The organism is Thermobaculum sp. T2p, from assembly GCF_059335935.1.
Genome location: NZ_JANZYQ010000011.1, coordinates 1 through 57671, shown reverse-complemented (window position 1 = coordinate 57671; position 57671 = coordinate 1). Strand labels below are relative to the sequence as shown.

Here is a 57671-nt window from a genome sequence, read left to right as displayed (position 1 = left end):
CGCTCTAGTAGTAGTTGAAACAGCCATAGTTATCACTCCATTTTCTTGTCTATAGCAGCCAGAAGTCTGTCCCTTACTCCCTCAAGGGGGATTCTATTCACTATTGGCTCGAAGAAGCCATCAACTATCATCCTCTCAGCAGCTTTCTTACTAAGTCCTCGAGCCATCAGGTAGAAAAGCTGTTCTCTATCTATAGGGCCAACACTTGCACCATGGCTACAGCGTACGTCGTTGGCCTCTATTTCAAGATTAGGGATAGAGTCAGCGCGTGCACTGTCGGATAGCAACAAGTTACGATTTGTCTGGTAAGCATCTGTCTTCTGGGCTCCAGGTCTGACCTTGATAAGCCCACTAAAGACAGCTCTTGCTGTATCTTTCAACACCCCTTTGTATAGAAGGTCACTTGTACAGTTAGGTTGAGCATGATCCTGAAGAGTGTGGTAGTCAAAGAACTGAGAATCATCACCAAAGTATATACCAAGCAGCTCAGAAACGCCGCCCTTTTCAGCCATGACTGTTTCTACGTTAGACTTAGAAAGCTTACCACCAAGACCTATGTTTAGGCTGTTTTCCTGAGCATCTTTTAGTACTTTGTGCCTCTGTACGAGGAAGTGCCAGAAGTTTCTCCCCAGTTCTTGCACACTTACGTAACGCAGTTGTGATCCTTCACCGGCTATCACCTCGGCTCCAGCAACGCTCAAGGATTCTGGCTCATCCTTCCAATCTTCAGTGTAATACCGCTCTATGATGGCCAAACTAGAGCCTCTCTCAGCTATCACCAAGGATCTGGGGAACACAGCTAGTCCTGGACTGCTGAGCGTGAAACTAATCTGTACAGGCAAATCTACCTGGACATCAGGAGGAACGTACACAAACACTCCATTACCAAGAGCATTAGCCAAAGCAGCAAATTTACTGTAGGTATCAGGCACCATCAAGAAGATATACTGCCGAAGCAAGTCAGGATGCTCCCTGGCAGCGGTTGAGAGATCGGTCATTATTACCCCTCTAGCTACCAGAGAATCATCTAGCCAAGATTGAACTAGCCTGCCATCCACGAACTGAGCGAAACCACTTCTATGGTCCTCAGAACTCTCAGGTAGATAGCTAGCAGATGCTTCTAGTGGAACCTGGAAATTATCAAAGTTGAGAGCCCGAATATCTGTTCTTCGCCACTCTTCATCCTGTAGCGTTGGCATCGGAGTATTTTCAAACGTCTCCCAAGCCTTAAGCCTGAGATCTCTAAGCCACTCGGGCTCATTCAAGGATTCCGACAGATTAATCACAGTCTCGCGTGAAATGCGACCTGTATTGATAGCTGTTCTTGTAACTTCCATCCCTCTCCCTTCAACCAACTGAATTGATAATATCTAGGACCTGGGAAGAGGGTGTCCCTCTTCCCAGGTTTCCCAGCAAGACTTCGACTATCCTACGGAGCCTTCCATCTCCAACTGGATAAGCCTGTTGAGCTCAACAGCATACTCCATCGGGAGCTCCTTTGCGATGGGCTCGATGAAGCCCGTCACTATCATGCTGTAAGCTTCAGCTTCAGATATCCCTCTGCTCATCAGGTAGAAGAGCTGTTCCTCGCCAACCTTACTAACAGTTGCCTCGTGACCTATCTCTACCTGATCGTTCTCGATCTCAATATATGGGTAGGTATCCGTTCGACTTTCTTCATGGAGTAGTAATGCATCACAGCGCACGTTACTCTTGCAGTGATGCGCATCTGGATACACCTTTAGAAGGCCGCGATAGCTAGCCCTACCATCATTCTTGCTTATAGACTTCGAAGTAATGGTAGAGGTGGTATAAGGAGCCACATGTATAACTTTTCCACCTGCGTCCTGGTGCTGTCCGTGTCCTGCGAAGGCTACAGACAAGATCTCACCCTTAGCACCTGGCTCCATTAGATAGATCGATGGATACTTCATAGTCAGCTTAGAGCCAAGGTTGCCATCAACCCACTCCATAGTGGCATCCTTGTATGCCACCGCTCTCTTGGTAACTAGGTTGTATACGTTCTTCGACCAGTTCTGTATAGTCGTGTAACGAACCCTGGCACCCTCTTTGACTATGATTTCGACCACAGCAGAGTGCAGGGAGTCGGTGCTGTAGACAGGCGCAGTACATCCTTCCACGTAGTGTACGTAGCTACCTTTGTCAGCTATGATCAAGGTGCGCTCGAACTGACCCATGTTCTCAGCGTTTATACGGAAGTACGCCTGCAAGGGCAGCTCTACCTTGACGCCCTCAGGAACGTATATAAATGAGCCGCCACTCCACACAGCGCTATTCAGAGCTGCGAATTTATTGTCGTTAGGCGGCACAACAGTCCCAAAGTACTCTTTGAACAGCTCAGGATATTCCTTCAATCCTGTATCCGTATCGAGGAATATGACTCCCTGAGACTCAAGTTCCTTCCTAAGGTTGTGATATACAACCTCGGATTCATACTGAGCACCAACACCAGCCAGAAACTTCCGCTCGGCTTCAGGGATACCCAGACGATCAAACGTCTGCTTGATATAATCGGGCACTTCATCCCAGGACCTGCCCTGACGTTCAACGGGCTTGACGTAGTAGTAAATATCGTCGAAGTTGATCTCGCTTAGATCACCACCCCAGGTAGGCATTGGCCTCTTGAGGAAGTGATCCAGTGCCCTCAGCCGGAACTTAGTCATCCACTCCGGCTCACCCTTCATCCAGGAAATCTCTTTGACTATCTCAGGAGACAGCCCCTTACGGCTCTTGAATACGTAGTTTTCAGGGTCCTTAAAGCCGTACTCGTATCGATCTTCAGAATGCCTCAGCTCTTCTTCTGTTATAGCCATTTTGCAAACTCCTTCCAAATTCTAAACAGTCTAACAAGGTGGCTAGACTGTAGCCGCAAATTCCTGACGGACCCAATCGTAGCCCTTCTCTTCTAGCTCCAGAGCTAGCTCGGGACCGCCTGAGGTAACGATCCTGCCATCGACCAGTACGTGGACCACATCAGGCTTGATGTAATTGAGGATTCTTTGATAGTGCGTGATAAGCAGGACCGTCATATCTTTGGTCTTGAGGGTATTGACGCCATCAGCGACTATCCTAAGAGCGTCGATATCCAATCCAGAGTCGGTTTCATCCATAATGGCCAATTTAGGTTCGAGCATGGCCATCTGCAAGATCTCAGCCCTCTTCTTCTCTCCTCCAGAGAAGCCATCGTTTATGTATCTACTGGCAAAGCTCCTATCCATCTTGAGCATGGCCATCTTCTCATTCAACTTCTTGCGGAATTCAGGCACTGGCATGGGTTCCTCACCTCGGGCCTGACGTACAGCATTGACCGCACTACGCAGGAAGTTAGCCATGGTCACTCCTGGTATAGCCATCGGGTACTGGAATGCCAGAAAGATGCCTCTTTGGGCCCTCTCATCCGGCTCAAGCTCGAGAATACTTTCACCCTCGAACAGTATGTCGCCTTCTGTAACTTCGTAGTTGGGATGACCTGCAAGCGTATAGCTTAAGGTACTCTTTCCAGAACCATTGGGGCCCATGATAGCATGTACTTTACCCTTCTCAAGTTCAAGATCCAGTCCCCTAATAATTTCCTTATCCTCTTCCGCTAACTTGACATGTAGATCTTTGATCACTAGCACCTTGTCCATATACCAACTCCACTCCGTAGTTATGATTTTTACTGACTAAGCCTATGATTATGATAAGGTTCAGGTTTGTGCCCCAGATGTAGTTGCAGCTTATGGGGCGCAATCTGGTTGCTGGAACAGCACCGTTCTTTTCCCACAGCTTCGCCGATATTGGCGATTTCAGAGAGTTTTGTAGAATCTAAAACCTGCCTGACCGCATCCCTAACTCTAGACCATAAAACCTGGGCCGAGCAATAATCGCCTTTATAACAGGTAATCTCTGACTCGTCTTCAGTAGCGCATACCATGGGCACTATTGGCCCCTCAAGAGATCTTATTATCTCTCCCATGGTTATATCTTCCGGGGGCCTTGCTAGCTCATACCCTCCCCTGGCTCCACGATGGCTCACAACCAGCCCATCTCTGCGCAGATTGGCTATAAGCTGCTCCAAGTAGGGCAAGGGCAAAAGCTCTTCCTCAGCCACACGTGTCAGTGATAGTGGCCCCTTACCATATTCCCGAGCCAGCATCATCATCAGTCTCACGCCATACTCGGCCCTAATAGAAAAGAGCGCTCGTTCTCTAGCAACCAATTCCGACCTCCTAAGTCGGAATTAGTATAGCAGATTTTCATCAGCTTTGCTAAGTGTATCCACCACTTAAAGGGCTTTATAATTGGTAGAATAACCGCCGAAGAAACAAAATTCTTTAGGGGAGAAGATGCCCAGGACTATAAGGCCCGCGACCAAGATTGTAGCTACTATAGGTCCAGCGACTAGCAGCGAGACTATGATTCGTGCGCTGATAGAGGCAGGTGTTGATGTCTTCAGACTCAACTTCTCGCATTCTGATCCAGAGATGCACGCCTCTGTCGCCAAGTCTATCAGAAATATCTCCTCTCTTTTAGATATTCCTGTAGCCATACTGCAAGATCTCCAGGGGCCCAAGATAAGAGTAGGAGAGTTCGAGGGTGGCGGACCCATAACACTGAGTGCAGGCGATAGGATCACTCTAACTAGCAAACCAGTTGTAGGGAATGCCAAGCTGGTGCCCACGACCTACGAGCACATAGCAGAGGATACCAAACCCGGAGACATAATTCTCCTCGATGACGGTAACCTCGAGCTAAGAGTTCTAGACTCGAAGGATACTGATGTACTGTGTGAAGTAGTACGAGGAGGATTCCTTTACGAGCACAAGGGAATAAACCTTCCAGGAGTACCTCTCAGCACTCCCGCACTGACCGAAAAGGATATTCAGGACCTAAAGATAGGAAGGGAACTAGAAGTAGACTACGTAGCGCTCAGCTTCGTTAGGAAACCATCTGATGTAGAGCTAGCCAAGAAAATACTAAGAGACTTAGATTCAGATGCTCCAGTGATATCAAAGCTTGAAAAGCCGGAAGCCATAGCCAATCTAGACGACATCCTCTGTGTAAGTGATGGAGTAATGGTAGCTCGCGGTGACCTTGGAGTCGAGATGCCACCTGAAAGGGTACCCATAATTCAGAAGCAGGTAATAAGGAAATGCCAGGAAAGAGGACTACCAGCTATAACAGCCACCCAGATGCTGGAAAGCATGATATCAAGCCCTAGACCCACTAGAGCAGAGGCAAGCGATGTTGCCAATGCGATTCTAGATGGGACGGATGCCGTAATGCTTTCTGGAGAGACAGCCGTAGGCAAATACCCAGTTGAAGCTGTGCAGATGATGAGAAGAATAGCCATGGAGACGGAGAAGAGTATACCAACGCGAAAGACAGAGTCCTTCACCAATATGAATCCAGTCCGCGCTCTCAGTGACGCAGCATGTTCCATGGCTGAGGATTTACCCGAAGTGTGTGCCGTAGTTCCCATGACTAGGAGCGGTTACACCGCACAGATTATGAGTAGTACCAGAGTTAGCGTACCGATTCTTGCTTACACATATTCAGAGAAGGTAAGGCGAAGACTTGCGCTCTGGTGGGGTGTAAGAGCACTGCTAATGCCCAAGCAGGACAGGATCGAAGACTCTGTAGCCTGGGTAGAACAAGACTTGCTGGACCGTGGCTACGTAGAACCTGGGTCTATGATATTGATAACTGGTGGCATGCCTATCCCAGGTCCAACAAAAACTAACTTCATCAAGTTGCACGTAGTCGCGGGGTCGGACACTTAGCTGTTATGGAAAAAGAATAAACCCTAGGGAGGAAGAGGTTGCCATACAGGCCAACAGTGCTAATCATAATGGATGGATGGGGTATAGCCCCAGAAGGCGAGGGTAATGCTGTCCATCTTGCACATACCCCGAACTATGATCAGCTATCTAATAGCTGTCCATTTACCACTTTGCAAGCTTCTGGTGAAGCTGTAGGGTTGCCTAAGGGACAGATGGGTAACTCCGAGGTGGGGCACCTCAATATCGGTGCCGGTTACGTCGTACTGCAGGACATGCCAAGAATAGATAAGTCCATAGAGGACGGTAGTTTCTATCGGAACCCCGCACTGCTTAGTGCCATTGATAATGCCAAAGAGAGCAAAGGCACATTACACTTGATGGGACTCTTCAGCCCAGGGGGTGTCCATAGTCACTACAACCACCTGAAGGCCCTCATCGATATGGCCAGGCAAAACGGGCTCGATAGAGTTGCTGTCCACGCTTTCCTAGACGGCAGGGATACACCACCTAAGAGCGCCCTAGATTACTTACGTCAGTGGATGCCCATATTCGAACAATCGGGAGTAAAACTAGCCAGCATAGTTGGCCGTTACTATGCCATGGACAGAGATAAAAGATGGGACAGAACCAGGTTAGCCTATGACCTTTTGACCAAAGGTATAGGCGAGCAAACAAGTAATCCTATCACCGCCCTCGAAAAATCTTACCAGGAAGGCATCACAGATGAATTCGTAAAGCCTATAGCTATAGTGAATGATGGCTCTCCCGTAACTGTTAGACCGGGGGATAGCATAATCTTCTACAACTTCAGAGCCGACAGAGCACGGCAGCTGACTCAAGCATTTGTAGATCCTAACTTCAAAGAGTTCGAGCGCGACGTATATATCACACCTCTACACTACGTCACCATGACCGAATATGATCCCCAGATACCAGTAAGTGGTGTAGCTTTCAGAGCCTTCGATGTGGCTCACCCTCTAGCCGAAGTTGTTTCTGAGGCCGGGCTCTCACAATTCCACGCTGCTGAAACTGAGAAATATGCCCATGTTACCTACTTTATCAATGGCGGGAGAGAGAAACCCTTCGAGGGAGAGGAAAGGTTATTGGTGCCCTCCCCTAAGGTGCCTACTTACGACCTACAACCTGAGATGAGCGCACCAGAGCTTGCGCAGAAAGTGGCAGAACGTATAAGACAGAAGAAGGACGGACTAATTATAGTCAACTTCGCGAATCCTGACATGGTAGGTCACACGGGCGTTATACCTGCAGCAGTAAAAGCCTGCGAAACCGTGGATCAGGGAGTTGGTGAGTTAGTGAAAGCAACTATGGAGGTCGGCGGAGCAGCACTCATCATAGCCGATCATGGTAACGCCGAGACCATGCTTATGGCAGATGGTACTCCGTGTACAACACATACTACTAATCCAGTCCCCTGCATACTCGTAGGAGTCAGTAAAGTTAGGAGACTAAGAGCAGGTGGCAAGCTGGCAGATGTGGCGCCAACCCTACTAGACTTAGTAGGAATACCTCCTCATCCAGATATGACTGGCTCTAGCTTAATTATCTGGGAGTAGTCTTACTAACATCCTGCTTTTACGATGCTTTTAGCGCTCTGGCTGATCCTTTAATGCCCTCTTTTACTCTTGATGCTTATGATGGGCTCGTACTTAGAAAGGAATCGGAGATACAAGGAGAGGGCAATTGGCAACAAAGAATGGGCACACCTATTCTTCTAGGGTAATAGAAAGCTTGGGAAGAGAATGTAATAACGATCTGGAATCCTTTCTAGAGGATTTTCAAAACAGGAGAAAGGCTTATATGAATGCCAAAGAGCGCAGAGCACAACTTCTAACAGAACTTGAAGATGACGAGCGTGAGCCCATGGAATGGCATGAGCTCTTGTCATTACTAGAGGAAAGGGAATTGGCTATACAGGATCTAAGGGATGAGATAGCAGTGATAGAGAAAGAGCTCATGTTGCTCAAGCGAGAGATGCGGAGGACCAGAAGGAAGTTACTTGAGAGCGGTGGTATACCAACTCATGAATATGAAAAACTTGTTGCATCCAAAACAGAGCCTACTAGAAGTCGAATAGAATCTCAAGATAGCGACGAGATGCCAAGTCCGTGGACCCTTATAAAGCCTTGGTTGAGGAGCTTCCTACCAAACTCAGCTTAGCTAATAAGGCTATCAGTATTAGTTTGACGCCCAATATACTCAAGGGTAGAATTGGGCGTTATGTTTATGTACCCCAAAGGTGAAATCGCTCAGCCGATAAAGGTAGCTATACTAGGTAGTACAGGCTCGATAGGCACTCAGACTCTGGATGTTATAAGCTCACATCCAGATAAGTTCAAGGTTGTAGCCTTAGCTGCAGGTAGCAACCGTAAACTACTTGAAGAGCAGATAGAACGCTTCAAGCCGCAAATGTACTGCCTAGTTAGCGATAAACTCCCAGGTGGACTCAGCGGACCTGAGGGGATGTTAGAGATAGCGGCATCCCCTCAGGTCGAATTGTTAGTAGTGGCTACAACTGGTTCTGCTGGATGGGAGCCTACTATCCAAGGCATTAGAAGTGGCAAGATAATTGCCCTGGCCAATAAAGAAGCTCTGGTCATGGCAGGCAGAATCATAGTATCTGAGGCCCATAAACATGATGCTACGGTTCGACCTATAGACAGTGAGCATTCTGCAATATGGCAATGTTTGCAGGGTGAAGGCTTAGGGGATTCCAAATTACGAAGACCGGAAGGCGTAAAGAGAATTATACTAACCGCATCGGGCGGACCTTTTAGGGATACACCTTTAGAGGAGATGAAACAAGTTACTCCATCCCAAGCGCTAGCCCACCCAAATTGGCGTATGGGGAACAAAGTGACCATAGATAGTGCCACTCTAATGAACAAGGGACTGGAAGTAATCGAGGCTCATTGGCTGTTTGATATACCTTTTGAACAACTAGATGTAGTGATCCACCCCCAAAGTATAGTGCACTCAATGGTTGAGTTCAATGATGGCTCAATAAAAGCTCAGCTTGGCATCCCGGATATGCGAGTGCCTATTCAGTACGCCCTATGCTATCCAGAGCACCCATACAATCCTAATTTGGGGTATCTGGATTTTACTAAGTCCCTTGAGCTGCAATTCTACCCTCCAGACATGGCTAGGTTTCCATGCCTGAGTCTAGCTATAGAAGCTGGCAAGAAGGGCAGCACTTATCCCGCAGTATTGTCTGCTGCAGATGATGAGGCTGTAGCAGCATTCTTGGAAGGTCGCATAGGATTCCTAGATATATCCTGTATAGTAGAGGAAGCTTTAGCTAAGCATGAACCAATATGTAAAGATGAGGATATAGATCTAGAATCTATTAGACAGGCAGATAGGTGGGCCAGGTTATTTGTAAAATCCTTCATCAAGTCCATGAAGGGTCGTAGCTGTATAGAAATATAGGGGGTAGAAATTGGATCTAGGTTGGTTAGTCTATTTATGGATAATACCAGTGCTCGGGCTGCTAGTGTTCGTGCACGAGCTAGGGCACTTTGTAACTGCACGACTAAATGGTATCAGAGTAGAAGAGTTCGGGTTCGGATTTCCACCGCGACTAATAGGTATAAAGCGTGGCGAGGTTATCTATAGCATTAACCTTATACCCGTTGGGGGCTTCGTGCGCATCTATGGTGAGAACGGAGAAGACCCCAATGACCCAAGCTCGTTTAGCTACAAGAAGCCTTGGCAAAGGGCGATAGTTCTAGCTGCTGGTTCTCTAATGAACCTTTTCTTAGCCATAATCATATTCACCCTACTGGCAATGACTGGGTTACCGGTTTCCAAGGGGGCTGTCATTAGGCAGGTAGCTGAAAGCTCACCTGCGGCATCAGCAGGGCTACAGCCAGGGGATAAGATTAGATCTATAGATGGGATAAGTATAGATTCCCCTGATGATATAGCCAGAGTAATATCGGGCAAACGTGGCCAGACCGTGACCATTGTCGTGGAGAGAGATGGAAGAACAATATCGAAGCAGGTAACACCACGGGTGAATCCCCCCAGAGGACAGGGGGCAATCGGCATAGTTATATATCCAGAAACCGTAGTAACTCGTAAGTACAACCCTATCGCAGCTATCGGCGTGGGAATTAGTCATAGCTTTGAAGTAATAGCAACCATAGTGCAGGGCATAGGCGACCTGATCACTGGAAAGGTCGGCATAGGAGGCGTAATGGGCCCCATAGGTATCGCCGACGCCACTGGGCAGATAGCACGACAGAGCGCACTAAGAGGTATAGCTGAGTGGACAGCTCTGCTCTCAATCAACTTGTTCTTGATAAATCTTTTACCTCTACCAGCACTGGATGGAGGTAGGCTGATTTTCGTGATAATCGAGGCTATACGTGGCAAGAAAATATCGCCCAACAAAGAGGCCCTGGTGCATGCCGTTGGGATGATGCTGTTACTAGCCCTGCTTGCAATAATCAGCATCTTCGATGTGTTAAGGATAGCTGGAGGTACAGCTATACCATAAAGATGACCTCTTCCACGATACTAATATTTATTCTGGAGGAAAGAATTATATGTTGCCCTGGCGACGAGAGGAACACCCAGCAGGGATAGACAAATTCAGGGGAATACTTGTCGCGATTGGAAACAACCCGATGGATGAAGTCGTGGTAAAGTTCGCCTGCTGGTTAACTAAAGGAACTAAGACTCCTATATATGCCGTGCACGTTATAGAGATGCCCTGGACAGAGCCTGTAGATGCCTCTCCAGACGAAGACGTCAGTATAAGGGCAGATAAAGTCTTGGAAAGAGCCCAAGCTATTGCAGACTCTATAGGAGCTCGAATAGACTTGGACCTGTTACAAGCCAGGACGGCAGGCACAGCCATAGTGGATGAGGCCACAGCTAGAGACTGCGACCTTATAGTTGTAGGATTACCATACAAGCGCAAGCACGGAGAGTACTACATGGGGACAACTATTCCTTATATACTTGAGCATGCCCCAATGAAAGTTATAGTGCTTAGAGGCACTCAAAGCTGACGAGGATCCTATCAAACCCTCCTGTCAAAATGAATAAAAAGCCTACACCTATATTTGCGATAGCTAACCAGAAGGGTGGAGTCGGCAAGACCACCACAGCCGTCAATGTTAGCTCGTACCTGGCCGGGCGCGGCGTGCGCACACTCCTAGTGGATCTCGATCCCCAAGGAAACGCCACAAGTAGTCTTGGCGTAGAGCCCCAAGGTGCGACCCTCTATGATCTGTTGTCAGGGGAAGAGCCTGCTAAAGAAGCTATTCATCTAACCTCACAAACAGGGCTCGACCTATTGCCAGCAAGTAGGGACCTAGCAGCAGCCGAAGTAGAGTTTGCGTCGCTGCCTGATAGAGATAAGAGGCTAGAGATTGCACTTGAGCCAATACTTAACAACTACGACATAGTCATAATAGATTGCCCCCCTTCGCTTGGGCTGCTGACCATAAATGCAATGAGCAGCTCTAGAGGACTTATAGTACCTATACAATGTGAGTACCTGGCATTGGAGGGATTAGGACACCTTGTCAGTACAGTCCAACTAGTGAAGAGTAGGATAAACCCGACATTGGAGCTCTTCGGTATAGTTATGACTATGTTTGACAGCAGAACTAGGTTGTCGAAGCAGGTTGTTGAGGAAGTACAGAAACACTACCCAAACAAACTCTTTAGAACCCTTATACCTAGAAGCGTCTACCTTAGCGAGGCACCCAGTTACGGCCAAAGCATATTTGAGTATTATCCGAGCTCCAAGGCAGCGCTTGCATACAGCTCCCTAGGAGAAGAGTTTTTAGACAGAATAAAGCAAGTATACGGTCTTGCCTTTGACAGTAAGCCTGAACGTTAGTATAGAATGCACTATAAGAAACTAAGGAGCATCGACATGTCCCTTGAAGACAAGCTGGAAACTCTCAAATCCTTACTAAAGGATATGGACAGCGTGCTGGTCGCCTATTCCGGCGGCGTTGATAGTACTCTGCTTGCAGCAGTAGCTTATGAAGTCTTGGGGGACAAGGCAGCAGCAGCCACAGCCTTAAGTGAAAGCCTCCTAGAAGAAGAATTCAAAGAAGCCGAGGAAAATGCTAGAAAGATAGGCATAAGGTTCATACCTATCCACACTGAGGAGCTATCTGACCCTAGATACGTAGCCAATAACCCGGACAGATGTTACTACTGTAAGAGCGAGCTGTTTACGAAGCTCTCAGCGCTCGCGAAAAAGGAAGGCTATGCAGTTGTAGTTGATGGCTTTAACCTAGATGATAGCCATGATTACCGTCCTGGCCACCAAGCGGCTAAGGAGCTGGGTATACGCAGCCCATTAGCAGAAGCTGGACTAACCAAGGCAGAAATACGTCAAATATCAAGGCTAAAAGGTCTACCCACCTGGGATAAGCCGAGTATGCCTTGCCTTTCTTCCCGTATTCCCTATGGCAGCAGTGTAACTATCAAGAAGCTCCGCCAAATCGGGCAGAGCGAGCTAGCCCTGAGATCATTAGGGTTTAGAGAGCTAAGGGTCAGGCATCATGGCGACGTCGCCCGCATCGAGGTGCCAATCGAGGAGTTCCCAAAGGTACTTGAGAAGCGTGATGAGATAGTATCTGCCATCAAAGCTGCCGGGTTCCTCTATGTCTCCTTGGACCTTTCTGGGTTGCGTAGCGGTAGCTTGAACGACGTGCTAAAGCTTACTCCAAATTACACTCATACTCATACAGCTAATTAAGAGCATCTTGGGAGCTAGCTCCCAAGATGCTTGTCAAGAAACCTTACAACCTGCTCTGTGTAATAGATCCTATTAGGTAGTTTCACGACACCGTGTCCCTCATCCTCAAATCGTATGTACTCTACCTCCATCCCTCTGGCGCGCAGGCTATCTACTATTTGCTCTGCCTCTCCCACAGGTACTCTTGGATCGTTGGCGCCGTGTACTACCAGCAGCGGACAGCTTATCTTGTCCACGTGGTTGATAGGTGATATAGACTCCAGAAATTCTCGATCGTTCTCAAGGCTTCCGTATTCAGCTTCCCGAAGCTTCCTCCTCCATGGTCCAGTATTCTCGAGGAAGGTCACGAAATTAGCTATACCGACTATATCTACCGCTGCTGCCCAAACATCTGGATAGGTGGTTATGGCCGATAGCACCATGAATCCCCCATACGAGCCTCCCATTATCGCAATCTTATCCTCTTGAGCTATGCCCGATTCTATTAACCAGTCCGCGGCAGCTTTCAAATCCGCTACTGAGTTCATTCGGAGATAAACATCATCCAAATGCGTATAAGATTTACCGTAGCCTGTGCTTCCACGAACATTCGGGGCCAGCACGGCAAAACCGTGGTGAACTAGGTACTGTATGGACGCGTTGAAAATTGGCCTTGCCTGCGATTCAGGCCCACCGTGCACGTGGACAACGACGGGCAGAGGGGGTTCCTTATCCGGAGGGAGATATAGAAACGCAGGGATCTCTAAACCATCAAAGCTTCGATACCTGATCAGCCTGGGCTCGGCAAACACGTTGTCAGGTATACCAGCCCTGCCAGCGTAGGTAACTTGCCAGCACCTGTCGGTGGATACATCTACCGCCCAAACGTTCAGATTAAGGGAGGGGGAATACATAGAGAATATTAGAGTCGAACCATCATCAGATAGCTCTAGCTCTTGCGCAAGCACGCCAGAAGGAATAGACTCTAAGGCTCTAATGCGGCCATCCTGCCAGACATACAGCTTGCTGTAGCCATCCTCGTTAAGTGCATAGACGATCTTTGAGCCATCTTTGCTGACCGTAAGAGAATCCACGTCCCAGTCGGTCTCGATCAAGTATCTGAAATCTCCATTGTTCAGATCTATCTCGGCAACTCCTACAAATTCTCTATTCTTATTAGAGGCAACTATCAGTTTGTTGGGTCCAATGAAGTGAGGGGATACGAACAGCGCTTCTTCTTCATGCTGAGATAAAAGCTTACGGTCGCCAGATTCCAAATCCAGCAGATAGATATTATTGTCCAAGTTAGTCTCAGATCTGGAGACGATCAGGTGACGGGCATCTGGACTCCAGGCAGGAACAGAGTTTGTCCCATCATCCTGCAAGACCATAATGGGATCCTCGCCATCTAAGGATTTGATATAGACATCAAAGAATCTAGGATCTCTTTTGTTTGAGGTATAAGCTATATGCCTACCGTCAGGGCTCCAATCACCCCACAGGTGAATGACATTCGGCTCTGCTTGGATAGGCTCGTGTATATAACCATCCAACAGTACACCATGGATACCATGTCGTTCATTGCCACCAGCATCCATGATGAACACCAATCGGCTACCATCCGGAGAAAACTTGACCCCTGATACCCTTTCCTCAAAGTAGGTAACCTGGTCTGGCCACTGCCCATCTATGGACGTGATCCAAACCTGCGGGACACCAGTTACATCATACAGAAACGCTACTTGTTTACCATTGGGACTGATCGAACCCGCATAAGCGTTGCGAACATGCAAGAACCTACGAAAGTCATACTTATGCAACCTTTTCACCTCTCACTCGATAATTAGGAGTAGCCTAACTAATACGATAGCAGAAGTCGGAAATATATCTGAATTGGAGTAATATGAGTATTGCGTCTAGGCCGATAATATGAGTTTGAGGGTGAAGAGCAAACAGGAAAACTAAGGAAGAAGGTACATGCAAGAGAGACAGGTTCTAGTCACAGGAGCATCGGGATTTGTAGGCCCCTACTTGGTAAGAGAGCTAAAGACACAAGGCTACCATGTATGGGCACTTTCAAGATCTGGCACATCAGTCGAGGGCGCAACTCCAGTCAGGGCAGATCTCCTAGATCGCGGAGCTATAAAGCATATTATCCAGAACATTAGGCCAGAAGTAATCTTTCACCTAGCGGCTCAAAGCTCGGTGTTCAGCTCCTTTGAGCACCCCATATATACCATCGAGAATAATACTTTAGGGGCAGCGAATTTGCTGTATAGCGCACTAGATATAGATCCGAAACCCAGAATCATAGCGATAGGCTCTGCAGAGGAGTATGGCAAGGTAAAGCCAAATGAACTGCCGATAGATGAGAGGCAACCACTAGCCCCCATAAGCCCATATGCCGTTAGCAAGGCTGCACAGACCCTGCTGGCTCTCAGCCTGCACGAGAGCCAAGAACTACCTGTTACGGTACTAAGGCCATTTAACCACACTGGGCCAGGGCAAAAACCCAGGCTAGTTATACCATCCATTGCGGAGCAGATAGCGCGTATAGAAGCAGGTCTATCGGAGCCGGTGATCAGGGTTGGCAATACGGAGAGCAAGCGTGATTTTACCGATGTTAGAGATATAGTAAAGGCTTACGTATTAGCCGTAGATAGATCGAAGCCTGGAGAGATCTACAACATAGGAACAGGTAGATCAGTGTCCATACAATGGATATTGGAATTTCTGGTAGGACAATCCAAAATAGATATAAAAGTAGAGACAGATCCTAACAGGTTGAGGCCTTCAGACATACCTGAGCTAAGATGTAATCCCGAGAAGTTTCGCAGGGATACAGGGTGGGAGGCACATATACCACTGGAGCAGACCCTCATAGATATTCTTGACTATTGGAGGGATAGGGTCAAAAGCGATCAATACTTAGTGCGTCATGGGAGAGACACCATATGAAAACGGCGCTAATTACTGGCATAACTGGACAAGATGGTTCCTACCTGGCAGAGTTCCTGCTTGAAAAGGGCTATAGAGTTGTTGGCATGGTAAGGCGTACTAGCCTAGAAAACTTTGGAAGAATAAAGCACATTCAAGATGATATAGAGATAGTAACTGGGGATCTGTTGGATCAGCTTTCTCTGATAGATATCATCAAGGAATACAAACCAAATGAGGTTTACAACCTAGCAGCGCAGAGCTTTGTCCCCACTAGCTGGACACAACCAGTCCTGACTGGAGAGTTCACTGCGTTGGGAGTCACTCGCATGCTAGAGGCCATAAGACTTGTAGACCCTAGCATAAGGTTCTATCAGGCTTCCAGCTCAGAGATGTTTGGTAAGGTAAGAGAGACCCCACAGAGAGAAACCACACCATTTTACCCACGCAGTCCCTACGGTGTAGCAAAAGTATACGGACATTACATCACGGTGAACTATCGAGAATCATATGGAATATTCGCGTGCTCAGGAATATGCTTCAATCACGAATCGCCCAGGAGAGGACTAGAATTCGTTACCCGCAAGGTTAGCTATGGCGTAGCAAGGATCAAGCATGGGCTGCAAAAGGAACTTAGACTAGGTAACCTTGACGCCAAGAGGGATTGGGGATATACCGGCGATTACGTGAGGGCAATGTGGCTCATGTTGCAGCAGGAAACACCTGATGATTATGTTATAGCTACCGGAGAGACGCACTCCGTAAGGGAGTTAGTCGAACTAGCCTTCTCACATGTTGGACTTGACTATAGAGACTATGTGGTGGTCGATCCCAAGTACTTCCGAGCTGCTGAGGTCGACCTACTAGTAGGAGACTCCACCAAGGCAAGGCAGAAGCTGGGCTGGCAGCCAACGGTGAAGTTCGAAGATTTGGTCAGGATGATGGTAGAAGCGGACATGGAATTAGTAGCCAGCCAGAAGGATGCTCCGCTCACACCAATGATCCGTTGATTCGTTAAAGAGCTAGCGAGGTGTAACCTAATATGGGAAACCCGATCTACGTTATTGGTCACCGCAATCCAGACACCGATGCCATAGTGTCCGCCATAGGCTATGCTGACCTGAAGCAACGCTCAGAGGGGCTTGATGCCAAGCCAGTACGTCTGGGCGATCTATCAGCAGAAACAGCATTCGTTCTAGACAGGTTCGAAGTTGAGATCCCGGAGATCATAAGTGATGTCTACACTAAGGTATCAGATGTAATGAACAGATCTCCCCAATACCTGAAAGCTTCTCACACGATAAGGGAAGCTGGCAGAGTAATACAGGACAAAAGGCTCGTACCCGTAGTCGATGATCAACATAGATTGATCGGTGTATTGACCCTGGATGACGTAGCTGCTAGATACTTGCAGGAACTTGACCTCTCAGGAGGGGCACAGCTAAAGCTGTCATACGATAGGATCGTGCGCACGCTTGAAGCCGAGGTCCTTACTGGCATACCTGAGGGAGACTGGCAGGGAAGGGTGTCCGTGGCTGCGATGGCCACTAGCACTATTCAGCAGAGATTACAACCGGGCGACATGGTTGTTGTGGGCAACCGCAAAGATGTCCAGGAACTTGCTATCTCTCGTGGAGCAGCCTGTGTTATAGTCGTAGGTAGCCTTCGGCCTGATAAGTCCGTCATCGACTTCGCGAGATCTAGAGACACTTTGCTTCTGCTTACTCCACATGATTCTTATAGAGTTACGCGCCTGCTCAATCTAAGTGTGGCAGTGGAAGAGGTAATGCGCAAGGAAGCTCCAACTGCCGACCCAGATGATCTGGCTTCAGAGGCTGCATCTCTGTTATCAACCACCGCTACCACAGCTCTACCAGTTGTCGACTCCGACAGGAAGCTCGTAGGCATAGTCACGAGATCAGATTTGCTTAGATTCAAAGGGAAACAGGTCATACTGGTAGATCACAATCATAGATCGCAAGCTGTAGAAGGACTTGAACAAGCGCAGATCCTAGAAATTATAGATCACCACAATCTGGGAGATCTTCATACTCCAGAGCCTATATTCGTGAAGCTTGAGCCTGTAGGCAGTACAAGCACTATAGTCGCGGAGATGTATCGAGATAGAGGTATTACGCCCTCACCACAGATAGCAGGGATACTACTCTCCGGGATCATCTCGGACACATTACTCTTTAGATCGCCAACATCAACCCCCAGGGACGAAACGGCCGGACGGTGGTTGGCCGATGTGGCATCTGTGGACCCTCAGGAACTTGCCTATGCCATGTTCAAGGCCAACTCTAACTATGACCAGAGGACTCCAATACAGATCTTGGAATCTAACTTAAAGATCTACGACTGGAATGGTAACAAGGTGGGAATAGGTCAAGCTGAGACCGTAGATATAGATTTCTTCAAGCAACACAAGCAGGATTTCCTGTCGCAGATGCAAAAGCTCAAGCATGAGAGAGGCTTGAACTACCTCCTGTTCCTGGCTACAGACATACTGGACCAATCAAGCATACTGTTTGTTCCCGAGGAGGATGAGGAACATATAGCAACTAAGGCTTTTGGCGTACATCCCCAGGAAGGGACAGCCTATTTGAAAGGGGTGGTCAGCAGAAAGAAGCAGGTAGTACCTCCACTTGCTAGAGTACTTGAGAAATAAGCAGTTCTGGAGGCATTGATTGATGGAAGCCACACTTATTGTTGACACTAAAGGGCTACAACAAGCTGCAGAGATAGCTGAAGAAGCTGTCAGGTCAGGCAGTCACCCTACAGCTGTGATAGCTGTAGCAAGCTCAGAGGAAACATTGTGGTCTCATGTAGTTCCCGGGCAAGATAACGCTAAGATCGAGAGCATATTCCTATTAGCATCCATTACGAAGCCCATCACCGCTACAGCTGTAATGCAGATGGTGGAGAGGGGGAGATTACTGCTAAGTGATCCAGTCATAAAGTATATACCTGAGTTTGGAAAACATGGGAAGGAACACGCTACCATCTTTCACTTGCTGACCCACACAAGCGGTTTGGCTGAGGAGTGGGTATGGCAGCAGATGCAAACCGTATCTGAGCCAAGTCATCACGAATTAGTAAAAGCCGCTTGTGAGAGCTACCTACAGTTCGAGCCTGGTACCAACTATCAATACTGCTCTCTTAGCTTTTCCATACTCGCAGAAATAGTCTCTCGACTTACGGGGCTGGGGTTTGCAGAATACCTCTCGAAGTACGTCTTTGAACCTCTTGGCATGCAACACACCTCTTTTACTCCTGTAGATAGAACTCTTGCCATGCCCGTCCATGATTTTGGGAGTGAAGAACAGTTAGAGGGCTTCATTAGGATGGAAGTAGCAGGTGGAGGATTATGGAGCACGGCTAGCGATATGGTCAAGTTTGGGCAAGCATTTCTCAGGGGTGGTCAGCTCAATGGATACAGGCTCCTGAGCCCACCAGCAGTGAACACGATGACCAGGCTGTATACCCACGGTATGAAGGAAGCCACGCCTGAAGGCCAACGTGATGCGGCCTACGCTCTGGGTTGGGGGAAGAGGCGTAACGATGCTGATCTGTTGGGATCGGAAGAGATGTTCATGCATGGAGGAGCTACGGGAACACTGTTAGCAATAGACCCCAAGTGGCAGTTGGTGTTTGTTTATCTGACTAACAGGTGGGGCGTGGAGCACGATACCGCTCGTAAGATCCTGAACGCAGTCTATGGCTCTATAATCTAGCTGAAAATATCGCTGCAAAAATCGGTATGATTTTATAAGAATTCATTACCAATGAGCATGTAAAGGGGTTCAGATATTGGGTAGCAGCGATATCCGGCAAATATCAGTAGACGAACAGATAAAGATAATCAAACGTGGTGCCGAGAAGATTCTCCCTGACGAGGAAGCTTTGCGCTACAAGCTGACCGCAGCTCAAAAGGAGGGTAGACCACTCCGTGTCAAGCTGGGTATAGATCCAACAGTAACCGATATACATCTAGGACATACCGTGCCTCTGCGTAATCTGAGACGGTTTCAGGATCTTGGTCACACCGCCATACTCGTGCTTGGGGACTTCACGGCTACTGTGGGGGATCCTTCAGGGCGCAGCAAGGCCAGACCTCCCCTGAGCCATGAGCAGGTGCTAGAGAATGCAGCCACCTATAAGGAGCAAGTATCTAAGATCTTGGATCTTGACCGTGCTGAGGTTGTCTACAATAGTACCTGGCTGGCGAAACTGACCCTCAAGGACCTCATCTTTATAGGTTCCCACATCAGTGTCAAAAGGATGCTAGAGGGAGAATACTTCGGGCGAAGATTTGAGGATCCCGATCAGACTGTGTTCCTACATGAGATGTTCTATCCCATTATGCAGGGCATGGACTCTGTGGCGATCAAGGCTGATATAGAGCTCGGCGGCACAGACCAGGAATTCAACTGCCTCACGGGAAGAGACTTACAAAGACTCTATGGGCAGGAACCGCAAGTGGTGGTCACATTTCCTCTGCTACCTGGCCTGACGGGTACGGAGAAGATGAGCAAGAGCCTGGGCAACTATGTAGGCGTCTCCTGGGGAGCACAGGAGCAGTTTAATAAGCTAATGACGATGAGCGACGATCATATAAGCATTTACTATAGGCTGCTCACGGATGTGCCCATTGAGGAGATACAGGAGAAAATTCAGTCTATACAGAATGGGCAGGCTGATCCTAGAGAGATCAAGAAGCAGCTCGTAACAGAGATCGTATCACAGTTTCACGGGGCTGAAGCAGCCAGGAGAGCGGCAGAAGATTACGAGAGATATGCTGAGATCAGGCGTACCGGTGGCAAGACTGATCAGCTACCAAGCAACATCCCTGTTGCCAAGATCAAGCTTGATCCGGAGGGAACTAGACTAACTCATATATTGGTGACAACTGGTATGGCTTCCTCCAATAGTGAGGCAAAACGCCTTATCCGCCAGGGGGGAGTTAGGCTTCGGGGTGAGGTTGTCAGAGACGACACTCACGTAATAACTCCAGGACAGCTACATGAAGCTCTGCTACAAGTTGGATCAAGGACTCCGCTTATTCTCCAGGAGGAATAACCATGCGTGAGATAAAAGTAGGCAAAGGCACCCTGAGACTCATCCAAGGAGACATTACCAAGGTCGAAGCGGATTCCATAGTAAATGCAGCCAATGCGAGCCTCAGTGGAGGAGGGGGAGTAGACGGAGCGATTCACAGAGCTGGGGGACCCAGCATCATGGAGGAATGCCGACGAATAGGTGGTTGCCCCACAGGCAGTGCGGTGATAACTGGAGCCGGCCGACTGTCAGCTAAGTACGTCATCCACGCCGTAGCTCCTATCTGGAGAGGAGGAAAAGCTGGCGAGGAACGGTTGCTGGAAAGCGCCTACAGAAAAAGTCTGGAGCTAGCTAATCAACATTCTGTGCATAGCATAGCCTTTCCTTCTCTCGGTACCGGCGCATATGGATATCCCCTACATCTAGCTGCCCCTGTTGCACTAAGAGTAGCTCTAGAACATCTACAATCGGGGAAGGAGCCCCAAGATATAACTTTTGTCCTCTGGGGAAACGACGCGATGGCAGCATTCGAATCGGCGCTCGATGCACTCGCCAAGGAGAGGAATCTCGTTGCATGATCCCATCCTGATCATGGGGCAAACCTATCTATAATGCAATCAGAAAGCTTTGCAAGCCTTGCAAGCAGGAGATGCCTGACTGGGAAATGGCGAGATTCAGTGTTCTATCTAGCCACAGCAAGACCTACATAAAACCTCTTAACGCCTGAAACACAAGTGTATCTTCAGCAAAAGAAGTGAGCGCCTGCTATGCCCTTGGCAGGCGCTCAATATATGACAGGGGCAGAGTCTATAGGACCCTCCTAACCCTTAGGCTCTTCGCCTGTCGGTGCCGGGGGTGATGGAGAAGGTTGAGAAGGCTCCGCAGATGGTTGTTGACTGTTAGGTGGTATGATCTTTATTCGTGATTGGATCTTTGCCTTATTGTATAGCTCTTCAAGGAACTTAGGTATCATGCTGTTAATCTTGTCTTGTTTGGCCAGCTCCATAGCCCTATCCTTGACCTGATCAAAGGGCATCTGTACGCCACCCTTACGATCTATCATCTTGACGACTGCATAGGAACCATCAGGCAGTCGTATAGGATCGCTCACGTCCCCTACAGCCATCTGCATCACGGTCATTCCTAGCTGTGGGTCTAACTCGTTCAACGACTTGTAACCCAGGTCGCCGTTCTTCTTGGCCCTTCCTGGGTTCTTGCTGCCATATTTGGCTATCACCTCTCTTAAGTCTTTACCATCTCGCAGGGCCTGGGCAGCATCAGCAGCCTGCTGCTCATTATCCGTCACCACTTGACCAAGCCTCAGCTGTTCCTGGGACTGGAATACTTGTGGATTTTGATTATAGAAGTTCCTGGCATCCTGCTCGGTTACTTTTATCTGAGGAGCCAGCATTTTATCGAGCAGCGCCATCACTCTGACTTGCTCACGCAGCTGGTCACCTGTCATATTCTGACCCTGAGCTATCTCTTCTATACTCTGGCCGGGGAAGGCTGTTTGCAGTTGTTGGAGAGCCTTTTGCATATCTTCATTGGACACCGATACTCCCCGCTTACGGGCCTCCTGCTCTATTAGCTTGGTGATCACCATATCACTGATCAAATCCTGGCCATACCTCTTCTCAAGCTCCTGATAGAACTCCTTGTTGGTGATCTTCTCCCCGTTAACTACTGCCACGATACCATTGGGGTCAAAGTCCGCTGTAGACGCAGTGGGGGCAGGAGTAACCCGGACAGTTGGAGCACCTGAAGTCTCAGGAGTACTACCAGGAGTAGGTGATGGCATCAGGGATATAGGCTCTGCTACTGTTGCTGCAGGTGTGGGAATCTGCTGAGGGGTCTGCTCTTGAGAGCTAGTGGAACCGCATCCAGTTATCAGGACTGAGAGAACGAGTGCGGTGGGGACGATACGTCCCATTACCTTACATACCTGCCTTCTTATACTCAATATGCCTACCTCCAGATGCTTAGCTCAACCTCACTACGTTACTTTTTATGGACTTGCAATGATAACCAGTAAACCTGGAAGATGTCAAAAACCTTGATGCTGGAGAAAAACATCATCCAAACATACATCATCCAAACATATATGTAGAACACTCATTGAGATCGAGGCAAAATAGTACGGAGTATATCTATAGCTTCCTGTAATACATCACTATTCACGTCCATAAAAGGCCGTAATCGTATGCCCTTCTCACCGCACTTAAGCAGTATTACTCCTGCCTTTAGTGCTTCATGGTGGACCAGGTCCCTCAGCTCATGGTTAGGCAGATCGAAAGCCACAAGTAGGCCTCTCCCTCGGATGTTGGAGATGGCAAAGCCCTCTTCACTAAGACCTTCGAGCTGCTGTAGGAGGAACTTTCCTTGGCGAGAAGCGTTCTCCAGGAGATTATCCTCAAGGATAACCTGTATGTAGCGTTGTCCTCTGACCATATCGACCAGATTACCACCCCAGGTAGAGCTTATCCTACTAGGCTCTACAAACACGTTATCCTCGACCTCATCCACCCTGCGGCTCACTGCTATACCACACACCTGCAGCTTCTTCCCAAAGACTATGATATCTGGCATGACACCTAGTTGTTCAGCCATCCACCATGTTCCTGTCATGCCCATACCTGTCTGGATCTCATCGTAGATAAGCATCACTTCGCGCTCATCAGCAATCCTGCGTAGCTTCGCAAAGAATTCTGGTCTGAAGTGGTTATCGCCACCTTCACACTGCACAGGCTCTATAATGATCGCTGCAACATCATCCTGATACCTATCAAGAGCTGCCTCTATCTGGGCAACGCTCCTCTCCTCGGCTTCCTCAACCTCTGCGATGACCTCAGTGGTAACTGGGAAGCGTAGCTTGGGATTCTCGACTCTGGGCCAATCAAACTTTGGAAAGTACTTGTACTTACGAGGATCATAGGTGTTCGTCAGAGATAGAGTATATCCCAGCCTGCCGTGAAAGGCCTCCCTAAAGTGTATGACTTTAGTTCCCTTTTCTCCCTTGCCTCTTGCAAGGTTCTTCCGCACCTTCCAATCGAACGCTACCTTGAGAGCATTTTCCACAGCGGGAGCTCCACCAGCTACAAAGAACAGGTGCGGGAATTCCGGAGGAATAACGTATTTTGCCAAGGTCTCAACAAACTCAGCCATCTCAACAGTGTACACATCGGAGTTTGAAGGGTTGATCAATGCTATCTCTGCTATCTTGGCTACAAACTCAGGATCGCGCATCTTAGGGTGATTGTGCCCTAAGGGGGTAGATGAATAAAAACTGAACAGGTCTATGTAGCGCCTGCCAGTCGTTTCGTCCACGAGATATGAGCCTTGGCTTCTTCTGTGGTCATATACCAGCGGCAAACCATCCACAAGCATGTGGCGAGCCAAGCATGTGTGTACATCCGCAGGTGCTATCCTCACGGGATCAAAGCCCGTCCTCACAACTGTATCCATACCCTTTACCCCTATATTGAGATACTTATTAGATACTAAGCACCCCTAGTGATCCCCTCAGTGTATTATATGCTTGCTCTATTGGGTTTTATATAACCCGTGTGGGTAATAAATATAGGTCATAAGAGTTCCCTCACTCAGTAGGAGTCAGGCTTTTGCACATCAAGGGTTGAATTTCTACGGTATCCAGGTATACTTCTTGCCAACCCTTGGGAAAAGAGTATGAGGAGGGTCCAAGATGTTCACTCGGGTGCCTGTCAAACCTGTTCGCCTGGATTCTTATGAGGGAGTTGCCCCTGAGGAGCAATTATCTGAGATTCATAGGCTCAGTAACAAGTTCAAGGACGCCAGAGTGCTTCACGTAAATGCCACAGCTTTTGGGGGAGGAGTAGCTGAGATACTCAGCACGATGGTTCCCATGATGCAGGACCTTGGCATGCATGCAGAGTGGCAAGTCATTCGAGGTGCTACTGAGTTTTTCGAGGTAACCAAGGCATTCCATAACGCCCTACAAGGCATGCCTATCCCGGTTACACAGCATATGCTGGATATTTACCTACGCTACAGCAACATGAACGCTGATCTGTTCGATGAAGACTACGACTTTGTAGTGATGCACGATCCGCAGGTGGTGGCTATTAGGCGACTCTTAACGGAAAGAGGTGCGGGCACGAAGGGGTTCTGGATATGGCGATGCCATATAGATCTTACGGACGCTCAGCCCACGGTATGGGAATTTATAAAGCCCTACGTAGAATGCCACGATGCCGTTATCTTCACAATGGAGAAATATGTTAAATCTGGGCTGTCTGTTCGGCAAATAGCAATCATCCCTCCGGCTATTGATCCACTAAGCCCAAAGAATATTGAATTACCCGAGTCGACAATCCATGATGTCCTATCAAGGTACGGTATAGATCAGACTCGCCCACTTATATCTCAGATATCACGTTATGATCCGTGGAAGGACCCTCTTGGTGTGATAGATGTCTATAGACTGGCTAAGAAGGAGGTACCAGGGTTACAACTTGCCATGGTTGCTACACTAGCAAGCGATGATCCCGAAGGCATAGATTGGTTCGGGAAGACCGCCAGGCATGCTGGTGAAGACCCTGACATCTACCTGCTGGCGAGCACTAAGGATAACAGTGTCGATGTCAATGTCTTTCAAAGATCTTCCCAGGTTGTCCTTCAACGCAGTAAGCGTGAGGGGTTCGGTCTGGTAGTCACAGAGGCGCTCTGGAAGGGTACTCCAGTTGTAGGCACAAGCGCGGGCGGCATTCCAATGCAGGTTTTAGATGGAGTCAACGGATTCATAGCTGATAACAACGAACTGGCTGCTGAGAAGGTAATTTGGTTACTGAGAAATCCTGACGACAGGATAAGAATGGGCGCCGCCGGCAGGGAACATGTCCGTCAGCACTTCCTTATCACCAGATATCTACTTGACTATCTACGACTGTTCGACAAGCTGCATAGTGAGCGGTCGACAGAGATGGCTGCACCACAGGATGATCATCAACAGAAGGTGAAAGAATAATGATCTGTCGTATTGCTGCAACACCTTGCGGTTTTGTTGTATCATGTAAAGATCAAAGTGCATACCGGGCAAGAACCAACTAACTATAGGAATGGCCTAGAGCGTAAGCTACGAGCGTTAGCAAGCTCTCTCTACGCTATAGCCGTAATTCTTGTTCTGTTTGTGATCAATTACCCGCAATTACACTTAGCATCTAGTCGCGTTGGTGCAAATCTAATAATCCTGGGGGCTATTGTCTCTATAGTTCTCATTCACTTAGTGCCTTGGGATAACCTACCACGGAACCTGTTTCTCCTGATGCCTTTGAGCTCTATATCGTTGCTAGCAGGATTAGTCTACCTTACTGGTGGGGAGCAGAGTCCCTTTCAACCCCTGTATATGCTACCGGTGGTATTTGCTGCCCTCTACTATGAACTTACATCAGCCATACTTATTGGCTTGATGGTAGTAATTGCCGCTTTTACTCCTATGATCTACTCAGATGTATCCAGTCGCGGTCTGGTCGAGCAGGCAGTCCTATCGGTAGCATCGCTCGGAGCAACAGCCATAGGAGCCCTAATGAAGGGAGAGATCATTCGCCTGCGTCACAGAGAGCAGATTTTACGCAGCAATCTAGAGGATGTATGGACTCGTAGCCGTCAGCTACAGCAGGAGACTGAGCTAGAGCGTAGCCGCAGGATGCAGTTAGAAGCTGTCCATGCCGTAGGGCAGGATGTGCTAGCTGTGCTATCTCCGGAGAATGTACCAGATGTAGTAGTAAGTGCGATCCATAGAAATCTTGGATATGACGCTGTTATATTGGCACTTACTACTGAGGATTCCTCCGAGCTTAACATCGTGGCCAGCCATAGAACGGACGGCAAAAAGACTGTCGATGGCAATATCAATGATCACCCGCTTATAAGTAGGTCATTACGAGAACGCAAGAGTGTCTACTCGAATAACCTTTTACAGGAGAAAGGAGTAGGAGGAGTTGCATGTCCCAGAGCCAGGTCGATGGCAGTTGTCCCTATCATAATAGACGACCATCCCGGAGGGTTTCTAATTATAGAGAGCCGTAGGGAGAGCGCATTTGATACTTCTGCTATAACTGCTTTGGAGTCGATCGCTGATTACGCATCCTTAGCCCTACGCAATGCTGAGTGGTATCGCCAACTTTCAGAGAAAGCCTCCAGGGACCCTCTAAGTGGCTTTCTCAACCATCGCGCATTTGTAGAAAGGGTTGCGGAGGAGATCGAGCGCTCACGTCGGCTTTACACAGGTCTTTCCATACTATTCTTCGATCTCGACCACTTCAAGCAAGTCAACGACACCTTTGGACATGAAGTGGGTAATAAGGTTCTCAAGGAGATGTCGAGAGTAGCTCGTCAGACGCTAAGATCCATCGACGTACTAGGGAGGTTCGGTGGCGAGGAGTTTGAAGCTATTCTCCCTGGAGCATCAATAGATGACAGCAAAGCTGCAGCAGAACGTCTGCGATCAGCTATATCTGGGCACCAAGTGGTTCTTGAGGATGGTAGAAAGATAACACTTCAGGTATCCGTAGGAGCATCCACTTATCCTTTTGATGGGATCACCCCAGAAGAGCTCATCCGCAATGCTGATGCGGCTCTCTATGAAGCCAAACGTAGGGGTCGCAACAAGGTCGTGCACTATGCAGACATGAGACAAGATCCACAGCTTGAACCCATGGGTGCATACTAGAAAATACATGCATCAAACGTCCCCTTATCTGCTAGCATATCTTTGAGCTCTTAAAACCGAGACGTTGGAGGGAACATGTCTCAGCAGGATAATCCGAAGTATCTGTGGTGGAATCATAGGCTTATTCCTTGGGAAGAGGCTACGGTTCATCTAACCGATTACTGGTGGGCATCAGTCACGGCTGTATTCGAGGGTATAAGGGGCTATTGGAACAATGCCGAAGGCGAGATGTACATCTTTAGGCTCGAAGATCACGCTCGCAGGCTCGAACAGTCCATGCAGCTGATACGTATGCCAAAAGAGTTCACCGTGGACGAAATATGTCAAGCCACAATAGACCTGGTTAGGGCCAACGCTTATAGGGGAGACATCTATATCATGCCCTTGGCATACGCGGTAGGCAATAAAGCTTTTAGCGTAGTTGGTGATAGAACCACGGAGATGTTCATCTACTCTAGACCTGCGGTATCAAGATTAGAGGAAGATTTTTCCTTACATGCTTGCTATAGCTCTTGGACACGAATTAACGAAAGAGTCCTGCCTCCGCGCATCAAGGCGTTGGCCAACTATCGTAACAGCCAGCTGGCATCCAGCGAGGCTACTATGAACGGTTACGATACAGCCTTATTCCTCAATCCCGAAGGTAAGGTTGCCGAGGGTACGGGATCATGTATATTCTTCGTTCGTAAGGGCAAGCTCATCACACCGGACATCACCAGCGGAATACTTGAAAGTATTACACGAGATACCGTTATACGTCTGGCAAGTGAGGTCCTGGGCCTCGAAGTAGAGGAAAGGGTAGTGGACCGTACAGAGACCTACCTAGCAGACGAAGTTTTCCTTTGTGGTACGCACGCCGAGATCACACCCATAGCTTCGATTGATCGACATGAAATGAAGCACGGAGCCCCTGGACCCATAACTCGTCAATTACGCGACGTGTACCGAGAGGTGGTTTATGGCAGAGACTTCCGATACAGACAATGGCTCACACCTGTTGATATGAACGTCAGGGTAGAGCAATAGTATATAGGTAATACAAGCAATGAACTTTCGTAAACAGGCTGTTCTTGCCGGCATAGCTTTTGGGGTGATTACTTCGGTTACAGACATAGCTGTAATGCTGTTGACCATGCCCTCACCTTCATCCAATCAAGTGGCGGCAGGGGATATAGGTACGCAGTGTGTTAATCTCATAGTTACTATGATCTTCTACACCGTTTGTGGTTACATGGCAGCTGGGCTTACCAGAGACGTGTATCAGGGACTAAGAGCTGGAGGAATTGCTGGTGTAGTCACATCCATCATCGATAGCATCGCAATTACTGCATTAGGAATCATGCCCTTTACTTTAGAGATTATACTAACGCAGCTGCTATTTATTGCGGTGCTTAACGTACCAATAGGTCTGGCTTTAGGTTACGTGGGGGGCACCTACAGTGCCCCCAGAAACACCACATAATGGTCTGTGGGAATGCGCTTGCTTGTAGAGGGTCTTGTCAATGCCCTACACCTCATAATTACCTTTGACACTCTCACTTATGAGATAGCAATTTTATCCTTAATAGTTTCGGGAGTAGCCACCTTCGCAGCAGCTGCCATAGGTATACCGCTTGGTATAGCCTTGGCGTTTAGAACACTTCCTCTCAAGAGGCTTATAGAGGCGGCGATTAATACCAGTATGGGACTTCCCCCTATACTTGTAGGTCTCCTGATTGCGTTGTTCTTGTGGCGGTCTGGCCCGTTAGGCGATTTAGGGCTAATCTACACTCCAGTAGCCATGGTAATAGCACAGTTCTTGGTGATCTTGCCTATAACCACCAACCTCACACGCAGCGCCATACTCAGCTCCAATTACGAACTCATAGAAGCTATGCGTACCGATGGAGCTTCGGAGCTTCGCATCAGCTACGAACTAGTCAGGCTGCTTAGACAGCAGATAGTAGTAGCAGTAGCTGCAGGATTTGGGAGGGCAATAGCTGAGGTAGGGGCTTCACTTATAGTGGGCGGCAATATCCTGCATTACACTCGAGTGCTAACCACTGCTATAGCGCTTGAGGTCAGCAGGGGCAACTTCGATCGTGCCATAGCACTTGGCATCATACTTCTACTGATAAGTCTAATAGTGAATTTGTTTCTCCTGGCTTTGGGGAGCAGATCTATTCCTTTTCCATCTCGGCTCAGCGCCAGTTAGAAATCCAAACAACAAGAGGGGTTGGATCTTGGTATCCCATCTACCAGAATCGTTAGAACAATATCCATTGCACATTAGCACACGCACAACACGCGGGTGATCGAACATGGTACATATCAGAATCGATAATCTCGAAAGAATCTATCCCTATTGTTGTTGAGCTATTGCTCTTATCCTGTTGACACGATCCTTGATCGATGGGTGAGAGTGCAGCAGTACTTTGGTTATCAGCGGTGGATCTGGGTCCACCAAGTTGGATTTTTGCAGTCGCTGCAATGCCGACACTAGTGCTTCAGGCTTGCGGGTTACGCGTACAGCGTACTCATCCGCGGCGTACTCTACTCTTCTAGAATAGGCATTAACCAGAGGCATCTCTACCAAAGTAATCAGCTGCAGAAGTAGACCTAGCAACGGCATGTTTGCAGGAGATGATAGTTCTTTGTCTCGATATTTAGAGGGCAAAAGACGAGTAGACACAGGAAATATACGAGACAATAAGAACATCGATATGGTTGTGGCGAGGCCACTTATGCCAACCATCTTCCATGTGTCACGTCTAACTTGATGACCTAGTTCATGAGCTACAACAGCTTCTATTTCGTCCTTTGAAAACTGGTCCAGCAGGGTATCAGCCAGTACTATGCGACGATTCCTGCCTAGACCAGTGAAGAAAGCGTTGGACTTCTTGGTACGTCGACTCATATCCATGCGCATAACGCGAGAGATCTCCACCCCTTCTCTGGAAGCTAGCTGTCGTAGCTCACTCTCCAAATCGGGGTCTTTTATGGGCTCGTATTTATTGAACAAAGGGGCTATGAGCACGGGAAAAAGTTCTGAAAGCAGTGCTGTGAAAGGCAGCATAGCTGCTGAAACTATCAGCCACCAGCGGTGCGGCCATCTCCTCACGACCTGATAGAAGGAAGTTATCAGGGGTACGCCGAAAGCTACAGAGAGACCATGAACCTTTAGCTGATCCAGCAGCCAATGTCGTAAGCGTTGTGTACTGAGGTTATACCGCCATTCCAGGATATAGCCTGAGTAGAAGGCTATTGGTAAAGATATCAACCAATCTAGTGTTGACAAGATGGTTACAAAAGCCGGCAAGCGCAACCTAGAGGGAACCTTCCCATCAAGGGCCCTCCATAGCAGTACCGGCAGGCCAAGCAGTATAGCCAGGATATTTATAAAGATCCCAGCTAGAGTGGAGAATACCCATAAGAGCTCTTTCTGACGGCTGTACTTTATTGCCTGCTGGAGCTTGTCTGATTCTCCCATACGCCCTCCACGATCTTTGCTACATCCTTCTGTGATGTTATATAGCGAGCACTAGGATATAGCAAACAGACACCTCCAAGAGGCATGGTTCCTGCGAAGTATGCCCCGGAGGTGATAAGGATGCCACAAAACTATGAGCAGGATTATAGGGTCATAAGCTCTCAACTCTCTCAGATACCTAATGAGGTGCTGCAGGAGCTAGGGGGAGAAGAGGCCGAGATTGCATCCATGGCAGCTGCTGGCATTAGCCTCGAAGATGTGTGTAAACAGAAAGGGATGCAACCCGATCAGGTATGGGCAACACTTCATAGGGCTTTGGACCGTCTACAAGGTACCAGGTGGGCAGTTGGTCCGAGCGGAGATATTCGTCCTCTTGATGCCGACGAGCTAGGGCATCCCAAGGAAGGCATCTAGGTCGCAGCAGTCTTTGGTATACTCCTTGCTCATGAAAATACTTGTCAGTGAGGAGTACAAGCAAATGGGTTTTTATCGTGACTTTGGAGATCTGATAAGTCTGCGTGAAGCACTCAATAGGCTTATAGAAGAGCATAGAACTCCCAGTAACCAAAGGGGAGATAGGCCGCAGCTCGTACCTTTGAATATATACGAGACCGATAACTCTGTAGTCATCGAAGCACCAATGCCAGGTGTAAAGCCGGAAGATATAGAGCTAAGCTTTGCCAGTGGGGTGCTAACAATCAAGGCCAGTCCAAAGAGCGTAAATACCGGTCGCAACTATTTGGTTCAAGAGTGGCAGAGCAGTCCTTATTTTCGTAGCCTGCAGCTACCAGAAACTATAGATGTAGACTCAGCGAGCGCTTCTATAGAGGACGGCATACTAAGGATAAACTTCGATAAGAGGAGAAGATCGGAACCTAGGAAGATTCAGGTCAAGATAGGAGGATAAATGGCGCTTAAAGATAGAGAAGAAGCAACTGATCAACATGATCGCCCACGACCCAAGGATAGGTTGGATGGTGAGGGATCTCCTCATGAAGACATGATAAGCTCAAGGCGCATGGCCAGGGAGAGCGAACCACCAGATGCGCCCGTGGGCGATATCACTAATATGGATGTGTTCAGTAAAGAAAGTTACACTGAACATCCTGAAACAGACCCTTTCTTGGATGAGGATAAAGAGGAGAATCGCGATGACGCAAAATCCTAAACCCGAAGACAGCTTCACACATGATCTTAACCCTCAGCCTGAGGCAGGATTCAATTATGGGGACCTAGGGGCAGACACTACCCAGGGAAGACCTGCAGCAGATTATAAGGATCTGGTTGAGCGTCTTAACTGGCTCAGGAAGGATGAGTTGGAGCAGTTACCGATTGTACCTGAGGGAACTCGCTTAGAGCAGGGCAAGACCTACATCGATCTCATGGACTTGGAGAAGGGCGAATTTACAGCTATGGCAAATCAAACTGCGCCACATGCCTCAAGGTTAGTGGCTAAAGACGCTGCACCTTATGAGCTATGGGACAAATTGCTTGAAGCTGGAAGAAAAAAGTGAGTTTCCAGGAGACTAAGGAGGTTAAAAATGGCAGGAGAGAGTAAAACAACTACCGATCACGAAACCATTCGACGCTGGGTGGAAGAGCGCGGAGGCAGACCAGCTACCGTTAAGGGTACCGAGGAAGGGGATGAAGCTGGTGTGCTTAGAATAGACTTTCCAGGCTACGGCGATGACGAGAAGCTACAACCTATATCTTGGGAAGAGTTCTTCCAGAAGTTTGAAGAGAAGCAATTGGCCTTCCTTTATCAGGAGGAAACGAGCGAAGGCAAGGAGAGCCGATTCTTCAAGTTCATCCGACGGTAGCTAGCTCTTCTTCCCAATGCATACTTACTCAGCTATCATGATCCTGGGAAGCTATCTTCCCAGGATCAGTTTAACTCAAAATTCACACAGTCAGGAGGATGCATGGCCGAGGCATTTACCTTTCAAGCAAATGCATTTCAGCAAGACCCCGGCAAAAGTCCCACAAGGAGGAAGGTGCTTGTAACCGGAGCTGCAGGCACCATCGGGCGTTATTTTGCAGAGCACTCCAGCAACATTTACGATCTAAGGTTGATGGTAAGGAAGGAGGAGGATATCGAGCAGCTCCGGGCCTTTGGAGAGGTTGTAGTAGCTCAACTAACCGACCTAGAGCGCCTCAAGGAGATATGCCAGGGGATAGATACAGTCGTGCACCTAGCGGCTAACCCGGATTCCGAGGCTACATGGAGCCAGCTCCTGGAACCTAACATTATCGGGACTTACAACATCTATGTAGCGGCAAAGAGCGCTGGGTGCAGGAGAGTTATCTTTGCTTCTTCGATCCATGCGGTCTCAGGTTATCCAAAGGGAGTACAAGTCAAGATCAACGACCCTGTCAACCCTGGCGACCTGTATGGCGTCACCAAATGCTTTGGAGAGGCTCTCGGGAGGTACATGGCAGAGCAGGAGGGGCTATCCGTTGTAGCTATCCGCATCGGTGCGTTCCAGCCAGTCGAGAGGATGCGTGCTGAGTGGAGCACGAGAGTAATGGATGCCTTTGTATCACAACGAGATCTCCTGCAGCTCATCCATAAAGCTATAGAGGCTGAGCATCTCAAGTTCGCTATCCTCCACGGCTTGAGCGCCAGCCTCTACAATAAGATGGACATCTCGGAAACATGTGAGCTAGTGGGATATGAGCCCCAAGATGATATAACCACTATAAATCCCAAGCTAGCCCCATTAGACCTTGTCAAATCGCTTAGTACTCACAGCAGAGCATCTGGTATAGCCTCAGGTCTTAGAGAGGACTTGTAGTCCTTAGGACACCACCCCTTTAATCTCAGGGAGTTACTTACCACGCTTACCGAGCTCAACCCCATAGCTGCTGCAGCTATCATGGGGTTGAGCAACCCATTCCATCCACCAGAGCCCGCAAAGAATGGATAGAGCACTCCGGCTGCCAGAGGAATGAGCACGATATTATAGATAAACGCCCAGAAGAGGTTCTGCTTTATAATCCTCACAGTTGCCCGAGAAAGCTCCAACGCATCTACTATCAGCTTAAGGTTAGGAGACATCAGAGTTATGTCGGCTGATTCCATTGCTATGTCCGTACCACTGCTCATAGATATTCCCACATCAGCTAATGTCAAAGCTGGGGCATCGTTGATGCCATCCCCAACCATCGCAACCTTCTTACCTTTGTCTCTTAGAGACTTTATCACTTCGGCTTTCTGATCAGGTTTCACCTCGGAAATAACCTGATCCACACCCAGCCTACGCGCTATTGCCTCGGCTACTAGCCTGTTATCACCAGTAAGGATCAAAACTTCCTTTCCGATATTCCTCAGGCTCTTAACAAGGGAGAAACTCTCAGGCCGTAGTTCATCCTCCACAGCTATAACTCCCACCAATTGGTCATCAACAGCGACCATTATGGGAGTAGCACCCCTTGCAGCCACATTCTCCACTACTGTACTGTAGGAGTCTACAGCTCTATCTCCAAGCATCTCGGCCATCATGCGAGGGTTACCTGCGAGCACCTGCTTGCCCTCAATCTCCGCTCTCACTCCGCCACCAACTATGGCCTCGAATTTGCTTGGCTTAGTTATGCCGATATTATTACGCTGAGCATGCTCTACAATCGCCCGAGCCAGCGGGTGTTCGCTCAGCACCTCTGCAGAGGCAACTATTCGCAGTAGCGAGACTGCATCAAAGCCATTCACTGGTATTACATCGGCCACCACAGGCTTGCCCTTCGTCAGCGTGCCGGTCTTATCTAGCACGAAGGTATCGACCCTTGAGAGTGCCTCCAGAGCAATGGCATCCCTAACGAGAATACCCATCTGAGCGGCCCTACCGGTTGCAACTATAATCGCAGTAGGAGTAGCTAGTCCCAGAGCACATGGACAGGCTATTATGAGGACAGCTATGAAGTTGAGCAAAGCCATAGTAAGCCTGGGTTCAGGACCAAACACCAGCCAGATAATGAATGTTACCAGGGCTATACCTATCACTGCAGGCACAAAGTATCCCGCTATAACATCTGCCAGCCTCTGTATAGGAGGCTTTGATCCTTGTGCTTGCTCGACCAGTCTCACTATCTGGGCAAGCAGCGTCTCACTCCCCACACGAGTGGCTCTGAAAGCAAATGAACCGCTTTGGTTTATGGTTCCGGCAAACACCTGAGAGCCAACTGCTTTGTCGACTGGTATTGACTCCCCGGTTATCACCGACTCGTCAACCACGGATCTGCCACCAGTGACAACCCCATCTACCGGGATCCTTTCACCAGGTCGTACTATTACTATGTCTCCCGGCACCAGCTCGCTCACAGGCACCTCAACCTCCTGGCCTTCCCTCATGACCCTGGCAACCGGAGGCTGAAGATCCAGTAGCTTCCTGATCGCATCCGAAGCTTTACCCCTGGCTCTCGACTCCAGAGCCCTGCCAAGAAGCACCAAACCTATGATTATCAAGCCCGTATCGTAGTACACATGGGGAGTTTCGCCCATCATGGCGAAGACCCCTGGAAATAGCGTGACTAGTGCGCTATAGATAAACGCCGCGGCGGTACCTACCGCGATAAGGGTGTTCATATTCGCATTTCTGTGAAGTGCCGATCGCCACGCAACTTTGTAGAAGGTCCAACCTGTCCAAGCTTGTACTGGTAGCGTTATTAGCAGACCAAGCCAGTTGATCGCTTTAGGATCTATAGCTTGAAGCACAGAGAGGTAGTCCCTCATTGAGAGGAACATCAGAAACAGTCCAGACACAAGGCTAACAACAGCCTTCGTGATTGTATTTTTGTACTCCTGCTGATGATCAGTCTGAAAGACTTGCGTTTGGGCAGCGTCTACGGGCCTGGCCTTATAACCTGCATCCTCTACGGCCTTGATCATCTCCTGTGGGGCCACCACCCCAGGCACATACCTTACCAAGGACCTGGATGTAGCAAAGTTCACATCTGCAGACAGCACTCCTGGGAGATTAGCAAGAGCCTTTTCTACAGCCATGACACAGGAGGCACAAGTCATACCCTCAATCTGCAGTTCAACGGTAGCTTCCGGTACATCATAACCTGCGTTTCTAACGGCTTCGGCTATCTGCAAGGCAGACACTGGTGCTCCCAGCCTCATAGAGGCTTTACCGGTTGCCAGGTTGACATCTACAGCCTCTACGCCAGGCAACTTACTTATTGCCTGTTCCACATGGCGCACACAGGAGGCACAGGTCATGCCTTCAACTGGTATAGTTAGATTCTTTTCCTCAGAAGTGGTGGCCATGAATTCATTTCCTCCTTCCACAGGTACATACATCGCCACAGGTGCACACAGCACCATGCTTGCTTCGCCATCTGCCAACCTTGGCCCTGTTGCCACAGATCTCCATAGAGCACCACACTCTCTTGCCGTTGCGTGAGGCATCGTAGAATACGCAGTCGCATCCAAGGCACTTGCGTACCCTTTGCCAGCCCCCCGAAGTTATCATGTCAGCCACCAGCAGATAGAGCTGTATAATGGGACTTCCGTTGCTGCTTATAGCCAAGCGTCCATCAATGATCTCCAGAGTGGCTGGATGAGTCTGTAGATAGCTGTTGATCCGACGGGCCAGATCATCGGTTGTAAGCTCGCCCTTTAGGTTTGCTCTTAACATCCTCCCGATATCGCCAGCTTCGATAAGATCCTGCTGGGTGCCGATAAAGCCAGTGGTCCTCTCAAGCTCATCAGGAGAAGGGTTCTGTCCATGCCGTATAGAAGGAGTGTTCAGGAGATCCACCAGGCACTGAGGATTTGTAGAGCTGATCGCTATTGCATAGGCTGAATTTACATGCTCCATAGTTTTCATGTAACTATCATAATAGTATTTAGTGGTTACATCAAGGGTGGCAATTATGCTTATTGGGGATCAAACTGTTATACTCGAGCAAGCAAGTATTACTAATTGGTACGACTTGAGGCCACAGAGGGTAGGATATGATCCGTATCAACATCGACCCTATAATGTTTCAGCTAGGCCCATTGGCGTTTAGCTGGCATGGTTTGTTTACTGCAATCGCGGTAGTGGTAGCGGTTTGGCTGGGATTAAGCCTTGCACAAAGATATAACGTAGACCAGGAGAAGCTCAGCAATCTGATCATATGGATAATAGTGGGGGGAGTTGTTGGCGCTCGCCTGATGCACGTGCTAGACCATTTATCCTATTACAGTCAGAATCCTATCGAGATAATAGCCGTTTGGAAGGGCGGGATTGCAGTATATGGCTCATTCATCGGTGGTATATTGGCAGGTCTTATAGCAGCCAGGTTATATCGACTACCTGTATGGCCTTTGTTGGATGCTGCGGCTCCCGCCATGCTTGTTGGTCAGATGATAGGCCGTATCGGTTGCCTAATTAACGGGGATGCATGGGGAGAACCCACCAACGCAGGTTGGGGCCTTGTATACGTTAACCCTGGTGCACAGCTCCCCTCTTCCCTTATAGGTGTGCCAACACATCCCTATCCCGTCTATGAGATAGTGGCTTGTGGCATCCTGCTTGTCATAGTGTTCTATCTATGGCGCAGAGTGCAGGTCCCTGGTGTGACTTTTCTAGTAGCTGCCATAGGTTATGGCGTAATCAGGTTCGGACTGACCTACTTCCGACAGGAAACGATCGTTGCCTTTGGGCTTCAGGAAGCACAAATCATCGCGCTCGTTACTATCGTGCTTTCTCTCATACTTTTGGTAGTCAGGCTAGGGATCAGCAGATCAAGCTATACGCTTACCACTTCAGAACAGAGTAGATAAGAGGAGAAGATGAGTCAGAGCAGAAGAGCAACTCAAACCAACAGGGCTGCCCTGGTACTATCACTAGTCGTTGTGGTAGTAGCCGTTGTTATAGTGGCGCTACTAATAATTCTCAACAGGCCAGCATCTACGACACCTGAATCAGCTCCAAATAGAAACCAAGTAGCTGTGCCCACAGGTGTTCCGGCTGAAGGTAACGTGATGGGTGATCCTAATGCCCCGGTCACAGTAGAGGTCTGGGCCGACTACCAGTGTCCGTATTGTCGCGATTTTGTTATGGGGCCTGAGGCACAGCTTAAGAAGACCTTGATTCCTGAAGGGAAGGTGAAGCTAGTGTACAGAAACTTCGCCTTTATAGGGCAGGAGTCTGTAGATGCCGCAGCCGCTGCTTATTGTGCTCAGGATCAGGGCAGGTTCTGGGATTACAACTACAAGCTGTTCTCTGAGCAAGGGGCCGAGAATTCTGGAACCTTTAGCAAGGCTAACCTGATAAATTTTGCCGGCGCCCTGGGATTGAACGTTGCCCAGTTCAGGTCCTGCCTAGATAGTGGGAAGTATCTGTCCAAGGTACAAGCGGATACTCAGGAGGGAAGATCCAAGGGCGTACGGGCAACCCCAACTATCTTCGTTAACGGAGAGAAAATAGAGGGATTACCTAGCTACGAGCAGCTGGTGCAGGTCATCAATTCGGTTCAGAGTAAGTAGGGTAAGGTCTATGTGGCGCAACATAATTATGTTGGCTCTGTCAATAGCGGGCACAGCCGTAGCAGCTTACCTCACTTGGGTCCATTACAGCGGCAATCTTGCACTATGTCTGGGGACAGGAGGATGCGAGAAGGTGCAGACCAGTGCCTACTCGGTAGTCATGGGTGTGCCGGTGGCACTCTTGGGTCTTCTGATGTACCTAGCCCTGGACGTACTCTTGGTGTGGCTGTTCTTGAGTAAGGATAATGTTTTGCCAGCAGTTGCGATATTTGGTATCTCGCTGGCAGGTACGCTTTATTCTGCATATTTGACCTATCTGGAGCTCTATGTGATTCATGCTATATGTCCTTGGTGTGTCACGTCTGCGGTCATAATAACGCTGCTATTCTTGTTCTCGACAGCCGAGATGTCCAAGTTTTACAGAGGCGAGGCGGTCACCGAAGGCTAGCGCTTTCTCGCACGATCGCGAGCTGCACGCAATCTTGATAACCTTTCATCCCTAATAGCGGTCTCCTCTCCTTCCTCCGCCAAGCTCCCTAAACCACCTGAGGTGTTGTTATGTCTATCAATAGTGGTGCCAGCTCTGCCGGCACTCCAAACAGTCCCTAACCTGCGAACATCTAGCATCTTTAGGAGTTCAGAGCTCAGCCTTAGCCTTCTGAAGGCTACCTCCAGCAGCAAGCACAGCAAGGAGGCGAGCAGCAGCGGCCACCAGAGATCTACTTTCGAATAGGACCTTGCATTAGACCTGAATATCTCCTGAGGAGCTTTCAGCTTACTACCTCCAGTTGCTGAGGATAAAGCTTCCAGGGTAGCTGTATTCAAGCCAAAGCTCTTGTATTCAGGGGAGTAAGGTACGATGAAGCCTGATGTAGGGGCAGTCAAACTTCCGGTGGGAGTGCTTAGGGTCACAGATGTTATGTACGAGCCCGGAGCAGTCGTTTGCAGCTTGCCTTCATAATGTCCTGGTGCTGTTTGCTCGAGGCTTACCTCGTGGGTTTGCCCGCCCGGGGCAGCTATCACTGCCCTGGCCTGAGCCCCATTAATAAAGCTACCACTTGGATTGATAGCATCTACAGTCACAGAGGTATAACCGCTCTCATAAATTGTCGACACCTGAACGTTCTCGGAAGATCGCGGCATTACCCAATCCACAGCCTGCTGCCATAACCGAGCATATTGCTGGGTACCCAGCCAGCTTTTACTCCATCGTCCACCCGCATCTGAGGTCCATGCTACTGCCCTGCCTAAACCATATTGCCATTGAGCCAAGACTGGATCCTTCTGAGGCGACACCAGCGCTACTGTCGACCCCGGCTTTGGGAAAGTGGCGACGTACCCTAGGAGAGGAGGTGTGCTATCTATACCTTGCAGTATCGGGCTAGGTGCATAGCTAGAGGGATAGAACTGCCTCTCCTGAATGTAAGCCCTCATATGTTTTTGAGTTTCCTTCAGTACTATCTGCGGTATGTCTGCGCTATCTCGGGTGTTATAGAAGGTGCCGCCACCCTTCTCAGCTATGGACTTGAGTAGTTGGGCCGAGCCTCCAGCTGCGGATACGGTACTTATAGTGATACCATACTTCCTAGCCTTAGCTATCAGCTGATCATAGTTACCTACATTGCTCCAGCCGTCGGTGAGCAATATCACATGCTTGTTCTTGGCTTTGACATTGATCAGAGAATCAATGGCTTCAGCTAATCCTCCATAGATATTAGTGCCACCACTGCCCTGGATACCAGCTACTTTCTCAGCTATGGAACTTTTGTCCGTTACAGGCTCGGGGCGGATCACCCAACGAGGGGCAGTGTCGAAAGCTACTACACCGAAGATGTCGTTAGGGCCTAAGGTCTCAGAACTAAGTATCGCTGACTCCTTAGCTATATCTACCTTAGGGATGCCTCCAGGATATTGCTCGAGGAGCTTTGAGCCTTCGCAATGGCATGCAGCCATACTACCGGACTTGTCTATGGCCATTACTACCGCAACCTGAGGTTCTTTATCTGGATTTCTAATCTGGGAATCCACGGGCAGTGTCTGCTCCAGGGGGGTGTTGAAGTACCCACCGAGAGCAAAAGCTCTGTCGCCACCAAGCACCACCAGTCCCTTCCCAAGGTCATGTACGTATACCTGAAGGGTCTTCCCGGCATCTTGGAGAGAGTTAGCCGGTACGTTTACCAGAATCACAGCATCATATTTGGCCAGCATAGATATATCTTTGGGCACGTCATCGCTATTGACGACATCCACTACGAGCTTTCCTGCTCTTAGAGCTGCAACAAGTCCACTAGCCTCTCCTTGGGATCCTTCTGCCACTAGCACCCTAGACGGGGCCTCGACATACGTGAAGCTAGCAGCCCTATCGTTCTGGGAGATCTCATCTTGCGCCGCTTCTATTCGAGCCTCCCATTTATGCACGCCCTGGACCTGCCCTGGAAGGGGTACCACAAAAGTATTCTTCCCGGCTTTAAGGTTTACATCAGAGCTAACGATGCTCTTGTCGCCGTCCAGCACCGTCAGTTTAGCCCGCTGTTGAACGGTACTACTTACTACTATCTGCAAGCTGAAGCTCTGTCCTGGTTTGACCCTTGCAGGTGCTTTGACCGAATCAACCAAAGCATCAGCTTTGGGAAGTTGAGATACCGGGTAGTAGTCCACTGTCACCCCAAACGTCTGAGCAAGGCGAGTCACCTCCTGTATATCGCCCACATTGTTGTTGCCATCACTGAGCAGGACTATCTTTTTGGAGGAGTCCGCAGGAAACATGGAGAAGGCGAGTCGCATAGCTGAAGGGATGTCCGTTGCGGTTGAATCAGGGCGAGACAGAAAATCAGGCAGCTTGCCATCAGAAGAAGTAAGTGAGTCTATCAAAGGTTCCTTCCCAAATACCACCACTCCTAGGTCCACATCCTGGCCAGCTAATTGATAAGTCTTGCGCACGAACTCTTTTGCCCTCGCTACACCCTCTGGTCCGACGCTATCGGAGGCATCGACCAGGAACACAACGCCCAATCTGTGACTTGGTAAGCGCAAGTACAACCCAGATAGGGCAAGGATGAGACAAGTCAGGCCTACTACCCTAGCGGTTGCCACGAGGACTTTCCGCATCCTGCCAAGCCTCAGCACCCTAGCAGACAGCGGTACAATTGGCAGCAATAATAGCAGGAACAGGAACAGGGGGCTATCAAATCCTAGCCTCATGCGACCCTCCTCCTGCGAGGCATATGCCTACTAACGTACAGGGTCCATTCCAAGAAAAGCACAGTGAGCGCAATGAATGCCAGAGGGCGCCAACGCACTCTTGTGTTCGCAGGCGTTCGTTGCTCAGAGTTAGTAGTTGCATCCCCTGTAGACTCCAAGCTGGCATTAGCCCCTATGTTGGACTCTATTCGACTGCCAGCGTTGACCACGAAGCGCCTTAGTACATTACCTTCCTTATCCAGGACCTCGTACACTCCAGCCTGATACGTCTCAGCAAAGACTCCTGACGATACGGGATACAACTTACCATCAGGAGCTCTGACCGATCTCTCGTTCTGTCCCAGAGGCACCACTGTTCCTAGGGATAGGGATTGATTCAAGTCGCTCATGTTGGCTGGTCTCATGTAGTCCAGGATGTTACTTACGAGTATAGGGAAGGAAACCTGCAATGGCATATCAGAATCCTCAGGGGAGAATGCCAAGGCAAGCACTCTCCTGCCCGCATTATCACCCACAGCCATGACAGGCACATCTCCGGAATAAGCCAGGGGCGTCATCCATTCTGGTAGCGATATTCTGCGTGCGCTGGCGATAGATACAGTAGTCAAATCCACGTAGCGCAGCAGGGGATGATCCTCTTGAGCCGTGATCTGGAGAGAATCCAGTTGACCAGCAATGCTGAAGAGCTCATTGCCAGGGGTACCCATGAGTACTAGATTGCCTGTAAGTGGAAGCTTATCCGGCAAGCTGCCATCGAACACGTACAGGTCGTAGCCAGCGGGAACCTCTTTTGAGGAAGACTTGTACAGATCAACGTTCGGATAAAGGCTTAGCGCTTTCTGCAAGAACGGACTTTCCCTGCCGTAGAGCAAGACCTTTACAGGAGGAAGTGGATCTCGAAGGGTCCAAGCTCGATCATCCTTGGGCAGATCATCGCCTGGTGACAACCTAGCTTCTATCACATTGCCCACCGGCACATCATTGATCTCGATACCCGTGGATCTGTTTGATGGTAAGGTGATCTTTCTCGAGTCGTACAAGTCACCATCGACGAGCATACTTACATCGACTGTTCTCGGGGATCCATAGTTGGCGATCGATATCCACAACTGCACTCCGCTACTGCTATGTCTTGTGGCCATGGCTACTATGCCCGAGTTGCTACCATCACCAGCCACACGTTCTATGCGCACAGGATAGGGCATATCAGGAAGCGATTGTGCGTTATAGGCACCATCGGTAAAAAGAATTATAGTAGGGTTCCTCATCCTACTGGCGATGGACCTAGCCAGCAGGAAAGTATCACCTAGGTTATTCTCACCATAAGCCAGACTGATATTTCGAGCTGCACGAATTATCTCTCCTGTGTCAGTCGTAGGGCCTACAATCACAGAAGGTTGAGGGCCAGCTGTGACAAGGGCAGCAGAACTGCCATCTGGCAAGCTTTTAGCCAGGGCCTCTATCCTGCTGATTGCCATCTCTAGTCGATTGGGATTTACGTCTCTGGAGGCCATGCTGGTAGAGGTATCCAGGACAAGCACGACATCGCCATTGATGGATGAGTTGGTCTTCCACATAGGTCTGGCCATGGCTAATACCAGCAATGCTAGGATCAGCAGCTGCAGGAGAAGAAAGATATTGCGCCTCAACTTTTGCCAGGGTGCGTTGGCCTCTAGATCCTGAGCTATATTCCTCCACAGGAAGTTACTCGATACCACCACCCTATCAGGACGCGGTCGTAGTAAGTACATGACCACCAGAGGCAGAGACAGCAGCATTAGCGCCAGAGCCAAAGGGGTAGCAAAAGCCATAAGCCTTACTCCAGAACCTTCAGCCTGCGCAGATCGTCAAAGAGTATCTGCTCGATGTCCTGATCGCTGATCACTTGAAGATATGCTATTCCAACCATCTTGCAGGTATCCCTGATACCATTCAGCCAAGATTGCAGTTCCAGTGTATAGCGCTCCAAGGCATCGTTATCCGCTCGTATCGAGATCGCCTCTCCGGTTTCAGAATCTATGAGTTCTAATTGCCCATCAGCCAGCTGTGGCTCGATCTCATCCCGTGAAAGGACATGCAGGAGGACAACTTCAGAACCTCTGCCACGGAGCCTGCGCAAGCCCTTATGTATGTCTTCAGCCTCCATGAGATCACTAATCACTACCACCAGCTCGGTCCTTCTTAAACCAGAAGCCAATCTCGTCAACAATCTTTCAAGGTTGACCTTGCCTGCAGGCTGGCAGCTAGCGATCATATTTAGCAGCTCTCTGAATCCTACTCTACCTCGGAACCTACGAGATGAGGTATAACCCTGAGGGCTCGGCTCTACCAATACCAGGTTGTCCAGGTCATTGATGGCTACGTATCCAAGTGCAGCGGCGAGACTAGCAGCCATAGAGATCTTTGATGGCGTACCAAAGCCCATGGAGTTGCTCGTATCCAGCACCAACCGGACGGTCCTGTCTTCCTCCTCTTCCATCAACTTGACATACAGGCGATCGCTACGGGCGTACAGATTCCAATCCACCCTCCTGAGGTCATCCCCAGGCGAGTAATCTCTGTAATCAGCAAACTCTATGCTCTGCCCCCACTTGGTGCTGCGACGCTCACCTCTCATCCTCCCGGAATACCTGCCCCGATGCATCAGGGAAACGGAATCCAGCTTTCGTACCAGATCGGGAGTTATAACCGACGTTATATCTGTCAGGTCGAAGGATACATTGGTCATGCTATTAGATCCTGGTAAGTGAAGCCACGAGCGACTCTACTATGTCGCGAACGATACTCTCCGTTGAAATATTCTCAGACTCTCCTTCATAGTTGAGTATTATCCTGTGGCGCAGGGCCCAGGCAGCGATCTCGTTTATATCCTCTACTGCCACGTTGTAGCGCCCATCAAGCAAAGCTTTCACCTTGGCACCAAGTATCAGTGCTTGGGCACCCCTGGGACTTGACCCAAACCTGACGTATCTCTTCACACTTGCGGGCGCCGCAGGGTTATCAGGATGGGTCCTAAGGACAAGCTCAGAAACGTAAGACAGAACATGAGGGGCAACTGGTACATCCAGGGACAACATCCTCATCTGATTAATAGCATCGGCATCTGCTGCTTTCTCTACCGAAATGGTGGCAGGTGTAGTGGTTGTCTCCAGGATGCGCACCAACTCTTCAGGAGAGGGGCTGGGAACAAGCAGCTTGAACATGAATCGATCTAGCTGTGCCTCGGGAAGCGGGTAGGTACCCTCAAGATCGATAGGGTTTTGAGTAGCCAACACAAAGAAGGGCTCTGGCAGAGCATGAGTGTCGTTGCCTACGGTGACTGCGTGCTCCTGCATAGCCTGCAGCAGGGCGGACTGCGTCTTTGGGGTAGCTCGATTTATCTCGTCTGCGAGCACTAGGTTGGCAAAGATGGGGCCCTCCTGAAACCTGAAGCGACGGGCTCCAGAGGCATCCTCTTCCAACACATTGGTACCGGTGATATCAGATGGCATCAGGTCGGGTGTGAACTGGATGCGGCTGAAGTGCAGGTCAAGCACTTCGGCGAAGGTACGCACAGTCATAGTCTTCCCTAAACCAGGTAGTCCTTCCAGGAGGGCATGACCACCAGAGAGGATACATATCAGGGTTCCCTCTACAAGCTCCCTCTGGCCGATTATCCTTTTGGAGACCTCACTAAGTATGCGTTGAGCTATATTGGTGAAATCATCCGGTGAGATAGAAAGTCTATTCGTCATTTGTTCCTCTGCCCTCGAGATTTACCATCCTCTCCTGATGGCGCTATCTGATCGAAATACTCCCTCACGTAGTCCTTTAGTGAGACCGGTATATACTTATCTTCCAAATACGAATAGGCTGCCTGGCTATAGTCGGCGTAAGCCTCGGAATAACTCCTGTTCGCACGATTCTTGGCTCCCTGGCCCACGCTTGTGCCCTCCTGATTTCCAGAGGAGTTCGCCCCTACCCTCACAAGTTTCTTCCCCTTGCTATCTATTCTCGATGGGGCATAAACGGGCATGTCCTTAGGTAAGGGGGTAGTACCCTTATTGGCCCCGCCAGCTATTCCACCTTGGCCACTCTTATTACCCTGACCGACACCAGTCCTGGCTCCCCCTCCGGTTCCACCAGTGGTGCTCGATCCGGATAATCCTTGTCCAGTACCCTGATTGCTGTTAGTTTTGGCTCCCTGACCGCTTCCAGAAGAGGCATTACCCTGCTGGTTATTGCTCTGAGAAGTGTTGCCTCCTGAGGATGACTGATTACCCGAGCTGGAAGCTGCCGCGTTCCGATCACCTGACTGTGCCAGAGACTGCCTGCTATCCTGGAGCTGCGACAGCGTTCGTTCGACGGCATCAGCTGTCGAAGCTCTGGATATCCCAGCTTCGATCTGCTGCTCTAGCGAACCCGATAGATTGCCGTTCATAGCTGATTGTCTGAGGGCGTTAGACAGTTCAGATGACAAGCCAGAGGTCTCGGAAGCAGCTCTCTGCAGTGCCTGCTTGATCTGCTGTTTCTCTTGAGGGGTACCGTCCTGTAGCTTCTGGTCAAGGGATTTCAGCTCTGCTTTTACCCTGGACGCGTCACGATCCCTGATAGCTTGTGCCAGATCGCTGGTGAGGGCAGAAGCTCCAAGAGCCGAAGCGGCCCTATCTAAGGCAGCTCGGCTACGAGCCGGACCGTCTATATTCAATTGCTGAATCTTCGCTTCCGACTCAGCTATTCTGGACACGGCCTCTTCCCTGGTGAGATTGCCTTTCTCAAGAGACTGCTGCAAGGCGTCCAGCTCCTGCAGGATCTTCCTGACCTCAGGATCGGTAGAGCCCAGCTTATTGAGATGCTCTACAGAATCCCTTATGCGCTGTGCTTGCTCGCGCTGTTCTATAGCAAGCTGTCTCTTGTCGCGCAGTACATCAAACTGAGGATTAGGTACCACGCCGTTCAAGACCAGTAGGAGGACGGCTGCAGCACACATCCCAGCCGCTATTTTCGGAAATCTGAGCCTGACCGCAGCAGACCAGGCGATATCTCGGCTGATGCGTGCAGCATCCGACATCAGCCTGTCGATCAGGACTCCCTGCGAGCCCTCAAAAGCGAGTGCAGAGCTCAACCTGGACCTCAGGCCAAGCTTCATCTCCGCTGCAGTGAGGACCCTTATCCTATCTACCGGCCATATGAAAGCTCCCACAAACGCCAGGATGCCAGCTGCCAGGGGGAGAGAAATGGCTGTAAGCCACAATTGGCCACCGTCCAGTAGCGGCCACAACCTACCTGCTAGCCCGATCATGCCAGCCAAGGCGAGTCCGGAGGCCAGCCCCCAGACGCCTGCATACACTGCACGGGCAGTTCTCACACGGAGCACCAGCCTGTTGGTCGCCCTCTTGATTATCCAAAGTTGATCAGCCGGCATCAAAATTCCCTTTCCGCAGCACCCCTTTGATCACCCTGAGTCAATGGCACATCTTCCATGTTTTCTGTAAGAGTATACCTCTCTGGGCGAGAAGGGTTTCTTGGGTTCCTTGCAGCCACAGGTCTCACGTTCCTGATGCTTAGCCACACGCACACCACGGACAGCGCTATGTATATGACGCTGTATATTATCCAGGGACTTGGTAGAGACAACGTAAATCTTCCCTGTGTATTCGGGTTAGCCAAATCCAGGTGTATCAGGAACAGATCGCCGTTGGCAACCAGAGCTGTCTCCGAGACTATCGCAGTTAGCACTGGGCTAAAGGCTATGAGCAGATCCGACACATACAACAAAAACTTTGAGGGGGCCTCGGAAGTAGGGCCAAGCATCGCCGCGAGGGTGTTATCAAAGCCTATGATCCCTAGGATGAGCACGATAAATATGGCTCCTATGAGGTTGAGCGCTACTACAAGGTAGCTGAAGACGCTGGCCAGTGTAGTGCTGCGCAGGAAAGATGAAAAGAAGACGCTGACGCAGCCATAAAACACCGCTGCAAGGAGGAGTATCCATAGGCCAACCATGACCTCTGTGGGCGTTAGCCCACCTAGCGCTATCGACAGCACCTGTATGGGAAGAGCCACAACTATAAGCAATGCTATATATGCCAGGTTGGCCAGCACCTTCCCCAACACGATGTTGGTCGGAGTTACCGGAGTTATCACCATCAGGTCGAATGTCTGGCGCTCCCTCTCGCCGGCAATGGCACCGGCGCTGAAGGCGGGCGCCAAGGGAGCTATCAGCAGGAGCTCTATGCCGGTCAGCGTATAGAACATTATCCGACCTAGAGGAGGTGGAGGACCTCCAACACTACTGGTGGTTATCTTGGTAAAGCCGTATAGAGCAACCACAAAGCATGACAGAAGGGCAAGGAATATCGTTATAACAACAAAAGCCCTGGCTCCCCTCATCCTGCTGCGGAGCTCCTTAGTCACTATAGCTTCCACCTCTACTGCACCTCCCCTTTGGTAACCTGCATAAAGACATCCTCCAGGTCGCCTCGTTCTTCCACAAACTCCCTTATCTGAGCACCCGCCTCGATAAGCCTAGCTATGAGAGGCGAGTAGTTATTAGAAGGTGATGTCAACCCAAAGGATATGGTGGCCGGATCCTCATCGGTCTGTGGAGCAGGCTCCATGATCTGAACATCGTTCACGTCGTCTGTCGAGCTCAACACTTCAAGGGCGCCGGAGGATCCACCGGTCAAAACTAGCCTGATACGCCTCTGCAGCTGCAGCCTGTAGATCATCTCATCGACCCGCCCAGAGGCGAGCAGTCTGCCTTTCTCTATGATACCGATATGGGTGCATACGTCGGCCAGCTCTGTTAGGATATGCGAGGACAGCATGATGGTCTTGCCCATAGAGCGTAGCTCTTTCAGCAGCTCTCGCATCTCAATGCGTGCCCTTGGGTCCAGTCCGGAAGCAGGTTCATCCAACACCAGCAGGTCCGGATCATGAATGAGGGTACGAGCCAGGCAGAGCCGCTGCTTCATCCCCCGAGACAGGGACTCGACATAGTCGTCCTTCTTATCCTGCAGGTTGACCAGCTCCAGCAGCTCATCAGTGAGCATGCCTATGCGGTCCTGAGGTATCTTGTAGCACCGCGCGAAGAAGTCCATGTACTCCCAGACCTTCATGTCTCCATAGACGCCGAAGAAGTCTGGCATGTAGCCTATGTGCATTCTTATCTTCTCGGGCTCATCGCGCACTGAGAGGCCATTGATCCAAGCTTCGCCGGAGGTTGGTTCAAGGAGTGTACAGAGTATACGCATGCAAGTGGTCTTGCCCGCGCCGTTGGGGCCTATGAACCCGTATATGCTGCCCTGCTCGATCTCAAGATCCAGGTTATCAAGCGCTCTCAGCTGCCCATAGATCTTGGTCAATCCTCTTGTCTGCACGATAGCTTCAGCCATTGGTCCGCCCTCCCATGCGACTGAGGAGGTTATCATCGCCTCGACTGGAGGCACCAGGGGTAGACTGGGAAGATTGGTCGGAGGGTATCCTGACCACGATCAACCTATCGGTGTAAACTTTAGCATCTTGGTTCTTGAGACCAACCAGGGCTGGGACATCTTTCTGCCATCCGATCAGTAAGGTGCCAGTGGCAGGAACCAAAGGACGCACGGAGCTATCGGTAGGAGCTGGGCTGGGTGGGGACACAACAGACTCAGTGATCGTAGTTCTCTGAAAGTCGTTAGTAGCATTTGGAGAAGTGTTTTCCCATATAACTGTAGAGGAGTCAACGTTGCTCACGCGCCTGACAGACTGTTTATCTATCTCCCCCACTCTAAACCACCGACCGTTGTGGAACACGAAAGCCTCCTCTATGGGGTACTGGCTGTGATTAGAGATCTCGCCGCTCATGGTCCCGGCATTGAAACGCAGATCTGTCTCGACCATGGGCCTGTCGGCCACACGAGCGCCTGCGGCGGCCCATGACTTGAAACTATACACATCCACGAAGGCATCGCTCACGACGTAGGATTCCTGGTCAAGCGCCACGTTGTACCCACGGGTGGATATGGTATTATCTGGAGCACCCAGACTGCTTGCGCCCGCAACTTGCCACATGGGCAACAGGCTAGGGTCCAAGGCTATGTTGTAACTCTTCCTGACAGGGCTGAAGATGCCGAAGTTGAGCATTACCTGCTCGTACTTTGAACCAGCATCTACCTGCACGACCTCCAGGGACTTTACGGTAGTTGCACGGCCTCGGGTGGCAGACCCACCTGCGTAGGCCACCCCGGAGAAGACGAGGGAGATCACGGGGATCAGCACCCAGGCCAGTTCCCTCCTGTCGGTGCGTTTAAGCAGGAAGTAAAGTACGGGGCCTATCAACACCACGTAGACCCCCAAGAAACCTATCAGGATCCACGTAGATGGCAATCCTAAGCCGGGGATATTCTGCACGAACTGATTGACTTCCCAGGAAGAGAGAAACAGCGCGTCATTAGCCCTGTGCGGGGAGGAAGCTAGCAACTTGGCAAGTACCCTGGGTGTACCTTGCCACGTGCTGAATGGTTCTTCGGCAGGATTCCATGCTAGCCATATAACCTTGCCTTCCCCAAAGGCCTTCTCAGCCACCAGGGGTATGGACGCGGACCCAGCGACCACATGTGCCCCGCTCACAAGATCAGCAGTCTGCACCTGCGCTCTACCTGGGGAGGTGTTGGTGCGCGACAAGCTTGCAAGATCCGCAACATCAGCACTGGTTGATTCTCCTTTCAGCTTGACGGGCATAATATCGCTCAGCGCTCTCAGCTCTCCTACAAGCAGCAAGGTACCGCCGGAGTTGACCCAGGACTTGAGAGCCTCAACCTGCTGTGGGGAGAGGTCGACAGCTGTGCTTCCATCTAGCACAAGGGCATCCAGGCTCCCCAGAGCCAGCGCTCTGTCTGGGAGGTCCCTGGGATCTATCTGCACGGTATTGATATCGCCAAGCTGCTTGTTCTCAAGCCGGAGATAGGAGTCAGCAGAGGGGACGATGACCCCTACCAGATACTGAGAAGAGCCTAGAGAGCTGGCTTGAGCAGAAGCTTCAGCTAAGGTTTGAGTGCCATTGAGCACCCTTGCCCTCAAGGTCACCGATGTCCCCATCATCGAGGGGTAAAACACTACCTCTTTGGAGCTGCCCTGGGGGAGATCCACCTGGGTGGTGTAAACCAGGCTCCCAGCAGATTGGGAGACAACTAGATCCAATCTGCCGATGAAGCTCTGTCCCTGGTTCGAAACCTTTACGCGAACTGGTGCAACACCCCAGAGGCTGGAATAAGAGCCGTCGAAGGCGGGACTCACCTCTACTGATACGTTACTCTGTGCGGAGGCAGAGCCCACGTAATGGAGCGTTAGAGAAAAAATGGAAGCTAGTACAAGGGCAAACCTGATCAATAGATGCTTCAAGCTTCACCTCTTTGGTATCTAGATAAAATAACTCTCAAAGGACGTAAAAGTTTCTTCCAGACCGGTGATCACACGACCTCTAGAAAGCATGAATAAGCTCGGTTTCGGCATCAAGCAGCTCGACGGGCAGGTGATAGCTCTCAACGAACGCTATTACCTTGGCCAGCACCTCATCTGCGTGGCGTGAGTCGCTGGAAGCAAAGGCCACTAGGAGCTCAGCAGACTGCCATTTGTCCTGCGAGCCGGTCTCGGCAACGGATACGCTATATGCATCGGCGAGCCGGCTCTGCAGAGACCTCAGCACCTGGCGCTTATCTTTTAGCGATTGGCTCTCAGGCAGATGAAGCACCAACCTGCAAGCAGCGATCACAGCCGCCATCTTTTGGACTCCTTCTGATATAGACGAGTTCTGTTATTTGTTTGATTATAAAGTCAAATGATAGCATTACCAAAGCTAAGAGGTACAGGAGATATTACAGACGGCGTTCGCTTCTCTGGCTGTGGGTGACCGGGCTACCTGGGACGTGGACACACCAGCACAGGATTTCGCGAGGTCCTGAGGATTTTTGTGGATACGCTCCCGAGCAGCATGCGCTGCACAGCCCCCAATCCACGTGCTCCCACTACCACTAGAGTCGGCTCTCCGTCTCGGTCGGAGTGACGAAGCAGGACTTCTGCGGGATCTCCAGCTTCCACTACAGGCTTGACCTCGACCTGAAACTTGCCCTTCAGGTTCTCGGCTCGCTGGGAGGAACTTTCCTGCAGGGACTGCAACAGCTCCGAGAGTACCTCAGGATGTCTTCTGGGGTGCACAGGCGTAGGATAGGCGGTGATAAGTTCCAGGCCGCAACCCAGTAGCTTTGCGATGGATGCGGCGATCTCAGCAGCTTGCTCAGCTTCTTCCGAGAAATCGTCGCCCACAATTACCTTGCGAGGTGGCCAGATGTCTGCTGCGCCTCTAAGCACGAGCACCGGTACGTGGGCATGGTGGACGACCTCTTCAGAGGTGCTGCCCATCATGAGTCGCTCAAGGCCGGACTTGCCCCTGCTGCCGATGATTATCAGGTCGGCTTCTATCTGCCTGGCAACCGACAGTATCTCTTCCGCGGGACGCCCTGATGTCAGGTGGGGGTGGACGTTTGTGATGCCCCTGGACTGGATCTTCTCGACCTCTCTCTGCAGCAAGCTTCTAGCGGCATTCTCAACCTCTGAGGATTGGTCTTCCACCACCACAGGCACCACGCCAACTGGAGCAAAAGGTGGCGGAGCTTGCCACACATGCACCACATGCAGATCAGCACCGGCCCTGGACGCCAGATCCACGGCGGCATCAAGAGCTAGGGCTGAATCCTGTAGTCCGTCGGTAGCTAAAAGCAGGGTCCTGGGGAACTGAGCCTCAGTCATAAAGAGACACCTCCTGAAAGATCTTTAGGAGATGAGGACACCTATAGCCTGTGCACGAATCTGTTAATCCTCTCCAGAGCCTCTTCTATCTGCTCCATGGATGTAGCGTAGCACATGCGCACGTGTCCCTCACCCGAGGGGCCAAAGACATCCCCTGGCACGGCAACTACCTTCTGCTGTAGCAGGAGTTGTTCCACGAACTCCATGGAGGACAGGCCTGTGGGAGTTATGTCCGGGAACACATAGAAGGCTCCCTTAGGTTCAAAGGTGGGCAGCCCTATCTCGTTGAGAGAGGAGACCATTACCCTCCGTCTACGATCGTACTCAGCCCTCATCTGCTGTACGTAGGGTTCACCAGACTTCAGAGCCTCTATCGCTGCGTACTGGGCGGCGGTGGGAGCACTCATGATGGTGTACTGGTGGATCTTCATCATGGCCTCTATCAGGTCGGCGGGTGCGCATACGTACCCTACCCTCCATCCGGTCATGGCATAGGACTTTGAGAAACCGCCCAGAAGTATGGTTCTCTCCCTCATGCCGGGCAGGGATGGGAAGCAGGTATGTTCGACTCCATAGGTGAGTCTGTCGTAGATCTCGTCGGAGATGACGAGGAGGTCGTGCTCCTCGGCAAAGGCTGCCAGCTTCTCCAGCTCATACCTCGGCATAACTGCACCGGTGGGGTTATTAGGATAGGCAAGCAGCAAAGCCTTCACCTCCGGAGAGAGGAGGGGCTCGAGGAACTCCACGCGCATCTCGAACTCGTAGCGCTGGGAGAGGGGGACCATGACAGGCTCGGCATCCGCCATGACGACAGCAGGCACGTAGGCCACGTAGGAGGGATCGGGCACGAGTATCCTGTCGCCCCGCCCGAGGACGGCTCGGCAGGCGATATCAAGCGCCTCGGACACCCCAACTGTGATGAGTATCTCGGAGTGAGGGTCGTATCTCACTTTGTATCTAGCTGCCAAGTGCTCGGACAGCAGCTCCCGAAGCTCGAGAAGGCCATAGTTAGAGGTATAAGAGGTGTGCCCTTCTCTTATGCTTCTGATTCCAGCCTCGCGTATGGGATCTGGGGTGACGAAGTCTGGCTCCCCTACGCCCAGGGATATGACTCCCTCGACTCCAGATATCAGGTCGAAGAACCTTCTGATGCCAGAAGGGGGGATCCTCCTTGCTCTCTCCGAAAGGAACCTGCTTACACTACGATGATCCACAGTAGCCATTGAAAACTCTCCCAGTTGTAGACACGGTAAATCATAGAGCTGCAATCCCGCAGTGTCAATCGAATCAACCGCCACCGCCTCTGGAAATATGGAAAATATTTACGTACTTTCTAACGAGCTGGGGGTCCACCCCAAGCGCCAGCAGATCAGGCTCGCTGGCGGCTATCAGGGCTCCCATCTCGCGGGGGTCGAGATCATATGAGGCCAGAGCGTCGTAAGGGGAATCCACCAGCAGCTGCAGGAAGTCCCCTTTTGATATGGCCTCAATGATGACTCTTTCCAGCTCAGGCCTAGACATCTTCACCCCTCATGCAGAAAGCTTAGCATATTACCTGCCAGCGGCGCTGCCGGTATTTTCATGCATCCGCATAGTTGACTCTTGTCCAAACCAGGAATATAATCCATCCAAACCAGAGGGTGGTATCGGCAATGTCAAAGCAATGGAAAGTCTCTTACACGGAGGCGAGAAAACACATCCGGTAGCTAGTGAAGGCTGCCGGATGTGTGCTTTTAGCGGTAGTTAAAGTAGGAGGTGGCCAATGAACTCAGGACTTATAGGCAAGATAGAGAAGGCACACAGGTACGCGCAGGAACCGGAGAGGGTACGCATCCACCATCTTGAAGCTACATTTAATGGGGATAACAACTCCTATGAGGTAAGTTTCAGGGACAACAAGTGGAGCTGTGGATGCCATACATTCTCGACCTTCGGTGACTGCCAGCACGTGATGGCGATCCAGAAGATCCTCAAGCCGATGCTGCCCGAGGACGCGACAAGCGAGCAGCAGTCCCAACAGCCTACTGCCTAGACCGAAGAATCGATGGAAGAAGAGAACTCTGGGGTATTCACTGTAGTAGGAATTCTCGTAGTGCTGGTGCTGGGCGTTGCAGTGTTCTGGATCCTCTACACCTCCCTTGCAACGCCCATGAGCACTAGCTAAGAGCTTGCTTTTTTTGACTTCCTAGCATGTAAGAGGTTGACACTTTCATATTATAATGCTATTCTGATACCCGGATTAGCACTCTCGAGTCGAGAGTGCTAATCACAGAGGGTGGATAAGGATGAGAGACCTGAAACTTTCAGAGCGAGCTAGGCTGGTGCTCAAGCTGGTGATAGAGGAGTACATAGCCACGGCCAGGCCGGTAGCTTCCGCTACCTTGCGGGAGAAGTACGGGCTGGGCGTGAGTTCTGCTACCCTGCGCAACGAGATGGCAGAGCTTGAGAAGATGGGCTATCTGACCCATCTGCACACCAGCGGGGGGCGTGTGCCCTCCGAAGAGGGGTACAGGCTATACGTGGAGAACCTGATGGATAACCTGGGACTCAGCCCGGCGGACCTGAGACGCGTGGAGCACCAGTTCCACCAGATAGAGAGGGTGCGAGACTTTGAGAGGTGGGCGGAGCTGGCGGCTTCGGTGCTGGCCCAGCTGGCAAACAACGCTGCGCTGGTAACGACTCCGCAGTCGGAGAACCTGAGGCTACGGAGGATACACCTCATCCAGCTACACGATAGGACGACCTTGGTGATAGCTGTGATGGATGACGGGACGGTGAGGCAGTCGGTGTATGAGATGCCCTATGAGGCGTCTCAGGAGGAGCTGGACAGCATCGCTGCGGCTCTGAACGCTGAGTTCTCTGGCGAGGTGCCCTCGAGGCTTGCTCGTAAGGTCAGGTCTCTACCCATGCCAGTCAGCGATATCGCGAGCGCGGTGATAGATGTGGTATCGCAGGCTTCAGGGATCGGCGAGGTCCACCAAGTGGGGCTAACCCAGATGCTGGCTCAGCCGGAGTTCCAAAACAGCGAGCGAGCTCGCCCGGTGATAGAAATGATCGAGGGTGGCAGCTTGTTAAGAATATTATCGGAGAGGATCGCTATGTGGCCTGGCGTCCACGTGATCATAGGGTCAGAGATCCCGATCCCTGAGATGCAGAATTGTGCGATAGTTACCGCCACCTACAGAGCTGCTGGTGGCAGCCAGGGGTTGCTGACGGTGGTGGGCCCGATGAGGATGCGCTACAAGCGCACGATATCTTCGGTCTACTACCTGTCGAACCTGCTGAGCGAGCTGCTCTCTGACAAATACCTTGAGAGCTAGACAACCGAGGAGGTGCTGATGACCCAGGAAGCAAGAAACGAGCAGGAGATGGAGAACACTCAGCCTGCCGAGCCGGAGCTCGAGAAGGCTCAGGCGGACAACGAGCCTATGGAGATGACTGAGCCCGTGGTCGAGGAGCTCGAGACCGCCGAGGCTTCAGCCCAGGCTGATCTCGAGCAGCAGCTCCAGCAGGAGCGGGAGAAGGCTCAGGGGCTGCTGGATGAGCTCAAGCGGGAGAGAGCGTCCTTCATCAACTACAGGAGAAGGATAGAGCAGGAGAAGGAGTCGTGGTCCAGGGAGGCCACGGCGTCGCTGATCTACAACCTACTGTCGGTGCTGGACGATTTCGAGAGGGCCAAGAAGGCTATCCCGGAAGAGTTCAAGGGCAGCCCCTGGGTAGAGGGATTGCTGCTGGTCGAGCGCAAGCTGTTCTCCACGCTCGAGCTAGCAGGGCTCAAGCCGATAGAGGCGGTGGGGAAGCCTTTTGACCCCAACATACATGAGGCTGTATCTACCGAGCCTGTGGAAGGTGTTGAACACGGAACTGTAGTAGAAGAATATCGCAAGGGCTACATGCTTGGAGACAGGGTGCTGCGGCCAAGCATGGTCAAAGTAGCACAGTAGCCGAAAGGAGAGTGATGATATGGGAAGAACTATTGGTATAGACCTTGGTACTACCAACTCTGTGATGGCTGTAATGGAAGGTGGTGAGCCCACGATCATTCCCAACGCTGAGGGCTCGAGGTTGACGCCTTCCGTTGTAGCTATCAACCCGAAGACTGGTGAGAGGTTGGTGGGGCAGATAGCTAAGAGGCAGGCCGTCACCAACCCTGAGAACACTATATTCTCCATCAAGAGGTTCATGGGCCGAAGGTTTGATGACCCCGAGGTCCAGAAGGCGATGAAGATCGTCCCCTACAAGATTCGCCAGGCAGCCAACGGCGGAGTCGAGGTCAAGATGGGGGACAGGTGGTACACCCCTCAGGAGATCTCGGCGATGATCCTGCAGAAGCTGAAGGCGGACGCAGAGGCCTATCTTGGTGAGACGGTGGACTCCGCTGTGATCACGGTGCCTGCTTACTTCAACGACAGCCAGAGGCAGGCGACCAAGGATGCGGGAACTATTGCGGGGCTCAACGTCAAGAGGATCATCAACGAGCCCACAGCTGCATCCATGGCCTATGGCCTGGACAAGAAGAGCGAGGAGGAGATCGCGGTCTACGACCTTGGTGGTGGTACGTACGACATCTCCATACTGGCCATAGGCGAGGGTGTGTTCGAGGTCAAGGCCACAAACGGTGATACCTACCTGGGTGGCGATGACTTCGACAACAGGATCATCGACTGGCTGATAGAGGAGTTCAAGAGAGACCAGGGCATTGACCTGAGGCAGGACCGCATGGCCCTGCAGAGGCTGAAGGAGGCTGCTGAGAGGGCCAAGATCGAGCTATCCACAACCCAGCAGACGGAGATCAACCTGCCGTTCATCACGGCGGACGCTTCTGGCCCCAAGCACCTGATCATCACGCTGACCAGGTCCAAGCTCGAGCAGCTGGTCGGCGACCTGGTGGAGCGTACGATCCCGCCGATGGAGCAGGCACTGAAGGACGCTGGCTACTCCAAGTCGGACATAGATGAGGTGCTGCTTGTCGGTGGCCAGACCAGGATGCCTCTGGTCCAGGAGACGGTCCGCAAGTTCTTCGGCAAGGAGCCTCACAAGGGCATCAACCCTGATGAGGTGGTGGCTATAGGTGCGGCGATCCAGGCGGGTGTGCTGTCTGGCGAGGTGAAGGACGTCCTGCTGCTGGACGTTACGCCTCTGACCCTGTCCATCGAGACGCTGGGTGGGGTGGCCACACCGCTGATCCCGCGTAACACGACCATCCCAACCCGCAGGAGCCAGGTGTTCACGACCGCGGCGGACAACCAGACACAGGTCGAGATCCACGTCGTGCAGGGCGAGAGGCCCATGGCTTCCGAGAACAAGACCCTGGCAAGGTTTATACTCGACGGCATACCGCCCGCGCCCAGGGGAGTGCCGCAGATAGAGGTGACCTTCGATATAGACGCCAACGGCATACTCAACGTCTCGGCCAAGGATCTGGCGACTGGCCGTGAGCAGAAGGTGACGATCACAGCCTCCAGCGGTCTGTCGAAGGAGGAGGTGGAGCGGCTGGTGCGCGAGGCCGAGCAGCACCGCGCCGAGGACCAGAGGCG

The 57671-nt window shown here is 50.5% G+C and carries 55 protein-coding genes (1 of these 55 running past the window's edge); 32 read left to right on the top strand and 23 right to left on the bottom strand.

Annotated elements, in window-relative coordinates; translation table 11 throughout:
- The 5 genes from N2245_RS06505 to N2245_RS06485 all read right to left on the bottom strand — a co-directional run.
- A protein-coding gene (locus N2245_RS06505; RefSeq protein ID WP_494535920.1) for a cysteine desulfurase crosses the window boundary here: on the bottom strand, positions 1 to 27 show its 5' end (the start). It extends 1227 nt beyond the left edge of the window; only the first 27 of its 1254 coding nucleotides appear in the window; it begins with the start codon at positions 25 to 27; its stop codon lies beyond the left edge, outside the window.
- 5 nt (positions 28 to 32) lie between these two features.
- Positions 33 to 1337, bottom strand: coding sequence for a Fe-S cluster assembly protein SufD (sufD, locus tag N2245_RS06500; protein WP_494535919.1), 1305 nt, complete (start codon positions 1335 to 1337; stop codon positions 33 to 35).
- A gap of 87 nt (positions 1338 to 1424) precedes the next feature.
- Positions 1425 to 2834: a Fe-S cluster assembly protein SufB gene (sufB, locus tag N2245_RS06495; protein WP_494535918.1), complete on the bottom strand. Its 1410-nt coding sequence runs from the start codon at positions 2832 to 2834 to the stop codon at positions 1425 to 1427.
- A gap of 42 nt (positions 2835 to 2876) precedes the next feature.
- Positions 2877 to 3650, bottom strand: a complete 774-nt coding sequence (gene sufC, locus N2245_RS06490) for a Fe-S cluster assembly ATPase SufC (RefSeq protein ID WP_494535917.1) — start codon at positions 3648 to 3650, stop codon at positions 2877 to 2879.
- Between the two features lie 29 nt (positions 3651 to 3679).
- Positions 3680 to 4222, bottom strand: a complete 543-nt coding sequence (locus tag N2245_RS06485) for an RrF2 family transcriptional regulator (RefSeq protein ID WP_494535916.1) — start codon at positions 4220 to 4222, stop codon at positions 3680 to 3682.
- 127 nt (positions 4223 to 4349) lie between these two features.
- On the opposite strand from N2245_RS06485, the gene pyk reads away from it, so the two are divergent.
- The 8 genes from pyk to larE all read left to right on the top strand — a co-directional run bounded on the left by pyk (position 4350) and on the right by larE (position 12537).
- Positions 4350 to 5786: a pyruvate kinase gene (pyk, locus tag N2245_RS06480; protein WP_494535915.1), complete on the top strand. Its 1437-nt coding sequence runs from the start codon at positions 4350 to 4352 to the stop codon at positions 5784 to 5786.
- A gap of 38 nt (positions 5787 to 5824) precedes the next feature.
- The gene (gene gpmI, locus N2245_RS06475; protein ID WP_494535914.1) at positions 5825 to 7360 is read left to right on the top strand and encodes a 2,3-bisphosphoglycerate-independent phosphoglycerate mutase; all 1536 of its coding nucleotides are present in this window, start codon (positions 5825 to 5827) and stop codon (positions 7358 to 7360) included.
- A gap of 127 nt (positions 7361 to 7487) precedes the next feature.
- Entirely contained in the window at positions 7488 to 7964 is a 477-nt protein-coding gene (locus N2245_RS06470; protein WP_494535913.1) for a hypothetical protein, read from the top strand.
- A 60-nt stretch (positions 7965 to 8024) separates the two neighbouring features.
- A complete protein-coding gene (locus N2245_RS06465; protein ID WP_494535912.1) occupies positions 8025 to 9236 on the top strand; it encodes a 1-deoxy-D-xylulose-5-phosphate reductoisomerase in 1212 nt (403 codons plus the stop codon).
- 10 nt (positions 9237 to 9246) lie between these two features.
- The gene (gene rseP, locus N2245_RS06460) at positions 9247 to 10308 is read left to right on the top strand and encodes an RIP metalloprotease RseP (RefSeq protein WP_494535911.1); all 1062 of its coding nucleotides are present in this window, start codon (positions 9247 to 9249) and stop codon (positions 10306 to 10308) included.
- 49 nt (positions 10309 to 10357) lie between these two features.
- Positions 10358 to 10825, top strand: coding sequence for a universal stress protein (locus tag N2245_RS06455; RefSeq protein ID WP_494535910.1), 468 nt, complete (start codon positions 10358 to 10360; stop codon positions 10823 to 10825).
- Positions 10826 to 10854: 29 nt separating this feature from the next.
- Positions 10855 to 11664 (top strand): ParA family protein, encoded by an 810-nt coding sequence (locus N2245_RS06450; protein ID WP_494535909.1) that lies wholly within the window; start codon positions 10855 to 10857, stop codon positions 11662 to 11664.
- Positions 11665 to 11700: 36 nt separating this feature from the next.
- Positions 11701 to 12537, top strand: a complete 837-nt coding sequence (gene larE / locus N2245_RS06445; RefSeq protein WP_494535908.1) for an ATP-dependent sacrificial sulfur transferase LarE — start codon at positions 11701 to 11703, stop codon at positions 12535 to 12537.
- A gap of 14 nt (positions 12538 to 12551) precedes the next feature.
- On the opposite strand, the gene N2245_RS06440 is transcribed toward larE, so the two are convergent.
- Positions 12552 to 14345 (bottom strand): S9 family peptidase, encoded by a 1794-nt coding sequence (locus N2245_RS06440; RefSeq protein ID WP_494535907.1) that lies wholly within the window; start codon positions 14343 to 14345, stop codon positions 12552 to 12554.
- 148 nt (positions 14346 to 14493) lie between these two features.
- Between N2245_RS06440 and N2245_RS06435 the strand changes: the two genes are divergently transcribed.
- From N2245_RS06435 to N2245_RS06410, 6 genes are all read left to right on the top strand, one after another.
- A complete protein-coding gene (locus N2245_RS06435) occupies positions 14494 to 15474 on the top strand; it encodes a GDP-mannose 4,6-dehydratase (protein WP_494535906.1) in 981 nt (326 codons plus the stop codon).
- Positions 15471 to 16463 carry a GDP-mannose 4,6-dehydratase gene (gmd, locus tag N2245_RS06430; protein ID WP_494535905.1) on the top strand — a complete coding sequence of 331 codons (993 nt, stop codon included), beginning with the start codon at positions 15471 to 15473 and terminating at the stop codon, positions 16461 to 16463. Before N2245_RS06435 ends, gmd begins: the two co-directional genes overlap by 4 nt.
- A gap of 32 nt (positions 16464 to 16495) precedes the next feature.
- Positions 16496 to 18124 (top strand): putative manganese-dependent inorganic diphosphatase, encoded by a 1629-nt coding sequence (locus N2245_RS06425; RefSeq protein ID WP_494535904.1) that lies wholly within the window; start codon positions 16496 to 16498, stop codon positions 18122 to 18124.
- Positions 18125 to 18146: 22 nt separating this feature from the next.
- Positions 18147 to 19190, top strand: a complete 1044-nt coding sequence (locus N2245_RS06420) for a serine hydrolase domain-containing protein (RefSeq protein ID WP_494535903.1) — start codon at positions 18147 to 18149, stop codon at positions 19188 to 19190.
- 76 nt (positions 19191 to 19266) lie between these two features.
- On the top strand, positions 19267 to 20535 hold the full coding sequence (gene tyrS / locus N2245_RS06415) for a tyrosine--tRNA ligase (RefSeq protein ID WP_494535902.1): 1269 nt from the start codon (positions 19267 to 19269) through the stop codon (positions 20533 to 20535).
- 2 nt (positions 20536 to 20537) lie between these two features.
- Complete coding sequence (locus N2245_RS06410) at positions 20538 to 21092, top strand: O-acetyl-ADP-ribose deacetylase (RefSeq protein WP_494535901.1); 555 nt, start codon at positions 20538 to 20540, stop codon at positions 21090 to 21092.
- A 242-nt stretch (positions 21093 to 21334) separates the two neighbouring features.
- On the opposite strand, the gene N2245_RS06405 is transcribed toward N2245_RS06410, so the two are convergent.
- The gene (locus N2245_RS06405; protein WP_494535900.1) at positions 21335 to 22477 is read right to left on the bottom strand and encodes a peptidyl-prolyl cis-trans isomerase; all 1143 of its coding nucleotides are present in this window, start codon (positions 22475 to 22477) and stop codon (positions 21335 to 21337) included.
- A gap of 152 nt (positions 22478 to 22629) precedes the next feature.
- On the bottom strand, positions 22630 to 23979 hold the full coding sequence (gene lat / locus N2245_RS06400) for an L-lysine 6-transaminase (RefSeq protein ID WP_494535899.1): 1350 nt from the start codon (positions 23977 to 23979) through the stop codon (positions 22630 to 22632).
- A gap of 238 nt (positions 23980 to 24217) precedes the next feature.
- Between lat and N2245_RS06395 the strand changes: the two genes are divergently transcribed.
- The 5 genes from N2245_RS06395 to N2245_RS06375 all read left to right on the top strand — a co-directional run bounded on the left by N2245_RS06395 (position 24218) and on the right by N2245_RS06375 (position 29417).
- Positions 24218 to 25519 carry a glycosyltransferase gene (locus N2245_RS06395; protein ID WP_494535898.1) on the top strand — a complete coding sequence of 434 codons (1302 nt, stop codon included), beginning with the start codon at positions 24218 to 24220 and terminating at the stop codon, positions 25517 to 25519.
- 318 nt (positions 25520 to 25837) lie between these two features.
- On the top strand, positions 25838 to 27223 hold the full coding sequence (locus tag N2245_RS06390) for a sensor domain-containing diguanylate cyclase (RefSeq protein ID WP_494535897.1): 1386 nt from the start codon (positions 25838 to 25840) through the stop codon (positions 27221 to 27223).
- A 75-nt stretch (positions 27224 to 27298) separates the two neighbouring features.
- Entirely contained in the window at positions 27299 to 28249 is a 951-nt protein-coding gene (locus N2245_RS06385; RefSeq protein WP_494535896.1) for a branched-chain amino acid transaminase, read from the top strand.
- Positions 28250 to 28268: 19 nt separating this feature from the next.
- On the top strand, positions 28269 to 28685 hold the full coding sequence (locus tag N2245_RS06380; protein ID WP_494535895.1) for a hypothetical protein: 417 nt from the start codon (positions 28269 to 28271) through the stop codon (positions 28683 to 28685).
- A 12-nt stretch (positions 28686 to 28697) separates the two neighbouring features.
- Positions 28698 to 29417 (top strand): ABC transporter permease, encoded by a 720-nt coding sequence (locus N2245_RS06375; protein ID WP_494535894.1) that lies wholly within the window; start codon positions 28698 to 28700, stop codon positions 29415 to 29417.
- Between the two features lie 147 nt (positions 29418 to 29564).
- Here N2245_RS06375 and N2245_RS06370 read toward each other — a convergent pair whose 3' ends face one another.
- Positions 29565 to 30692, bottom strand: coding sequence for a M48 family metallopeptidase (locus N2245_RS06370; RefSeq protein ID WP_494535893.1), 1128 nt, complete (start codon positions 30690 to 30692; stop codon positions 29565 to 29567).
- A 120-nt stretch (positions 30693 to 30812) separates the two neighbouring features.
- On the opposite strand from N2245_RS06370, the gene N2245_RS06365 reads away from it, so the two are divergent.
- The 6 genes from N2245_RS06365 to N2245_RS06340 all read left to right on the top strand — a co-directional run bounded on the left by N2245_RS06365 (position 30813) and on the right by N2245_RS06340 (position 33487).
- Entirely contained in the window at positions 30813 to 31106 is a 294-nt protein-coding gene (locus tag N2245_RS06365; protein ID WP_494535892.1) for a hypothetical protein, read from the top strand.
- A gap of 64 nt (positions 31107 to 31170) precedes the next feature.
- The gene (locus N2245_RS06360; protein WP_494535891.1) at positions 31171 to 31599 is read left to right on the top strand and encodes an Hsp20/alpha crystallin family protein; all 429 of its coding nucleotides are present in this window, start codon (positions 31171 to 31173) and stop codon (positions 31597 to 31599) included.
- Positions 31600 to 31860, top strand: a complete 261-nt coding sequence (locus N2245_RS06355) for a hypothetical protein (protein WP_494535890.1) — start codon at positions 31600 to 31602, stop codon at positions 31858 to 31860. It abuts the gene before it with no gap.
- Positions 31844 to 32206 carry a hypothetical protein gene (locus N2245_RS06350; protein ID WP_494535889.1) on the top strand — a complete coding sequence of 121 codons (363 nt, stop codon included), beginning with the start codon at positions 31844 to 31846 and terminating at the stop codon, positions 32204 to 32206. Before N2245_RS06355 ends, N2245_RS06350 begins: the two co-directional genes overlap by 17 nt.
- 27 nt (positions 32207 to 32233) lie before the next feature.
- On the top strand, positions 32234 to 32512 hold the full coding sequence (locus N2245_RS06345) for a hypothetical protein (RefSeq protein ID WP_494535888.1): 279 nt from the start codon (positions 32234 to 32236) through the stop codon (positions 32510 to 32512).
- 102 nt (positions 32513 to 32614) lie between these two features.
- The gene (locus tag N2245_RS06340) at positions 32615 to 33487 is read left to right on the top strand and encodes an NAD-dependent epimerase/dehydratase family protein (protein WP_494535887.1); all 873 of its coding nucleotides are present in this window, start codon (positions 32615 to 32617) and stop codon (positions 33485 to 33487) included.
- Here N2245_RS06340 and N2245_RS06335 read toward each other — a convergent pair.
- Positions 33439 to 35958, bottom strand: coding sequence for a heavy metal translocating P-type ATPase (locus N2245_RS06335; RefSeq protein WP_494535886.1), 2520 nt, complete (start codon positions 35956 to 35958; stop codon positions 33439 to 33441). The two genes, N2245_RS06340 and N2245_RS06335, sit on opposite strands and share 49 nt — an antisense overlap.
- Before the next feature lie 4 nt (positions 35959 to 35962).
- Complete coding sequence (locus N2245_RS06330; protein ID WP_494535885.1) at positions 35963 to 36520, bottom strand: CGNR zinc finger domain-containing protein; 558 nt, start codon at positions 36518 to 36520, stop codon at positions 35963 to 35965.
- 128 nt (positions 36521 to 36648) lie between these two features.
- Between N2245_RS06330 and lgt the strand changes: the two genes are divergently transcribed.
- From lgt to N2245_RS06315, 3 genes are read left to right on the top strand one after another with little or no spacing between them, the layout of a single operon-like run.
- On the top strand, positions 36649 to 37461 hold the full coding sequence (gene lgt / locus N2245_RS06325; RefSeq protein ID WP_494535884.1) for a prolipoprotein diacylglyceryl transferase: 813 nt from the start codon (positions 36649 to 36651) through the stop codon (positions 37459 to 37461).
- Positions 37462 to 37470: 9 nt separating this feature from the next.
- Positions 37471 to 38166 carry a DsbA family protein gene (locus N2245_RS06320; protein ID WP_494535883.1) on the top strand — a complete coding sequence of 232 codons (696 nt, stop codon included), beginning with the start codon at positions 37471 to 37473 and terminating at the stop codon, positions 38164 to 38166.
- 10 nt (positions 38167 to 38176) lie between these two features.
- Complete coding sequence (locus N2245_RS06315) at positions 38177 to 38614, top strand: vitamin K epoxide reductase family protein (protein WP_494535882.1); 438 nt, start codon at positions 38177 to 38179, stop codon at positions 38612 to 38614.
- Here the strand turns inward: N2245_RS06315 and N2245_RS06310 are convergent.
- The 12 genes from N2245_RS06310 to N2245_RS06255 form a co-directional block, all read right to left on the bottom strand.
- Complete coding sequence (locus N2245_RS06310; protein WP_494535881.1) at positions 38611 to 41367, bottom strand: VWA domain-containing protein; 2757 nt, start codon at positions 41365 to 41367, stop codon at positions 38611 to 38613. The two genes, N2245_RS06315 and N2245_RS06310, sit on opposite strands and share 4 nt — an antisense overlap.
- A complete protein-coding gene (locus tag N2245_RS06305) occupies positions 41364 to 43178 on the bottom strand; it encodes a vWA domain-containing protein (RefSeq protein WP_494535880.1) in 1815 nt (604 codons plus the stop codon). Before N2245_RS06305 ends, N2245_RS06310 begins: the two co-directional genes overlap by 4 nt.
- 5 nt (positions 43179 to 43183) lie before the next feature.
- The gene (locus N2245_RS06300) at positions 43184 to 44095 is read right to left on the bottom strand and encodes a DUF58 domain-containing protein (protein WP_494535879.1); all 912 of its coding nucleotides are present in this window, start codon (positions 44093 to 44095) and stop codon (positions 43184 to 43186) included.
- A gap of 4 nt (positions 44096 to 44099) precedes the next feature.
- Entirely contained in the window at positions 44100 to 45101 is a 1002-nt protein-coding gene (locus N2245_RS06295; protein WP_494535878.1) for an AAA family ATPase, read from the bottom strand.
- A complete protein-coding gene (locus tag N2245_RS06290) occupies positions 45098 to 46771 on the bottom strand; it encodes a DUF8809 domain-containing protein (protein ID WP_494535877.1) in 1674 nt (557 codons plus the stop codon). The genes N2245_RS06295 and N2245_RS06290 overlap by 4 nt, the downstream gene beginning before the upstream one ends.
- On the bottom strand, positions 46771 to 47775 hold the full coding sequence (locus N2245_RS06285) for an ABC transporter permease (protein ID WP_494535876.1): 1005 nt from the start codon (positions 47773 to 47775) through the stop codon (positions 46771 to 46773). The genes N2245_RS06290 and N2245_RS06285 overlap by 1 nt, the downstream gene beginning before the upstream one ends.
- Positions 47776 to 47777: 2 nt before the next feature.
- Entirely contained in the window at positions 47778 to 48743 is a 966-nt protein-coding gene (locus N2245_RS06280; protein WP_494535875.1) for an ABC transporter ATP-binding protein, read from the bottom strand.
- Positions 48736 to 50730 carry a DUF8726 domain-containing protein gene (locus N2245_RS06275; RefSeq protein ID WP_494535874.1) on the bottom strand — a complete coding sequence of 665 codons (1995 nt, stop codon included), beginning with the start codon at positions 50728 to 50730 and terminating at the stop codon, positions 48736 to 48738. Before N2245_RS06275 ends, N2245_RS06280 begins: the two co-directional genes overlap by 8 nt.
- A gap of 79 nt (positions 50731 to 50809) precedes the next feature.
- Positions 50810 to 51109, bottom strand: coding sequence for a DUF503 domain-containing protein (locus N2245_RS06270; RefSeq protein WP_494535873.1), 300 nt, complete (start codon positions 51107 to 51109; stop codon positions 50810 to 50812).
- A 134-nt stretch (positions 51110 to 51243) separates the two neighbouring features.
- A complete protein-coding gene (locus tag N2245_RS06265) occupies positions 51244 to 52134 on the bottom strand; it encodes a universal stress protein (RefSeq protein ID WP_494535872.1) in 891 nt (296 codons plus the stop codon).
- Between the two features lie 41 nt (positions 52135 to 52175).
- Positions 52176 to 53357, bottom strand: a complete 1182-nt coding sequence (locus tag N2245_RS06260; protein ID WP_494535871.1) for an aminotransferase class I/II-fold pyridoxal phosphate-dependent enzyme — start codon at positions 53355 to 53357, stop codon at positions 52176 to 52178.
- Between the two features lie 64 nt (positions 53358 to 53421).
- Positions 53422 to 53655: a Franean1_4349 family RiPP gene (locus N2245_RS06255; RefSeq protein ID WP_494535870.1), complete on the bottom strand. Its 234-nt coding sequence runs from the start codon at positions 53653 to 53655 to the stop codon at positions 53422 to 53424.
- A gap of 241 nt (positions 53656 to 53896) precedes the next feature.
- On the opposite strand from N2245_RS06255, the gene N2245_RS06250 reads away from it, so the two are divergent.
- The 4 genes from N2245_RS06250 to dnaK all read left to right on the top strand — a co-directional run.
- A complete protein-coding gene (locus N2245_RS06250) occupies positions 53897 to 54166 on the top strand; it encodes a hypothetical protein (RefSeq protein ID WP_494535869.1) in 270 nt (89 codons plus the stop codon).
- A gap of 253 nt (positions 54167 to 54419) precedes the next feature.
- Positions 54420 to 55454: a heat-inducible transcriptional repressor HrcA gene (hrcA, locus tag N2245_RS06245; RefSeq protein ID WP_494535868.1), complete on the top strand. Its 1035-nt coding sequence runs from the start codon at positions 54420 to 54422 to the stop codon at positions 55452 to 55454.
- 18 nt (positions 55455 to 55472) lie between these two features.
- Positions 55473 to 56078 (top strand): nucleotide exchange factor GrpE, encoded by a 606-nt coding sequence (locus N2245_RS06240; RefSeq protein ID WP_494535867.1) that lies wholly within the window; start codon positions 55473 to 55475, stop codon positions 56076 to 56078.
- Positions 56079 to 56097: 19 nt separating this feature from the next.
- Positions 56098 to 57671 (top strand): molecular chaperone DnaK (gene dnaK, locus N2245_RS06235; protein ID WP_494535866.1); only part of this gene is annotated, 1574 nt, incomplete at its 3' end.

Coding starts and splice junctions, on each gene's coding strand:
- N2245_RS06320 (WP_494535883.1), top strand. CDS start 37,471: ATGAGTCAGAGCAGAAGAGCAACTCAAACCAACAGGGCTGCCCTGGTA.
- sufC (WP_494535917.1), bottom strand. CDS start 3,650: ATGGACAAGGTGCTAGTGATCAAAGATCTACATGTCAAGTTAGCGGAA.
- N2245_RS06250 (WP_494535869.1), top strand. CDS start 53,897: ATGAACTCAGGACTTATAGGCAAGATAGAGAAGGCACACAGGTACGCG.
- lgt (WP_494535884.1), top strand. CDS start 36,649: ATGATCCGTATCAACATCGACCCTATAATGTTTCAGCTAGGCCCATTG.
- N2245_RS06330 (WP_494535885.1), bottom strand. CDS start 36,520: ATGAAAACTATGGAGCATGTAAATTCAGCCTATGCAATAGCGATCAGC.
- N2245_RS06265 (WP_494535872.1), bottom strand. CDS start 52,134: ATGACTGAGGCTCAGTTCCCCAGGACCCTGCTTTTAGCTACCGACGGA.
- N2245_RS06335 (WP_494535886.1), bottom strand. CDS start 35,958: ATGGCCACCACTTCTGAGGAAAAGAATCTAACTATACCAGTTGAAGGC.
- N2245_RS06260 (WP_494535871.1), bottom strand. CDS start 53,357: ATGGCTACTGTGGATCATCGTAGTGTAAGCAGGTTCCTTTCGGAGAGA.
- N2245_RS06360 (WP_494535891.1), top strand. CDS start 31,171: ATGGGTTTTTATCGTGACTTTGGAGATCTGATAAGTCTGCGTGAAGCA.
- N2245_RS06280 (WP_494535875.1), bottom strand. CDS start 48,743: ATGGCTGAAGCTATCGTGCAGACAAGAGGATTGACCAAGATCTATGGG.
- N2245_RS06395 (WP_494535898.1), top strand. CDS start 24,218: ATGTTCACTCGGGTGCCTGTCAAACCTGTTCGCCTGGATTCTTATGAG.
- N2245_RS06255 (WP_494535870.1), bottom strand. CDS start 53,655: ATGTCTAGGCCTGAGCTGGAAAGAGTCATCATTGAGGCCATATCAAAA.
- N2245_RS06340 (WP_494535887.1), top strand. CDS start 32,615: ATGGCCGAGGCATTTACCTTTCAAGCAAATGCATTTCAGCAAGACCCC.
- N2245_RS06300 (WP_494535879.1), bottom strand. CDS start 44,095: ATGACCAATGTATCCTTCGACCTGACAGATATAACGTCGGTTATAACT.
- N2245_RS06465 (WP_494535912.1), top strand. CDS start 8,025: ATGTTTATGTACCCCAAAGGTGAAATCGCTCAGCCGATAAAGGTAGCT.
- N2245_RS06240 (WP_494535867.1), top strand. CDS start 55,473: ATGACCCAGGAAGCAAGAAACGAGCAGGAGATGGAGAACACTCAGCCT.
- gmd (WP_494535905.1), top strand. CDS start 15,471: ATGAAAACGGCGCTAATTACTGGCATAACTGGACAAGATGGTTCCTAC.
- N2245_RS06370 (WP_494535893.1), bottom strand. CDS start 30,692: ATGGGAGAATCAGACAAGCTCCAGCAGGCAATAAAGTACAGCCGTCAG.
- N2245_RS06380 (WP_494535895.1), top strand. CDS start 28,269: ATGAACTTTCGTAAACAGGCTGTTCTTGCCGGCATAGCTTTTGGGGTG.
- N2245_RS06345 (WP_494535888.1), top strand. CDS start 32,234: ATGGCAGGAGAGAGTAAAACAACTACCGATCACGAAACCATTCGACGC.
- N2245_RS06435 (WP_494535906.1), top strand. CDS start 14,494: ATGCAAGAGAGACAGGTTCTAGTCACAGGAGCATCGGGATTTGTAGGC.
- N2245_RS06385 (WP_494535896.1), top strand. CDS start 27,299: ATGTCTCAGCAGGATAATCCGAAGTATCTGTGGTGGAATCATAGGCTT.
- sufD (WP_494535919.1), bottom strand. CDS start 1,337: ATGGAAGTTACAAGAACAGCTATCAATACAGGTCGCATTTCACGCGAG.
- N2245_RS06305 (WP_494535880.1), bottom strand. CDS start 43,178: ATGGCTTTTGCTACCCCTTTGGCTCTGGCGCTAATGCTGCTGTCTCTG.
- N2245_RS06450 (WP_494535909.1), top strand. CDS start 10,855: ATGAATAAAAAGCCTACACCTATATTTGCGATAGCTAACCAGAAGGGT.
- N2245_RS06355 (WP_494535890.1), top strand. CDS start 31,600: ATGGCGCTTAAAGATAGAGAAGAAGCAACTGATCAACATGATCGCCCA.
- N2245_RS06350 (WP_494535889.1), top strand. CDS start 31,844: ATGACGCAAAATCCTAAACCCGAAGACAGCTTCACACATGATCTTAAC.
- N2245_RS06455 (WP_494535910.1), top strand. CDS start 10,358: ATGTTGCCCTGGCGACGAGAGGAACACCCAGCAGGGATAGACAAATTC.
- N2245_RS06290 (WP_494535877.1), bottom strand. CDS start 46,771: ATGCCGGCTGATCAACTTTGGATAATCAAGAGGGCGACCAACAGGCTG.
- N2245_RS06270 (WP_494535873.1), bottom strand. CDS start 51,109: ATGGCGGCTGTGATCGCTGCTTGCAGGTTGGTGCTTCATCTGCCTGAG.
- N2245_RS06375 (WP_494535894.1), top strand. CDS start 28,698: ATGCGCTTGCTTGTAGAGGGTCTTGTCAATGCCCTACACCTCATAATT.
- hrcA (WP_494535868.1), top strand. CDS start 54,420: ATGAGAGACCTGAAACTTTCAGAGCGAGCTAGGCTGGTGCTCAAGCTG.
- N2245_RS06295 (WP_494535878.1), bottom strand. CDS start 45,101: ATGACGAATAGACTTTCTATCTCACCGGATGATTTCACCAATATAGCT.
- N2245_RS06410 (WP_494535901.1), top strand. CDS start 20,538: ATGCGTGAGATAAAAGTAGGCAAAGGCACCCTGAGACTCATCCAAGGA.
- N2245_RS06315 (WP_494535882.1), top strand. CDS start 38,177: ATGTGGCGCAACATAATTATGTTGGCTCTGTCAATAGCGGGCACAGCC.
- larE (WP_494535908.1), top strand. CDS start 11,701: ATGTCCCTTGAAGACAAGCTGGAAACTCTCAAATCCTTACTAAAGGAT.
- lat (WP_494535899.1), bottom strand. CDS start 23,979: ATGGATACAGTTGTGAGGACGGGCTTTGATCCCGTGAGGATAGCACCT.
- pyk (WP_494535915.1), top strand. CDS start 4,350: ATGCCCAGGACTATAAGGCCCGCGACCAAGATTGTAGCTACTATAGGT.
- N2245_RS06365 (WP_494535892.1), top strand. CDS start 30,813: ATGCCACAAAACTATGAGCAGGATTATAGGGTCATAAGCTCTCAACTC.
- N2245_RS06420 (WP_494535903.1), top strand. CDS start 18,147: ATGGAAGCCACACTTATTGTTGACACTAAAGGGCTACAACAAGCTGCA.
- N2245_RS06425 (WP_494535904.1), top strand. CDS start 16,496: ATGGGAAACCCGATCTACGTTATTGGTCACCGCAATCCAGACACCGAT.
- sufB (WP_494535918.1), bottom strand. CDS start 2,834: ATGGCTATAACAGAAGAAGAGCTGAGGCATTCTGAAGATCGATACGAG.
- N2245_RS06310 (WP_494535881.1), bottom strand. CDS start 41,367: ATGAGGCTAGGATTTGATAGCCCCCTGTTCCTGTTCCTGCTATTATTG.